We start from the raw sequence: 55160 nt of genomic DNA on the forward strand, positions 1-55160 counted from the left end.
GCTGCTTCTTTGATACTATTTCTCGCCTGATCATGATTTAAATGATTTACTAATTTAGTAAACCTATTTCAGGACGAGACATTGTTTAAGGAAAAAATAATTCAATAATTCAATAATTCAATAATTCAATAATTCAATAATTCAATAATTCAATAATTCAATAATTCAATAATTCAATAATTNAATAATTCAATAATTCAATAATTCAATAATTACTTCCCCTTAAATTCGGCTTTACGTTTTCCTAAAAAAGCAGCTACGCCTTCCTTAAAATCATCGGTGCCGAAACATTTGCCAAATTCTGCTATTTCGGTTTCGTAGCCGTTTACGCCATCGGTTAATCCGGCGTTTACCGAGCGGATGGCGGCGGCGAGGGCCAGTGGGGCACGGGAAATAATTTTAATCATCAGCTCTTCGGCTTTTGCAAGCAATTCTTCCGTGGCGGTTACATGAGTTACCAGGCCATATTGCAGCGCATCTTCGGCGGTGATCATATCGGCAGTCAATATCATCTCCATTGCTTTGCCTTTACCTACTAATTGCGTGAGGCGCTGCGTACCGCCATAACCGGGAATGAGTCCCAGGGTTACTTCGGGTAAGCCCATTTTGGCATTATCAGATGCTATGCGGATGTGGCAAGCCATGGCTAATTCCAGTCCTCCACCCAAAGCGAAACCATTTATAGCCGCAATTACAGGTTTGCTGCCATTGGCTATCAAATCAAAAACCAGCTTTTGGTTTTCGCGGGCCAGGGCGGTGCCTTCTTCCAAACTCAAATCGGCAAACTCGCTGATATCGGCCCCGGCCACAAAGGCTTTGGGACCGGCCCCTGTTAAAATAATGCCGCCAACATCGGGGTTATTGAACGCGTCCACAAAAGCCTCATGCAATTCGCAAATGGTAAACTTGTTAAGGGCGTTTAGTTTGCTTTCGCGGTTAATGGTAATATATTGTATCCTGTTTTGGGTTGTTACTATTATATTTTCAAACTCCATTGGTATAGCCATTTAAAAGTTGCGGTGCGAGTGCACCCATTCAGTAATGTATTTTACAATATCCTGCGTACTTGTGCCCGGCGGAAAAAGTTCGCCTACGCCCTGTTGCTTTAACGCTAATCTATCATCATCAGGTATAATACCGCCGCCGGTGAGCAACACATCGTCCATTTGTTTTTCCTTAATCAGTTTGATGATCTTAGGAAAAACCGTCATGTGCGCTCCCGAGAGTATCGAGATCCCGATGGCATCCACATCCTCCTGAAGGGCGGTGTTTACCACCATTTCGGGCGTTTGGCGCAAACCGGTATAAATTACTTCCATACCCGCATCACGTAGCGATGTAGCAATAATGCGTGCGCCGCGGTCGTGCCCGTCAAGGCCCACTTTGGCAACTAATACACGGATGGGGCGGTTAAAGGTATTACTCATGTAAACCGTATTGGTTATGGTAAAAGTAATAAGAAAGGAAGATAATACCGAATAATTACCGCCTGGTTTAATTACTGCTATTATAATTGGGTAGGTTCCGTACCATCGGCACAGAACATCACTTTTTTATTTCCACAGGAAAATAATTCTCTACGAAAAAATCAAGCATATGATCAGAATCGATTAAAAAAAACTTTAACAGAATCAAGCCCGCGGTTAAAACGAGGCTAATTTGAGAGCGTGTTTTGATGCCTTTTCGACACTATGTATATACTATATAGCACTCCTTACCAAATTACTGCTTTTTAAATCTGTAGGAATAGCTGCCATCGTCCTTAAGCAATATCAGGCTATCACTTTTAATTTGTGCAGAGAAATTACCGGCCAATATATATGACATGGAATAAATGGCCGGGTAAGCCAAACTATCGGCAAAGGCAACAGTATTATTATTGATAGTAAAAGTTCCGGAACTGGGCAAAGGATTATGGCCATTAGTTTCGGCATCAAACCTATTACCGGTAATTTGCAGTGTTATAGCATCATTCAAAACAACGGTTTTAGCGCTGGCCGCTACTGTAACGCGTCCTTTGTAATTACCCTGCAATTGTTGGGATGATATTTTGCCGGCATTATCCTTGGTGCAGGATGCCGCCACAGAAACTATAAAAAATAAGGCTAAGATACTATGTGCTTTCATCAAACTGGTTTTGATATTATTACGACAGTTTTTTCACTTGTGCTACAGCAGGTTAAATAAATAAAATAACGAGGCAGCTGGTTCATACTGCCATATATAGCCTCCAGATAAAATTTTTAATTTTACTTTTGCTATGATGATCAGTGTGGCTACTCCCTTCAACTTACTCAATCAGGACCTTTTACTTTTGCCCCAGAAGGCTATTTACTGGCAACAGCAAAAGGCTTTAATTATTACCGATGTGCACTTTGGTAAGGTGGGGCATTTTCGTAAAGCCGGCATTGCGGTACCGCGGGATATGGAGCAAAGCGACCTGGCTACCCTATCCGACCTCATCCACGAATACCAGCCCGAAAAACTCCTGTTCCTGGGCGACTTGTTCCATAGCGATATGAATAATGATTGGGATTGGTTTATTCTTTGGCGCAGCCAGTTCCCCAAACTACAAATCATTCTTATTAAAGGTAACCACGATATTATTGCCGATAGCAACTATGAGCGCCTGAACATTCAACTGCGCGATGAATTGCTGATAGGTCCGTTTTTAATGCTGCATCATCCCCTGCCCGAGGAGCAACTACCCGATGCTACCGGATACGTTTTTTGCGGACACATTCACCCTGGGGTAAATTTAAATGGCCGCGCCCGCCAAAGCATCACCCTACCTTGTTTCGCGTTTGGAAAAAGGCAGGCTATACTGCCCTCCTTTGGCAAATTCACGGGTAAAGTGGCAATCCGTAGTCTTCAAACAGATCAGATCTTCGCGGTTTTAAAAGATAAAGTAATAGCCATTGCTTAATTATACATCACAAAACAAGCGTTTTACTGCCTTACAGGTATGTAATTACAATGTAATTTCTTAGATTGATTCTAAATAGTTTTTTCAGGGGCAATAAGCCATATGCATTTATATCTTTTGGCATATAATGGATACTTTTGCCAAAATAAATCTATTTCATAATGAGCGAAATTAAACAAACCTTCAACTCATCGTTGGGAAAAAAGCTTATCATGGCTTTAACAGGCTTGTTTTTGTGTACTTTTATTATAGTGCACGTAGGGGGCAACCTGTTGCTGTTCAGCAACGATAATGGTTTTGGTTTTAATGTGTATGCCAACTTTTTAACACATTTTCCACCAATCGAAGTAATCGCGTACATCCTGTACCTGTCTATCGTGGTGCATGCTTTGTATGCGCTTATTATCACGCTAAAAAACCGCAAGGCACGTCCGGTTGGTTACGCGGTAACGTCAAAATCTGATGCCACCTGGTCATCAAAAAACATGGGCCTTTTAGGTTCTATTTTATTGTTGTTCATCGTTATTCACATGAGCGATTTTTGGTTTCGTTACCATAACGATAAAACCATGGGCTTTAAAGAGTACCGCACAGATTTGGGTACCGGTAAAACAACCGAATCTACCTACACACCTCCGGTTGCCGATTTCAGCCACTCGGTATCTACAGAAAACAATGTAGAAATTGTAAGGGTTAAGGATTTACACGCACGTGTGGTTTACAGCTTTAGCCAGTTATGGTACGTAATATTTTACGTAATAGCTATGGGCGCATTGTCGTTCCACCTGTTGCACGGTTTTCAGAGCGCGTTCCGTACACTGGGCTGGGTACACCGTAAATATACACCAATAGTATACGCCGTAGGAACCTGGTTTTTTGCAGTGATTATACCATTTCTATTTGCATTAATGCCGGTATGGTACTACTACCAAAACGTGATTAAGTAGTTAATTGTAGGTAAAATTAAGTTAAATGGTTGATTAGGTTGAATGGTTGATTAAGTTAAGTGGTTGGTTAGGTTTAAAAAAGGTATTCCTTTAAATGCACAATTCACCACTCACAATTCACTACTCACCACTCAACTACTCACTAATATAAAATTATTAAGAAATGAGTTTAGATGCTAAAATTCCTGAAGGCCCATTAGCCGACAGATGGAACAAGCATAAATTTGACCTGAAGCTGGTTAACCCGGCCAACAAACGTAAATACGACATTATTGTGGTAGGTACCGGTTTGGCAGGCGCGGCAGCGGCAGCATCATTGGCCGAGCTTGGTTATAACGTAAAAGCTTTTTGTTTCCAGGATAGCCCCCGTCGTGCGCACTCTATTGCGGCACAGGGTGGTATCAATGCGGCAAAAAATTATCAAAACGACGGCGACAGCGTTTTCCGTTTGTTTTATGATACTATTAAAGGTGGCGATTACCGCGCCCGCGAAAGTAACGTGCACCGCCTGGCCGAAGTATCTGTAAATATTATTGACCAATGCGTTGCACAAGGTGTTCCCTTTGCACGCGAATATGGCGGCTTGCTGGACAACCGTTCATTTGGTGGTTCACAAGTATCACGTACGTTTTACGCGCGTGGCCAAACGGGACAACAATTATTGTTAGGCGCTTACTCGGCATTAAACCGCCAGATACACGCCGGCAAAGTAAAAATGTACACCCGCACCGAAATGCTGGATGTAGTTACCATTGATGGCCATGCCAAAGGTATTGTTACCCGTAACATGCTTACCGGCGCTATTGAAAGTCATGCAGGTCACGCGGTATTATTATGTACAGGTGGTTACAGCAACGTTTTCTACCTGTCAACAAACGCTATTGGTTCAAACGTAACGGCTGCCTGGAGGGCCCACAAACGTGGTGCTTACTTTGGTAACCCTTGCTATACTCAAATTCACCCAACCTGTATCCCGGTAACCGGCGATCACCAGTCAAAGCTTACGCTGATGTCTGAGTCGTTAAGGAACGATGGCCGTGTTTGGGCACCAAAAACCGTTGAAATTGCCGAGCAATTGCGTAAAGGAACTATCAAAGCCGACCAGGTTAAAGAGGACGACCGTGATTACTTCCTGGAACGTAAATACCCTGCCTTTGGTAACCTTGTACCGCGCGACGTGGCTTCACGTAACGCCAAAGAAATGGTTGAAGAAGGTAAAGGTGTAGGTGGTTCTGGCTTTGCTGTATTCCTTGACTTTGCCGACGCTATTAAACGTTTGGGCGAAGATACCGTTAGGGCAAAATATGGTAACCTGTTTGATATGTACATCCAGATTACGGATGAAAACCCATACAAACAGCCAATGCGTATTTACCCGGCTGTACACTATACCATGGGCGGTCTTTGGGTTGATTATAACCTGAGCACGACCATCCCTGGTTTATACGCTTTGGGCGAATGTAACTTTAGCGATCACGGCGCTAACCGTTTAGGTGCTTCGGCTTTGATGCAGGGTTTATCTGATGGTTATTTTGTGATCCCTTATACCCTTGGCGATTACTTAGCTAAAATTGGCCCTAAAAAGGTTGATACCTCACACCCCGCTTTTGAAGCAACTAAAAAGGATGTGATTGCACATATCAATAAATTATTAGCATTAAAAGGCACCAAAACCGCTAACGAATATCACCGCGAGCTTGGCCACATTATGTGGGAATATTGCGGCATGGCCCGTACAGACGAAGGTTTGAAAAAAGCTAAAGGCCTGATCCAGGCTTTGAAAGCTGATTTCTGGAAAAATGCCATCGTAGCCGGCGAAAACGAAGAAGTAAACGCTTCATTAGAAAGAGCCGGTCGTATTGCCGACTTTATTGAATTAGGCGAACTGATGGTTGACGACGCTTTAATGCGCAAAGAATCATGCGGTGGTCATTTCAGGGTTGAATCGCAAACAGCCGATGGCGAGGCATTACGTGACGACGAAAATTTCGCGTTTGTTGCCGCCTGGGAGTTTAAAGGCGAAGACCAACCAGAAGAATTACACAAAGAAGAATTGGTATTTGAAGCAGTTCATTTATCGCAAAGAAATTACGCATAGTATCAAGTATATAGTATCAAGTATCAAGACAAAAAACTTGATATCTGATACAACACATGTACTTGATACTTGATACAAACTACTTGATACAAAATCTTAAAGAGATGAGTAACGGAAATATGAACCTGACGCTTAAAGTATGGCGTCAAAAAAACGCTCAAACCTCGGGCAAATTTGTGAGCTACAAGGCCGAAAATATTTCGCCGGATATGTCGTTCCTGGAAATGCTTGATGTTGTTAACGAAGGTTTGACGCATAAAGGCGATGAGCCTATCAACTTTGATCATGATTGCCGTGAAGGTATTTGCGGTATGTGTTCATTATATATTAATGGTCACCCGCACGGGCCAAAAAGAGGTGTTACTACCTGTCAATTGCACATGCGTACCTTTCATGATGGCGAAACCATCACTATTGAACCATGGAGAGCTTCGGCATTTCCGGTAGTGAAGGATTTGGCTGTTGATCGCTCCGCTTTCGACAGGATTCAGCAAGCTGGTGGTTATGTATCGGTAAACACAGGTGTTACTACCGATGGTAACGCGTTGTTGATCCCTAAAGTAATTGCCGATGAAGCATTCAACTCTGCTACCTGCATTGGTTGCGGTGCTTGCGTTGCGGCATGTAAAAATGCTTCGGCCATGTTGTTTGTATCAGCTAAAATTACGCAGTTGGGCTTGTTACCACAAGGCCAGCCAGAGCGTTACAGTCGTGTACAATCAATGGTAGCGCAAATGGATGAAGAAGGATTTGGAAGCTGTACCAACACCGGTGCCTGCGAAGCCGAATGCCCTAAAGAAATTAAGCTGACCAACATTGCCCGCATGAATAATGATTTCCTGAGCGCTAAACTATTCCGCGAAGAGGAAATCCACGAAGCAAAACACTAATAAACGTTAAGTTTTAAAATAATTAAAAGGCTACCTTGTTAGGTAGTCTTTTTTTGTTTGATAACCTGTTGTATACTTTGCATGCGGGCGGGCTACAAGGCAGAGCCTTGCGGCAGCGGAGGTGGAAAATTCCTTCCCGATGTCATGCTGATTATTTCAGCACCCCACCCGCTAATTGTACTTCATGCGGATGACCTGTCCTGTGAGGTGCTGAAACGAGTTCCAGCATGACTTGTTTTTTCAATGCTCCGCCGAAAATAATCCTTTACCTCTTCGAAACGATCTCGAATCGGATAAATGAAAAACCAAATCCTGCCGTTCATCCAACTGTTGTAAAAAACGATTGAACATATTACCGGCCTCTCCAATGGCATTTGCGGTATCGTTACGTGGTAACTGCACATTGGCTTTTTCAAATTCAAGCGCGCTAAACCGATAGGTGCGCCAGGTTGTGATTTTGATCTTCAGCGTCCAGGCGTAATAAAAATCATATATCACCTTTGTTTTGCTCCAATCAACACTATCCACATCCAAATAAGCGCTAAGCTTTGTTTTATAAAGTTGCCATTGCCCGTCGGCTATGGTTTGCAGAGCCGACGACGCGCCATCACCGCCACAATTGTTATATTGCTCGTCATACAGGCTTTTAAGTTGATTAAAATCTGTAAGATATTCTGTGTACAGCGTATTATATAGCTCACGCGAAGCCACCAAGGCGAGCCTGTGATGAGCGGCTCCATCTTTTATATGCTGACTAAAACTTATCCTTACCCTATCCTCTATCTCGCTTTTTGTTCGGCCGCATTCGCTACAAAAAAGGCCCTCCCTATATTCCTGCACATTAAACTCATACTTCTTTCGGCGGGCGTCGATGTTGACTTTGAGCTTTTGAAGCTTTATCCTACAACCGTCATCTGGGTTATCAGCAAGCACCGTTACCGTTTGTGCCGATAGCCTAACGCAGCTTAACATTAAGAATATGATGCATGCAATCGCCTTCATGTTTCAAAAAGCCGGAAAAGAGTGGTTTGTGGTGCTTAGCTTTTGTGAAAAGCTACTACCAAACTAAGCAGAATGTTTGAATGATGCAAACAGGGCGAAAAAGGATATTATTTGTCGATTTGTTAATTCCTTATAAGAGCAATATTCATCAGGAAACGCATAAAAAGTAACGGGCTTACGTTAGAGAAGCGTCATGAGCGGTCATAAAATCGGGCGAACTTTGAAGGTGGGAATAACGTTACATTATTCCTCTTTCCCCCCTGTCATGCTGAGGAACGAAGCATCTATTCGCGAACTTTCAGAGCGAATAGAAATGGCGTAGAACAGATCCTTCACTGCGTTCAGGATGACAGAGTTTTAAAATACGTCATAGATAAGGACCGCAATGACGCTTCTATATTATCCACATCAAATTTTACAATCAGCTCAAGCCACATCAACAACTAATTTACCTGCGGCTTTGCCTTCATTTATAATATCATGCGCCTGTTGGGCGGTTTCCAAAGTAAAACTTCTTGAATCTACCAAAGGGATTAGCTTACCAGCTTCAGCAAGTTTGGAGGCTTCCTGCATAATTTCGCCATGGTGTTTATGGCCGCGACCGGTTATCATTGGCATTAGTGTAAACACGCCGGAATAGGTTGCTCCCCTGAAAGATAGTGGAGCCAGTTTATGTTCGCCCCAGCCCAAACAGCTTACCACATGGCCAGTATAAAATCTGGCTGCGGCAAATGATGTATCTAAGGTAGCGCCGCCAACAGTATCGTAAACAATATCAAAACCTTCGCCGGCTGTGTATTGGTTTACATATTCGGCTACGGTGGTGCTACGGTAATCAATAAACGTTGCACCCAGGCTTTCAATATACTCCTTGTCTTTAGCGCTGCCTGTCGCGAAAACTTCGGCGCCAAATGAGGCGGCTATTTGTATGGCTACATGCCCTACCCCACCGGCACCTCCCTGGATCAATACTTTTTGCCCTTTAGCTACTTTAGCCCTATCTACCAAACCTTCCCAGGCGGTAATAAATACCAAAGGCAAAGCGGCAGATTGGCGCATGCTTAAAGCAGCAGGCTTTTTAGCCAGCAAATCGGCATCAAATACGCCATATTGTGCAAGTGTACCCTGCAAGCCGCCTATGCCACCTGCCATACCATAAACTTCGTCGCCAGGTTTAAAATTGGTAACATCAGCGCCTGCTGCTTCAACAATGCCGGCTAAATCCATCCCTAATACAGCGGGTAATGGTTGTTTGGCGTGAGCGGCGGCGCCCAGCCTAATTTTGTTATCGAGCGGGTTTACGCCGCTTGCTATTATTTTTACCAAAACCTGGCCGTCACCTGCAACAGGGCGTTCTGTTTCAATAGCTTTGAAATTGGTGTTGGCGGCTTCAATGATCAATGCCTGCATGGTGGTATGTTGAGTTTCCATTGTTGTGGTGTTTAATTACTATGTTTTAATTACGATGTAAAATTATACAAGAATACACTTGCAAATCTTGTACAATATTTCGTAATAATTGTACATTTATACTATGATAAAGGACAACCTGTATGGCCCGTTTGAAATAGTACTTAAGGAGTATTTGGATATATGCCCGCGCAACGAGCATTCGCATAGCTTTTTTGAGTTTATTTTTATCGTAGATGGATCGGGAAATCAACGCATCAATAACAGTAAATTCGCATATAAGCCCGGGCATTTATTTTTACTTACGCCAAACGATTCACACTATTTTGAAATTGAAACATCCACACAATTTTTATTTATTCGTTTCAATTTAAGCTATATCAGGCAGCATAACACCACCGCCGATATATTGCAAAACCTGGAGTTTATTTTAAGCAATGCCAACCAGGCCCCCGGATGTGTAATCAAAAATTATGACGACCGCCCCATTATGAAAGCCATAATGAGTGCCATTATTACCGAACACCTAAATCACTGCCTTTACCATAAAGAATTGTTGCAACAGTATATCAATACCCTCATCCTGATAGTAACCCGAAACATCGCCCTTGCGATGCCCCAGCAGGTTGATGAAACTACAGAAGAAAAAACGCTGGATATTTTGCAGTACATACAGGCTAATATATATTTCCCCGAGAAACTGAAGGCAGAAGTGATCAGCGATAAAATGGGGATTTCGGAAACCTATCTTGGTCGTTACTTTAAAAAGCACACCAACGAAACCATGCAGCAGTACATCATCAATTATAAAATTAAGCTCATAGAAAACCGCTTACTGCACAGCAATATGCGCATGGTTGAAATTGCCAACGAATTGGGCTTTAATGACGAGAGCCATCTAAACCGCATTTTTAAAAAATACAAGAATGTCAATCCAAGTGAATTTAGAAAGATAGAGCGCGCGCAGTTGAAAACAATTTAATTTTTCGTAGAGACGCAATATTTTGCGTCTCCCGCGTGCAAATCGGATTTGCATATCCCGCCATTTTATAATCGCTCTGTAAGGTGGAAGACGCAATTATACGTCTCTATAAAAAGGTCAATCCGATGCGTCTTTTATAAAAACAAGCCACCATTTGCCGCGCTTTTGGGAAAAATAGTAGTAAATGCCCACCCCGGTATCTTCAATGTTGAATTGTACAATAACCTCACGGTTGGTATTCTTTATTTTACTGATGATATGATTTTTTTCGGCCATTAAATTCCCCCATCGCCATTTACTCCCGATGATATACTTTATAGAGTCACTTTCCCCCTCGGCACCTGCTATTACCATTTTTAACGGAAAAACTACACGTGATTTCTGAAATACAGAATCGGCGTTAAACCTTTTAAAAAAAATGTCGAAATTTTCGGCAGCCGTAACGGTTGCAACATGTTTTGGTGGAAGTTCTTTTTCCTTTTTTTGTGCGGCGTTATTATTACAAGCCTGTAATAGCAAAAATGCCCCTGCGCAAACGAGGGAATATTTTTTGACTATTTGAATTATCATACAAACATTAAGCTTAGATTTATAAAGATGATAATTTGTGTGAAACATTTATATAACCGCACAAATATAGCCTCTGCCTAATTAAAAAATTCCGCATTAGTGATGGAAGTGGATACCGGCCGCTGAGCGTAATGCCTGCCGGCGTATGAACGTACAGCACGGGCCGCCCCTATCAGCGGTAATGCCCAGATGGAGATTAAGGATTGATGGATTAAAGAATAAGGACTTTTTGTTATTTAATAACAGTTAAGAAACGATAAAATTGATGTTAAGACCTAAACAATTGCCATATCAGTATCCAAAACTGGATAAAAATGAAAAATCAATTAAAATAATCGTAAAAAATTAAAAATATTTTGCTTTTTTATCAAAAACACTTCATAAATTACCATTTCTAAAAATAACTGATTAGTAATCTTCAAAATTTTATAATTCTATATGCAGGAATCAGCTTATTTTGATAAATACAACCCCATAGGCGGCGTTTGGGACGAAATGTATGGCCTTGACAGCAATGTTAGGGAACATTACCGGAAGGTGATTGAATATATTTCGAAGGAATCGGCCGACGATTTGAACAAAAAAGAGGAGCTGGCCAAGCGCCTGTTCATGAGCCAGGGCATCACTTTTACCGTTTACAACAGCGGCGAAGGGATTGAAAAAATCTTCCCTTTTGATATTATCCCCCGTATTATTACTGCCAGTGAGTGGGCCTTTGTAGAAAAAGGTATTAAGCAGCGCCTTACCGCCCTTAACCTTTTCCTGAAAGATATTTACCATAACCAGTTTATTGTAAAAGACGGCATTGTACCTATTGATATCATTTATTCTTGTCCGCATTTTTTGCGCGAGATGTATGAGTTAAAGGTGCCTTATGATATTTACGTACACATTTCGGGCATCGATTTGATTCGTGATGAGGACGGCACTTTTTACGTATTGGAAGATAACCTACGCACCCCATCGGGCGTAAGTTATATGCTGGAGAACCGGGAGATCACCAAACGTTTGTTTCCTGATTTATTACCGCAATGCGGCGTTAGGAGCGTTACCGAGTATCCAACCATTTTATATAAGAATCTGATGGCCTTATCGCCAAGGCAAATATCAAACCCTACGGTAGTACTGTTAAGCCCGGGCATTTATAACTCGGCTTATTTTGAGCACACCACGCTGGCCCGTTTAATGGGTGTTGAACTGGTTGAGGGGCGCGATTTGGTGGTGAACAACCATAAGGTATATATGAAAACTACTACCGGCTTGCAGCAGGTTGATGTGATCTATCGCCGGGTTGACGACGAGTATTTAGATCCCCTGGTATTTAACCCGGAAAGTATGTTGGGCGTAGCGGGTATTATGGGCGCTTACCGCAAAGGGAATGTGGCTATAGTAAACGCGGTTGGCACCGGTGTTGCCGATGATAAAGCGGTTTATGTATACGTACCCGAGATGATCAGGTATTATCTTAACGAAGAGCCAATACTCAAAAACGTACCTACCCACCAGCTGGGCAATGCCGATGAACGCGAGCATGTGTTTAAAAATCTGAATAAAATGGTGGTTAAAAAAACCAACGGAAGCGGTGGTTACGGCATGCTGATGGGCCACGCGGCAAGCGAACAGGAAATTGATGATTATAAAAAAGAGATCCTGAAAGATCCGCGTAATTTTATAGCACAGCCCACTATCAGCCTTTCGGCGGCACCATGTTATATGCAGGGATCGTTAAAACCCCGCCGTATAGATTTAAGGCCATACGCCCTTTACGGACCGGACGGCATAGAAATAGTACCCGGCGGCCTAACCCGTGTAGCCCTTAAAGAAGGCTCACTGGTAGTAAATAGCTCACAAGGCGGCGGCAGTAAGGATACGTGGGTGTTGGCTTAATTGGAGCAAGGATTGAGGGACAAAGGAGCAAGGACGTAGGACTAATAGACAAAAGGACAAAAGACTTTTGCTGAAGGGCTTTGAGCCTTCAGGTTTAAGCCGGAACAAAAGAGATGAGGGAAAATGATTGAATCGGATTGAAACAAATCCGAAATCGAAAATCCCAAATCCGAAATTAAAAGATATATGTTAAGCAGGGTTGCAGCAAGTTTTTATTGGTTAAGCCGTTACATTGAGCGCAGCGATGGTATGCTGCGGATGCTCAAAATTAATTACGCGTCGTCGCAGGATACGGTTCAGGAATTTACCTGGGAGCCTGTGATCAGGATTTTTGCCGGCATAAACGGTGCTGAGATTGAGAAACTGGAGAACGACAGCCGGTCGGTATTAAAATATATGGTTACGGGTAAAAATAACCCTAACTCTATCCTAAACATTATTACCCTGGCCAGGGAGAACGCCCGTGGCGTACAGGAACACATCCCTAAGGACCTTTGGCAGTGCCTTAACGAGTATTACCATACCGTAAAAGATGCACGCTTGGAGCGCTCCTTACAGCGTGAGGACCCTATTGGCGTATTGGATATACTGATAAAACAGGTGATGCTTTACTACGGCACCGCCGAGATTACCATGGAGCGTGGCGAAGGCCGCAGCTTTATGAATATTGGCAAGTACCTGGAACGGGCCATTCAATCGGTAGACATTTTGGATACCAAATTCAGTTCGATAAGCGAAAACCCCGATCTGTTAACCGATACTACCTACTGGAAACACCTCTTGCTATCTTTAGGTGGGTATGAGTTATATCTGAAAACATATCGTGAAGGTTTCGAGGCCGAAAACGTATTGGAACAGGTGGCGTTAAATAACGATTTCCCGCGCTCGGTAATCTATTCGGTAAATAACATACACCGGTATTTCGACAGGCTGAAGAATGACAGTAATGTAGATACCTTTCGCGAAATGTCGTTCCAGATTGGCAGGTTACAAAGCAGGATCAAATACAGTTCGGTAAAAAGTATCCGTACGGATGGCTTGCACGGATTTTTAACGCAAACCCGTAATGAACTCCACGGAATAGGTAACTCACTGAATGAATATTACTTTGCAAATTCATAATTTTAATTTGAAGATTTGAGAATTTGAAAATTTGAAGATGATATAAAACAGCATGAAGTTGAAAAGTCATTTTCAAATCTTCAAATACTCAAATTAACTAATCAAAAAAAAGATGCCCGATTTTAAGATACAGCATATCACCAAATACAGCTACGAAGGCATGGTGCGTGATAGTGCCAACCAAATTATACTTTACCCTATAAAGGACGACTACCAGGACGTAACCCTGCACGAGCTACAGATAACCGGAAATCCGGTTGTTGATACCCATATTGATTATTATGGTAATGAGATAGGAAGTTTTACCTACAGCGAACCACATTCGGTAATGGTTATTAATTCTAAATTGAGCGTTACCACCAAACAGCGGCCGTTACCTGTTACCGATATTTTCCCGGATCAGCAATGGGAATACCTGAAGCAAATTCAGTACATGGTACCTTACATTGATTTTTTAAAGCAAGAATACTTTGAAGGGCTGCCGGAATTACAGACCATTGTTGAACAGGATAAATCAAACAATGATACACCTTTCCAGATAGCGCTACGCTTTTGCGGATACGTGTACAAAAACTTTGAATACATTAAAGGTGTAACCACCGTTGAAACCACGCTTGATGAAGTATGGAAGCTAAAAGCCGGTGTATGCCAGGATTTCGCCCATATTTTAATGGTAATGCTGCGCTTACTGAAAATCCCGGCCCGTTATGTAAGTGGCTACATATGCACCAATAGCAGCACCATGCGCGGCGAAGGTGCAACCCATGCCTGGGCCGAAGCCTACATACCAGATTACGGCTGGTTGGGTATCGACCCTACCAATAACTGCATTGCCAATGAAACCCACGTACGTTTGGCGGTTGGTCGCAATTTTTCTGATTGTTCGCCGGTAAAAGGTGTATACAAAGGCTCATCGGGCCATAAATTAGAGGTGGCCGTTAGCGTTGATGACGACGAAACCACTTTCAAAAGCCTCGACGACAAAGCCCATCACGATAACACCATGCAACCGGTAGCGCAGCCTCCCAAAAACAGCTACCAAAGACATATGGAGATTATTCAGCAGCAGCAGCAGCAACAACAATAGATGTGCAGATATGCAGATTTCAGATGTGCAGATGATTGATTGATGTGCAGGTGTGCCGATTTCAAATACGCAGATGATTTTGAATAATCAATTTTAGATTTTTAAATTATGGTATAACAAAGAAGCCGACTTGATTTAACAAGCCGGCTTCTTCGTTTATTCGCCTGCACATCTATTTTATCATCTGCACATTTGCACATCTGAAATCTGCACATCTAAATTATACTTTCTTTATCGTTTCCATCAGTACCGGAATTTTTGGCACCTTGTCATAGGCCTGGTAAAGCTTGCCGGTTTTGTCATAGATGGCTATGTATGGCGTGGTTTTTACGTTATAGTAGCGTTGTACTACGTAGGTATAGCCTTCGGTACCAATGGTGATGTTATGGTATTTGGCTAAATCAAAATCGCGCTGAAACACCTGGATGGCTTTAAGCTGATTCACAAACGTGATCATTACTATTTGTACATCCTTAAGTTTAGCAAGCTCGGGCTTCATATCGTACATCAGGTGCTGGCAGTGGCTGCAATCCGGCGAAAAATAGATCACCATTACCGGCTTATTCTTTTTCAAATCTGCAGGAGTAACATACACGCTGTCGGTAGTAAGGATATGGTACGGTGGAATTTTGGTATTTGACGGCATTGTTTGCGCCTGGCTACAGCCGGCCGCAACAATAAGGCAAAGCAAAAGATATATTCTCTTCATGGTATTAATTGAATTTTTCATTTAAGCATAGTTACGATATTTTTAACTCATTGGCAATAAGCCTTAGTTACAAAAGCCTTTAGTTCATTTGTCCTTCATCCAACTTAGTTATCAGCTAAGGCGATTCAAAAGTCCTTTATCCTTTATCTATAAATCCTTTATCCCGCAGTTAGCTTTCCAGCAACTCTATCTGCCAGGCAATATGTTCTTCGGTTATCGGGAATAACGCGTTTTCACGCACGGTATGATATACCGCGTCAAATAAACCGTTATAATTACCTTTGTCTGACGGTACCCACTCTACCGTTTTCTGATTATCGGCTCCCATCAATACTAATTTACCTTCGCTGCCTTCAGGTTCAATACCAAAACCTTCGGCGTTTGGCATCATGCCGGTATCCAGCTGCGCTTCCTGCACATCGGTACGTAGCTTTACAAAACTGCCTAAGGTGCCATGAATCACAAAACCCGGCAAATGTTCGGCTATCAGTAAGCCCGATGTTAAATAAACATTGAGCTGGTTTGGGTATTTCAGATGAATATTAAAATAATCATCCACCTGAGATCCTGGCCGGTGCGCCGCCGTTGTTTTTACATAGCTTAACGGCTTGCCAAATATGCTGATGGCGTTATCAACCAGGTGTGCCCCCAAATCGTAAGTAAGGCCATTTCCCGGGGTTTCTTTAGTTTCCTTAAACTGCTTTACCCCTATCGGCATACGATACCTGTCGAGCCGGAAATGCACCTCTATCAGCTCGCCAAGTCTGCCGCTTTCAATTACTTTTTTAACCGAGATAAAACCACTATCGTAACGGCGGTTCTGGTAAATCATCACTTTCAGATTCAACTTCCGGCCAAGATCAAACAAGGCCTTTACTTCCCCGGAAGTTACGGCAGCAGGTTTTTCAATCAGCACATGCTTGCCGGCATTCAATGCCTGCACAGCGTAATCAAAGTGTGTATTGTTTGGGGTATTTACTATAATCAGTTCAATTTCGGTATCACTCAGTAATTCGTCGGTAGTGTTGTAGCTGATCACATCCGAATATACTTTACCTGCCTTTTTTTCGTGACGCTCTACAACGGCCTTAAAAATAAAGCCAGGATTAGTGGTCAAAAATGGCGCATGAAAAATGCGTCCCGACATGCCGTAGGCCATCAGGCCCGTTACTATTGGTTTTGTTGACATAGGTAATTTGCCTTTAGTTTGGTGGTAAAAATAAGATTATTTACCGGAGGTTTTTTTTGATTATAATAAAGTTCTTCCCAACGTCATTGCGAGGAGGAACGACGAAGCAATCCCCGATTTACAGAGCAGCTCTGTACAGTTGGGGATTGCTTCGTGCCTACCCATGACAAGTTGTAAAAAACAAAGAGGGCCGTCAGTCTGAGCCTGTCGAAGACTCGCGCGCAGAGGCCTTCGCCCGCGTGCTTCGACAGGCTACCCATGACCCCATTTTTTTGACGTTGTCATTTCACTTTCAGACTCCCTGGATTTTACAACTCGCAATGACGGGAGAAAAGATAAAACCTAATGCAACAAAAAAAGCCCGGCTGAAATTATCCAGCCGGGCTTTTATATACTTAAACGAAATTATTATTTTTCGTCTTTTACTTCTTCAAAGTCAACATCGGTTACGGTATCACCGTGATCTTGCGGGCCTTGACCTGCAGCACCTTCCGGCGCGCCTTGAGCACCTTCTGCAGCTTTGTACATCTCTTCAGATGCAGTAGCCCATGCAGCGTTCAATTCGGTTTGAGCGGTTTCGATAGCGGCAAAGTCTTTAGCAGCATAAGCTTCTTTTAACTTGGCTAAACCAGCTTCAATCGGGCCCTTTTTATCAGCGCCAATTTTATCACCGTACTCTTTCAGTTGTTTTTCTGTCGAGAAGATCAAAGCGTCAGCACCGTTCAGTTTTTCAACTTCTTCTTTTGCTTTTTGATCAGCTTCAGCATTAGCTTCAGCTTCGTCTTTCATCTTTTTGATCTCGGCATCGGTTAAACCAGATGAAGCTTCGATACGGATTTTTTGCTCTTTACCGGTTGCTTTATCTTTAGCAGATACGTGCAGTATACCGTTAGCATCAATATCAAAAGTTACTTCAACTTGTGGTACACCACGAGGTGCTGGTGGAATACCATCCAGGTGGAACCTACCGATAGTACGGTTACCCGCAGCCATTGGACGCTCACCTTGTAAAATGTGAATTTCAACAGATGGCTGACTATCAGACGCGGTTGAGAAAGTCTCAGATTTTTTAGTTGGTATAGTTGTGTTCGACTCAATTAATTTGGTCATTACACCACCCATAGTTTCAATACCTAATGAAAGTGGGGTAACATCTAACAACAACACATCTTTAACCTCGCCGGTTAATACACCACCTTGAATAGCCGCACCAATTGCAACAACCTCATCCGGGTTAACACCTTTTGAAGGAGTTTTACCAAAGAATTTTTGAACAGCTTCCTGTATAGCAGGGATACGGGTTGAACCACCTACCAGGATAACTTCATCGATATCTGAAGTGCTGTAACCCGCGTTTTTCAGCGCGGTTTTGCAAGGCTCAATAGTACGTTTGATCAGGCTATCTGCCAATTGCTCAAATTTAGCACGGGTCAAAGTTTTCACTAAGTGCTTTGGCATGCCATCAACAGCAGTGATGTATGGCAGGTTAATTTCGGTTTGAGCAGAGCTTGATAACTCAATTTTAGCTTTTTCAGCAGATTCTTTTAAGCGTTGTAAAGCCATTGGGTCTTTACGCAGGTCAATACCTTCGTCGCTTTTAAATTCGTCTGCCAACCAGTCAATAATTACCTGGTCAAAGTCGTCACCACCTAAGTGTGTATCACCATCGGTTGATTTTACTTCAAATACACCGTCACCTAATTCAAGGATAGATACGTCATGAGTACCACCACCGCAGTCAAATACCGCAATTTTCATATCCTTGTGTGCTTTATCAAAGCCATAAGCCAAGGCAGCAGCAGTAGGTTCGTTAATAATACGACGTACTTTTAAACCAGCGATTTCACCGGCTTCTTTAGTAGCCTGGCGTTGCGCGTCGTTAAAGTAAGCAGGTACAGTAATAACGGCTTCAGTAACTTCAGTTCCTAAAAAGTCTTCAGCAGTTTTCTTCATTTTTTGAAGAATCATTGCAGAGATCTCTTGCGGAGTGTATTTACGATCGCCAATTTCAACACGTGGGGTATTGTTGTCACCTTTTACAACGTTATAAGGTACACGTGAAGCTTCACTTGTAACCTCATTAAACTGGTTACCCATAAAGCGTTTGATAGACGAAATGGTTTTTGTAGGGTTGGTGATAGCCTGGCGTTTTGCCGGATCGCCAACTTTACGCTCGCCGTTATCTATAAAAGCTACTACGGACGGCGTAGTACGTTTGCCCTCGCTGTTTGCTATAACTACAGGCTCGTTACCTTCCATTACAGCTACGCAGGAGTTTGTTGTTCCTAAGTCGATTCCAATTATTTTAGACATATGATTGATTTTTCTTGATTTTATTAATTATTCCATGTCCTGTTTATCAACGTTTGTGCCAATACGTATTTGTCAGTGTATATAGTCATGATGGCAAATAATGCGTCAGAAAAGACATAAAGGGTGGTGACAGGTTGGCAGAAATTACTTTATTGGAGGTGAAAGGAGAAAGGTAGAAGGTGCTGGAGGACAAACAAAAAACCGTAGATAAAATTTGTGTAATAAAATGTAAATTTGTGTATGGAAACATTAATTGTGCTACCTAAAGACAAAGAGCAATTGGTTGCATTGAAGGCGATTATGAAGGCCTTAAAAGTTGACTTTAAAACCGAAAAAGTATCTGAACAAATATATCGTGCAGAATTTGTTGCCAAAATAAAAAAAGGAGAGCAAGATGTTAAGGCAGGAAAAACCACCAAAATAGAACCTGGAGACATATGGAACTTAGGATAACTGATCCTGCAAAAGATGACATTAAGTTTTTCTTAAAAAGCGGCCAACAAAATATCCTAAAAAAGATAGAGCACTTACTTGAATCTATTAAAACAACTCCCTTTAATGGTGTTGGCAAACCAGAGGCCCTTAAATATGAGCTTTCTGGCAAATGGTCAAGAAGGATTGACTCAAAGCATCGCATAGTTTACGAAGTAATTGAAGACGTAATTATCATTTACTCATTTAAAGGTCATTATCAATGATAATGTTTTTCTAAACTTCTATTTAGATTTAGCGTTAACGTCCTTGATCTTTTGTTCAAAAATCTTTCGTCCATTAATGGCGTTGCCTTCGGCCGGGTCATCCGCTCATACGCACAAAAGGCCTCAGGCGCGGGGCGGTATCCGCTACTACCCCCTAACGCAAATTTGTGCAGACCGACGGCATTCAACAAGTTATAGATACTTCGCCTTACCGCATAAAAGCCCTTTACTTCTTGTCCAAAAAATCCTTCGTCTAATAAACGGTAGTGTACCTACGGAGTGAAAGAAAATAGATTTCTTTTATTCTACAAAGCTTTTGCTCCTGTGTAGCACTGCTCCAGTTTCAGAAAAGTGATGGCACTATTAAGTAATCCTGTTCGTCCACCTTTCAAAACCTCAAAAATCGCAACAAAAAAACGCCCTGTTCAAATGAACAAGGCGTTTCGTTATCTCAAAAGAGAAAGGATAACTATTCTCCTTTTTCTTCAGTTTCAGGAGCGTCAGCTGCAGGAGCTTCGGCAACTGGTGCTTCTTTAACTTCTTCTGCAACTGCAACTTCTTCAGCAGCAACCGGAGCAGCTGTTTTAGCTTTTGCAGCACCACCACGACGACGGGTAGATTTTTTCACAGTAGCAGCAGTATCAACACCGTAAACAGTGTTATAATCTACTAACTCAATGATCGCCATTTCGGCGTTGTCACCTAAACGGTTTTCTAATTTGATGATACGGGTGTAACCACCTGGACGGTTAGCAATTTTCTCAGCAACCTCGCGGAAAAGGATAGTAGTAGCTTCTTTATCTTGTAAGTAGCTAAATACTGTACGACGAGAGTGCGTAGTATCGTTTTTTGATTTGGTTAAAAGTGGCTCAACATAACCGCGTAAAACTTTCGCTTTAGCTAATGTAGTTGTAATACGCTTGTGTAAGATAAGCGAAGTTGCCATGTTTGACAGCATCGCCTTGCGATGGCTGGTTGTACGACCTAAATGGTTGTTTTTGTTTCCGTGTCTCATTGTTTTTTGTTTGTGGCACGTGCATACCGTTGGGCGGCGCTACCGTCAAGCCCTCGGAATTATGCCGGGTTATCAGATTTGAGATGTGAGATATCAGATTTGAGACGGCTCCCTCTTCTTCTTCTTTGCCCCAATTGTTATTAAATAAAAAATGTTAGATTTTAAGAGCGAGACAAGTCTCAAATCTTAAATCTAACATCTCCTATGTTATTCTTCGTCTAACTTAAATTTAGACAGGTTCATACCAAAAGATAAGCCTTTTGATTTAACCAGATCCTGGATCTCAGTTAATGATTTTTTACCAAAGTTCCTGAATTTTAACATATCAGCAACATCGTACGATACTAAATCGGCCAGGCTGCGGATATCTGCAGCTTTAAGGCAGTTTAATGCACGTACAGAAAGGTCAAGATCAACCAATTCAGTTTTAAGTATCTTGCGCATGTGCAGAATCTCTTCGTCAACTTCTTTAGTTTCTTCTTTAGCTTGTGCTTCCAACATCATGTTTTCATCGCTGAACAACATAAAGTGCTGGATAAGGATTTTAGCAGCTTCTTTCAAAGCGTCTTCAGGGTGAACAGATCCGTCAGTAGCGATATCCAAAACCAATTTCTCGTAGTCGGTTTTTTGCTCAACACGATAGTTTTCGATGGTATATTTAACGTTTTTGATCGGGGTATAGATTGAGTCTATAGCGATAACACCAACGTTTGCATCTGGATTTTTATTCTCTTCGCTTGGTACATAACCACGGCCTTTACCTACTGTAAGCTCAATTTCAAGCGTTACAGATGAGTCCATGTTGCACAAAGTCAGATCAGGATTTAATACAGTAAAGTTGTTTGAGAATTTGGTTATATCTCCGGCTTTAAATGCATCCTGGCCATTTATAATAACAAATATTTTCTCGCTGTCGCCAGATTCACCAGTCTTTTTAAAACGAACCTGTTTAAGGTTCAAGATGATTTCGGTTACGTCTTCAACAACACCTTTGATGGTTGAAAACTCATGCGTAACTCCAGAAAAACGTACTGAAGTGATAGCATAACCTTCGAGTGATGAAAGTAAGATACGACGCAGAGCATTACCTATGGTTACACCGAAGCCTGGTTCTAACGGACGAAATTCAAACGTACCATCAAAATCATTTGCTTTTTGCATGATAACCTTATCCGGTTTTTGAAATGCTAAAATTGCCATTTATATCCTTTATTTATTGTTTACTAATTGAAATGAGTTTTAACCACGAAAATGGTTGACATAAAATGCCAACCATCCCCTGGATAATTATTTTTATTATTTTGAATACAACTCGACGATTAAGTTCTCTTTGATGTTCTCAGGGATCTCATCGCGGTTAGGATAGTTAAGGAATGTGCCTGTTAATTCATTTGCATCCCAAGCTAACCAGCTGTATTTGTTGATTCTTCTTCCGGCTACTGAAGTAGTAATAGCTTCAAGTGATTTAGATTTTTCACGTACAGATATTACGTCACCAGCTTTTAACGCGTATGATGCAATGTTTACAACGGCACCGTTAACGTTAATGTGTTTGTGATTTACCAATTGGCGTGCTCCAGAACGGGTTGGCGCAATACCTAAGCGGTAAACTGCGTTATCTAAACGGGCTTCCAAGAATTTCAACAAGTTTTCACCTGTGATACCTTCTTTTGCAGAAGCGCGGTGAAACAAGTTTTCGAACTGACGCTCTAATACACCGTAAGTGTATTTAACTTTCTGTTTCTCCATTAACTGAGTTGAATACTCAGATTGTTTTCCACGACGTTTTGAAGCGCCATGCATTCCCGGTGGATAGTTTTTACGTTCTAACGCTTTATCCGGACCGAAGATCGGCTCACGGAAACGACGTGCAATTTTGGACTTTGGTCCTGTATATCTGGCCATTTTTGTGTATTTTTAAAGTATCAGCCAACCTTACGTTGGTGAATCTTAGCTTTAAAATCTGTTAATTAAACTCTTCTTCTTTTAGACGGACGGCAACCATTGTGTGGAAGCGGTGTAATGTCTTTAATGGTGGTAACTTCAATACCTGCAGTTTGCAAAGTACGGATAGCTGACTCACGACCGGCACCCGGGCCTTTTACAAACACTTCAACTTTACGTAAACCTAAGTCGTACGCAACTTTACCGCAATCGCCGGCAGCTTGACCTGCAGCATACGGAGTGTTTTTCTTTGAACCTTTGAAGCCCATTTTACCAGCTGATGACCATGAAATAGCCTGGCCGGTTTTGTTGGTAAGGGTAATGATGATGTTGTTAAAAGTTGCATTGATGTGTGCTTCGCCAACCGGCTCTACAATCACAATGCGCTTTTTGGTAACTTTTTTAGTTTTAGCCATTTTCTTAATTATTGAATTAATGAATTACTGGATTATAGAATAATCCGGACCCACCAATCGTTGTTATAATTTTTATTCCTGGCAAGCTTAAAAGTATATAACTACCCACCGCTTACCAATCACTATTTACTACTTAGTAGCTTTTTTCTTGTTAGCAACTGTTTTACGTTTACCTTTACGGGTACGTGAGTTGTTTTTAGTACGCTGACCACGTAATGGTAAACCTTTACGGTGACGTGTACCACGGTAGCAACCAATGTCCATCAAACGTTTAATGTTCAATTGAACTTCTGAACGAAGTGAACCTTCAACTTTGATTTGATCGTTGATAATTCCACGGATTGAGGCTAACTGCTCATCGGTCCAGTCCTGTACTTTTACACTAAAATCGATACCTGCTTCAGTCAAAATTCTTTGAGCTGTTGAGCGTCCAATACCGAAAATGTAAGTAAGTCCGATTTCTCCTCTTTTATTTTTTGGTAAATCAATACCTGATATCCTTGCCATATTTCTTTTTTATTTATTGAGTTATCGAATTATTGAATTATCGAATTCCTTAAAATCAGTAATTCAATCTTTCTCCAATTCAAAATTGTTCTTAGCCCTGGCGTTGTTTGTACTTAGGATTCTTTTTGTTAATAACGTAAAGTTTCCCGTTACGGCGAATGATTTTGCAATCAGCGCTGCGTTTTTTAATGGATGCTCTAACTTTCATCTCGTATTTTATTTATATCTATAGGTTATTCTACCCTTACTTAAATCGTACGGACTCATTTCTAACTTAACTCTGTCGCCAGGTAAAATTTTAATGTAGTGCATACGCATCTTGCCGGAAATGTGCGCAATAATCTCATGACCATTTTCAAGTTCAACCCTGAACATTGCATTTGACAATGCTTCCCTAATTGTACCGTCTTGCTCAATCGAAGATTGTTTTGCCATATTTTGTTGATTATTACTTAATTATCCGCCCTAAAACCGGGATGCAAAATTAATAAAAATATTTTAATTATTATTCTTTTCTTTTAAAACATTCTCAACAAAATCAAATGTCGATAAAATGTCTGGTTTGCCTTTACCTATTGCAACAGTATGCTCATAATGAGCGCTTGCTTTTTTATCTACAGTTGATACTGTCCATCCATCGTCCCAGAATTTAACACCGGCACGGCCAGCGTTAATCATTGGTTCAATAGCTATTACCATTCCCTCTTCCAGCTTAATACCGGAGCCACGCTTGCCATAGTTAGGTACCTCGGGCTTCTCGTGCAGCTTAACACCCACGCCGTGCCCTACAAGCTCCTTAACTACACCAAAACCGTTCTTCTCGGCATGTTCCTGTATCGCGTAGCCTATATCTCCAATTCGCATGCCTACCACTGCTTTAGCAACACCCAGGTCAAGACACTCTTTGGTTACCCGCATAAGTTTCTTAACAGTATCGCTTACCTCGCCAATGGCAAAGGTATAAGCCGAGTCGCCTACAAAACCGTTTAAAATAGCACCACAGTCTACAGATACCAGATCACCTTCTACCAGTACATGCTTTCCGGGGAAACCGTGTACCACCTGGTCGTTCAATGAAATGCAAAGGGAATATGGGAAACCTCCGTAGTTTAAAAAGGCGGGAATCCCGCCATTGTCCCTTATAAAGGTTTCAGCAAGTCTGTCGAGTTCAATAGTAGTTACACCCGGGCCTATTATTTTTGCAACTTCTGCATGTGTTCTTGACACCAGCAAAGCGCTTTCCCTGATCAGCTCTATTTCCTCGGCAGACTTGTAAATGATTTTTGACATTACTAATATTAGATCGCTGTTGGAGTTGTACCCGCAGCAGCCGGCATTGCGGTACGGCCTTTAATTCTTCCGGTTTTCATCAAACCATCATAATGACGCATCAACAAATGACTTTCAACCTGTTGTAAAGTATCCAAAACAACACCTACCAGGATGATCAATGATGTGCCACCAAAAAATCTTGCGAAGATTGGAGAAACACCTACCAAACTGGCTAATGCCGGTATAATGGCTATTAGTGCCAGGAAAATTGAACCCGGCAATGTAATTTTTGAAATTACAGCGTCAATATAGTCGGCTGTTGTTTTACCGGGTTTAATGCCCGGAATAAAACCGCCATTCTTCTTCATATCATCAGCCATTTGGTTAGGGTTAACCGTAATAGCCGTATAGAAATAAGTAAAAGCGATAATAAGGATACCAAACGTTAAGTTATGCGCCCATGAATTAGGGTTTGATAACGCGATTAATACACCATTTGATGAAATGCTTGGCATAAACTGTTGTACCGTTTGTGGTATAAACATTAAGGCCTGGGCAAATATAATTGGCATTACACCTGCCGCATTTACCTTTAAAGGAATATACTGGCGCACGCCACCGTATTGCTTATTACCAACTATACGCTTAGCATACTGCACCGCAATTTTGCGGGTACCCTGTACAATAAGTATAGTAAACATCACCACTGCTATAAGAGCCACAATTTCAACAATGAAAGTTATCAAGCCACCGGTACCGGTAGTACGTGAGGTAAACTCTGTTAAGAAAGCGCCCGGCAACTGGGCAATAATACCAACCATGATGATTAGCGATATACCGTTACCAATACCTTTATCTGTGATTTTTTCGCCAAGCCACATTACAAATAATGTACCTGCGGTTAAAACAAACATGTTAAGCACAGTAAATGCCGGATTAGGCAACATCATAGCATCAGCAGAAATTTGCGATTTTAAGTAACCGATAGCCTGTAACGCGGTAATACCGATGGTTAGGTAACGTGTCCACTGGTTAAGTTTATTACGGCCACTCTCGCCCTCTTTTTGCAATTTGGTGAAGTAAGGAACTGCGATACCTAATAATTGCACCACAATCGAAGCTGAAATATAAGGCATTACACCCAATGCAAAAATAGAGGCATGTGAAAACGAACCTCCTGAAAACATATTCAGCAATCCTACTAATCCTTCTGCCTTCCGGTTAGCTACTGACGCAGGATTAACCCCTGGCAGTACCACAAAGGAACCTACACGATATATTACAAGAAATAAGAGTGTGTTTATAATACGCACTCTTAAATCTTCGATTTTCCAGATATTGGATAATGTGGTGAAAAATTTCTTCATCCTAAAATTATAGCTTAACTATGGTACCACCAGCTGCTTCAATAGCTTTTTGAGCTGTAGCAGTAAATGCATGTGCCTCAACTTCAACTTTAGCTTTCAATTCGCCACGACCAAGGATTTTAACCAGGTCATTACGTGAAGCCAAGCCGTGTTCTTTTAAAGTAGCGAAATCAACTTTGGTAAGTGTGTATTTCTCAATTAACTCTTGCAATACATCAAGGTTAACGCCGGTATACTCCACACGGTTAGGGTTTTTAAACCCTACCTTAGGCACACGACGCTGTAAAGGCATTTGTCCGCCTTCAAAACCAACCTTGGTGCTTGTACCAGAACGTGAACCGGCGCCTTTATGGCCACGGGTTGAAGTACCGCCACGGCCAGAACCTGTACCACGGCCAATTCTTTTTCTATTTTTAGTAGAACCTTCTGCAGGTTTTAAATTACTTAAATTCATGATATTAAATATTTTCTACCGCTACCAGGTGGTTAACTTTTCTAACCATACCTATAATAGCTGCAGTTGCCTCAACTTCCACACTGTGGTTAATTTTACGCAAGCCTAATGCTTCGATAGTCTTTTTTTGGCGCTCACTTCTGTCGATCACGCTCTTAATCTGTGTTATTTTGATTTTGGCCATGACTGATTATCCGTTAAATACTTTACTTAAACTAACGCCACGCTGCTGTGCTACAGTATTGGCATCGCGCATTTGCGCCAATGCAGATACAGTTGCTTTAACCACGTTGTGCGGGTTTGATGAACCTTTTGATTTTGCTAACACGTTGTGAATACCTGCAGACTCTAATACTGCACGCATTGCACCACCCGCGATAACACCGGTACCGTTTGCTGCTGGTTTTAAGAAAACAAAACCACCGCTAAATTTACCAATTTGCTCGTGAGGGATAGTGTTGTTGATAATAGGAACTTTAACCAAGTTCTTTTTAGCATCATCGATACCTTTAGCAATTGCTTCAGTTACCTCTTTTGCTTTACCTAAACCGTAACCTACAACGCCGTTTTCGTCACCTACTACCACAATGGCAGAAAAGCTGAATGTACGGCCACCTTTGGTTACTTTGGCAACACGCTGTATGCTTACCAAGCGATCTTTTAATTCGATTTCGCTTGTTTTTACTCTTTTTATGTTGATTGTTGACATTTCTCTTTTCGATTAAAAGTTTAAACCACCTTCACGTGCACCTTCGGCCAGTGACTTAACACGACCATGGTACAAATAACCGTTCCTGTCGAAAACCACATCTTTGATACCAGCTGCGATAGCTTTCTGAGCTACCAGTTTGCCTACGGCTACTGATTGATCAGACTTAGTACCGTCTGCTGCTACAAAATCTTTTGATAAAGATGATGCTGATACGATAGTTTTACCGGTTAAATCGTCAATGATCTGCGCGTAAATACCTTTATTGCTCCTAAATACTGACAGGCGAGGACGCTCTGCTGATCCTGAAAGGCGTTTTCTAATGCCTTTTTTAATCCTGTCTCTTCTTGATAATTTAGCTCCCATGACGATTATTTTTTAGATGCTGATTTACCTGCTTTTCTTCTCAATATCTCGCCTACAAACTTAATACCTTTACCTTTGTAAGGCTCTGGAGTACGTAATGAGCGTATTTTTGCAGCTACCTGGCCAATTAACTGTTTGTCAATTGATTCAAGTATGATAGTTGGGTTTTTACCCTTATCAGCAGTGGTTGTAACTTTAATTTCTGTTGGCAATTCAAATACATAGTGGTGAGAGTAACCCAACACTAAATCTAATGTATTACCTGTATTGGTAGCACGGTAACCTACACCAACTAATTCTTGCTGTACTTTGTAACCTTCTGTTACACCTACTACCATGTTATTTAAAAGCGCACGGTATAAACCATGTAATGCTTTATGACGTTTTTGATCAGACGGGCGTTGAACCAGTAACTGACCGTCTTCCTGTGCAATGGTGATATCGCTATCAACCGCTTGCTGCAATTGACCTTTAGGACCTTTTACTGTAACAACATTATCTGCTGATACGGTAACGGTTACTCCTGCCGGCATTGCTATCGGTGCTTTTCCTACTCTTGACATTGCTTAATTTCTCCTATTAATAAACGTAGCATAAAACCTCACCACCAACATTTTGCTGACGAGCTTCTTTATCAGACATAACGCCTTTAGAAGTTGACAGGATGGCGATACCTAAACCATTCAATACTCTTGGCATTTTTTCCATGCCTGCGTATTTCCTCAAACCTGGTTTACTGATGCGCGTAATGCTACGGATAGCAGAAATTTTAGTTATAGGGTGGTATTTTAAAGCCACTTTAATAGTGCCTTGTACTGTACCATCTTCAAACTTGTAATTGGCAATGTAACCTTTGTCGAAAAGCACCTTAGTGATTTCCTTTTTCAGATTTGATGCAGGAATTTCAACAACCCTATGGTTGGCTTTAATAGCATTCCTTACTCTTGTAAGATAATCTGCGATTGGATCTGTATTCATTTTATTGTGTTATGATAGTGGTTTCCTTCCCGTAACATCCGGGGCGACCTTCCATCGGTTAATTCTCTTTTATAGTATCAAGTAGTTAGTATCAAGTATCAAGATTTTATCTTGTTTTTGACGCTAACTACTCTAACTCTTCAGTACCTTTTGCAATTCATATGTCTTGCTACTTGATACTATATACTTGCTACTGAAATAATTACCAGCTTGCTTTTTTTACTCCCGGGATTTTGCCATCAAGAGCCATTTCACGGAATGTAACACGTGAAATACCAAACTGACGCATGTAACCACGTGGGCGGCCGGTTAATTTACAACGGTTGTGTAATTTTACCGGTGATGAAGCCTTAGGTAATTTATCTAAGCCTACGTAATCGCCGGCTTCTTTAAGGGCTGCTCTTTTCTCTGCGTATTTAGCAACCAATTTAGCGCGCTTTACTTCACGTGCTTTTACACCTTCTTTAGCCATTGCTATTTTGATTTTTAAATGGTAATCCAAATTGTTTCAACAACTCCAATGCTTCAACATCGTTTGTTGCGGAGGTTACAAAGGTAATATCCATACCTTGAATTTTATTGATTTTGTCAATATTTATCTCAGGGAATATAATTTGCTCTGTAATACCTAATGTATAGTTACCGCGGCCATCAAAACCTTTGTCGTTGATGCCTTTAAAGTCACGTATACGTGGCAGGGCAACAGCAATTAAACGATCCAAAAACTCGTACATTGTGTTGTCACGCAAGGTAACACGTACGCCTACCGGCATATTTTTACGCAATTTGAAGTTTGAGATATCTTTTTTAGATTTTGAAGATACTGCCTGCTGACCAGTGATGGTTGTTAACTCAGTGATGGTGTTCTCGATCAATTTTTTATCGGTAGTAGCACCGCCAACGCCCTGGTTAATGGCAATTTTTTCCAATTTAGGAACTTGCATTACGCTTTTGTACTGAAATTTATCTTTCAGCGCGGTGCGAATCTCGTCCTTGTATTTTGTTTTTAATCTTGGTATGTAAGACATTACTTGATTTCCTCCCCTGATTTTTTAGATACCCTTACTAATTTACCGGCATCGTTTTTCTTACGGCCAACACGGGTAGTAGCTCCTGTTTTAGGATCAACCAATGCCAGGTTTGAAATGTGTATAGCAGCTTCCTGTTTTACAATTCCACCGTTAGGGTTAGCAGCATTAGGTTTTGTGTGTTTTGATACCAAGTTGGCACCTTCAACAACAGCCCTGTTCCTGTCAACTAATACCTCAACAATTTTACCTTGTGATCCTTTTGAATCGCCGGCTATAACTTTTACCAGGTCGCCTTTGCGAATTTTTAATTTGCCTGGTGTTGCAATTTTTTTCTTTTCCATGATTACAATACCTCCGGTGCTAATGATACAATTTTCATAAATTGTTTCTCACGTAGCTCTCTTGCAACCGGGCCAAAGATACGGGTACCTCTTGGCTCATCCTGGTTATTTAACAAAACTGCTGCGTTATCGTCGAAACGGATGTATGAACCATCTTTTCTGCGGATCTCTTTTTTGGTGCGTACTACTACGGCTTTAGATACAGTACCTTTTTTAACGTTACCTGAAGGTAAAGCGCTTTTTACGGTTACTACTATCTTATCGCCGATAGATGCGTACCTTTTACCGGTACCACCCAAAACACGGATCACTAAAACTTGTTTAGCGCCACTGTTATCGGCTACGTTTAATCTTGATTCCTGTTGTACCATCTTATTTAGCCCTTTCTAAAATTTGAACTAATCTCCAGTTTTTGCTCTTGCTCAGCGGGCGGGTTTCCATAATCAATACGGTATCGCCAATGCCACAAGTATTAGTCTCATCATGAGCCATGAATTTTGTGGTCTTTTTCACGAATTTACCGTAGATAGGGTGTTTCACTTTACGCTCAACAGCAACTACGATAGATTTTTCCATCTTATTGCTAACTACCAGGCCGGTACGTGTTTTTCTTAAATTTCTTTCCATTTTTCTGAATGCTTAAAAAATTAATTCTTTTCAGAAGCCGACGCCGCTTTGCGTTTTGTTATTTCAGTATTTAACTGAGCAATTCCCTTGCGTACCTTTGTTATACGGGATGGATTCTCAATAGCCGAAACTGCGTGTGCAAATTTCAGTTTGGTTAGGGTTGACCTTTCCTCGCTTAATTTCGCATTCAACTCTTCGGTTGATAGCTCCAAAATTTCTGAGTTTTTCATTTTCTTATTATTTTATTCGTTGTAAAGTTGGAAAGTTGAAATGTTAAAAAGTTCCCTTTGGGGGTGGTTGTTAAATCAATCTGGTTTCTCAACCTTTAAACATTACAACCTTTCAACTACTCCGAACAATTATTTATGCCTCTACGTAATCCCTACGTACTATAAATCTTGTTTGTACTGGAAGTTTTTGAGCTGCAAGGCGTAAGGCCTCTTTAGCAACTTCCAAAGGTACTCCTTCGGCTTCGAAGATGATCCTTCCGGGGCGTACTACCGCTACCCAGTACTCAGGAGCACCTTTACCTTTACCCATACGTACCTCTGCTGGTTTTTTGGTTACAGGCTTATCAGGGAATATCCTGATCCACACCTGGCCTTCACGTTTCATAAAACGTGTTACAGCGATACGTGCAGCCTCGATCTGACGGCTGGTGATCCATGCCGATTCGAGTGATTTTACACCGAAAGATCCGAATGAAAGTTCAGCACCACGGGTGGCTAAACCTTTCATCCTGCCTTTTTGCATCTTTCTGAACTTCGTTCTTTTTGGCTGTAGCATTTTCTTAAGCTTTTATATCGTTACGATATTTGTCTTCTACTTTAATTATTATCTCTTTCCCGGACCGCCTGGACGGTTACCGCCTTGACCACCTGGACGGCTGCCACCTTGACCACCCGGACGGTTGTTACCACCACCACGAGGACCATTGTTGCCACCTGCACCCGGGCCACCTCTGCGGTCACCACCTGGTTTCCTGTCGCCTCTGCGCTCACCGCCACGTTCGCCACCACGAGCATTGTCGCGGCCACCGAAACCTGCTGATGCGCCTTCTGGCCTGCCACCTTTACCGCTGCTGCTGCTTGTACCGCCAATGTTTGGAGATAAATCGCGTTTTCCGTAAACTTCGCCTTTACAGATCCAAACTTTAACACCTATTTTACCATAAGTAGTTAATGCTTCTGCCAAAGCGTAGTCAATATCGGCACGGAAAGTGTGCAAAGGAATTCTACCTTCTTTATATTGTTCGCTACGTGCCATCTCGGCACCGCCTAACCTGCCAGATGTCATGATCTTGATACCTTCAGCACCCATTCTCATGGTTGATGCGATAGTAGTTTTCATGGCACGACGGAAAGAGATACGTGCTTCTAATTGTTTTGCGATACCTTCTGCAACTAATTGTGCATCAAGCTCAGGGCGTTTAATTTCAAAGATGTTGATCTGAACCTCTTTTTTGGTAAGTTTTTTCAACTCTTCTTTGATCTTATCAACCTCGGCACCGCCTTTACCAATCACAATACCCGGACGGGCAGTGTGGATAGTTACAGTGATGCGTTTTAAAGTACGTTCGATAACTACTTTTGATACGCCGCCTTTAGCGATACGAGCTGAAAGATATTTGCGGATTTTTTCGTCTTCAACTAATTTGTCGGCATAGTGATTGCCACCGAACCAATTAGAATCCCAACCTCTGATGATTCCTAATCTGTTACCTATTGGATGTGCTTTCTGTCCCATTTCAAATTAATTGTTTTCGTTTTTACTATCCACAATAAGTGTTACGTGGTTTGAGCGCTTACGGATACGGTATCCTCTTCCTTGCGGAGCAGGACGTAACCTTTTAAGCTGACGGCCACCACCTACTGAAACTTCTTTTACAAATAAACCTGCTTCTTCAACACGTTTGCCTTCGTTTTTAGCTTCCCAGTTTTTGATTGCTGATAACAAAAGTTTCTCAACACGTATAGCAGCTTCTTTATTTGTAAATTTCAGTATAGCTAACGCTTTCTCAACGTTTTCGCCACGGATCAGGTCAACTACCAAACGCATTTTGCGTGGTGAAGTTGGGCAATCCTGTAGTTTAGCAACTGAAGCGCCACCAACAATGGCTTTTGCAGCTTCTTTTTGCTGTCTGATCAGTACAGACTTTTTGATTTTAGTTGTTGCTTCCATGCCTTATTTTTTCTTTTCTGCGTGACCGCGGAATGTACGGGTTGGAGCAAATTCTCCCAACTTGTGACCAACCATGTTTTCTGTTACATACACAGGGATAAACTTGTTACCGTTGTGTACTGCGAATGTGTGACCAACGAAATCAGGAGAGATCATGGAACGACGTGACCATGTTTTTACAACTGATTTTTTGCTTGATTCATTCAAGGTAAGAACTTTTCTTTCCAGGTTATGATCAATATAAGGTCCTTTTTTAATTGAACGTGCCATTATTTTTTCCTTCTTTCAATGATATAACGATCCGACCCTTTTTTCTTATCACGAGTTTTGTAGCCTTTAGCTAACAAACCTTTACGTGAACGTGGATGACCACCTGAGGCTCTACCCTCACCACCACCCATAGGGTGATCTACCGGGTTCATGGCTACACCACGAACGCGCGGCCTGCGGCCTAACCAACGTTTGCGACCTGCTTTACCTAATACCGCGTTTGCTCTTTCGCCATTTGAAACGGTACCGATAGTTGCCAAGCAAGTTGACAAAATCATACGGGTTTCGCCTGAAGGCAATTTGATGATAGCGTATTTGCCATCACGTGCCGAAAGCTGGGCATAAGTACCTGCGCTTCGGGCGATAACACCGCCCTGACCTGGGTTTAACTCAATGTTGTGGATGATAGAACCCAACGGAATGTTTTTTAATGGTAAAGTATTACCAACTTCCGGAGCTGCTGTTTCGCCAGATACGATAACTGTACCAACAGTTAAACCTTCCGGTGCTATCATATATCGTTTTTCACCATCAGCAAAATGTAACAGGGCTATACGTGCAGATCTGTTTGGATCATACTCAATAGTTGCAACTTTTGCAGGGATATCAAATTTATTACGTTTAAAATCAACAAGCCTGTATGCTTGTTTATGACCACCACCTAAATAGCGCATAGTCATTTTACCGCTGTTGTTACGACCGCCCGATCTTTTGTTAGATGCTACAACCAACGACTTTTCAGGAACGTTTGTTGTGATATCTGAGTTAGATACATCAACTCTGAAACGGGTACCCGGGGTAACCGGTTTAAATCTCTTTACTGCCATCTCTTAATTATATATTGCTGTAAAAATCAATTACTTCACCGGCGTTTAACGTAATGATCGCTTTTTTGTAAGTAGCAATGCGGCCTTGTACGGCACCTGCCTTAGTGTTGCGAGTTTTAAGTTTGCCGACATATTTCATGGTGTTTACCGCCTTAACGTTTACACCATACATCGCCTCAATGGCACCTTTAATCTGAATTTTGTTAGCTCTGTGATCAACTTTGAAAGCATAACGGTTAAGTTTCTCTGTTAATTGAGTTACTTTTTCAGTAAGTAGGGGTTTCTTTAAAATTTCCATAATTACTTAAGCTAATGCTTCCTCCAAAGTTTTTACAGCGCCTGTAGTTAATAACAGTTTACCAGCGTTTAACACATCATAAGTGTTTAGCTGCTCAACTGAAATTACTTTAGTTTTCTTCAGGTTTCTGCTTGATAAATACACATTGTTGTTTTCGGCACCTGCTACTACTAATAATGTTTTGTCATTAGTAACATTCAGATCAGCCTCCATTTTAATGTAGTTTTTAGTTTTGATGGTATCAAAATTAAAATCTTCCAATACTAAAATGTTGTTATCCTTTGCTTTGTATGATAAAGCCGATTTACGGGCCAGTGATTTTAACTTCTTGTTTAATTTGAAGCTGTAATCGCGTGGTTGCGGACCGAAAACGCGACCACCACCATTAAATAATGGAGATTTAACGCTACCTGCACGGGCACCACCTGTACCTTTTTGTTTATATAATTTGCGGGTTGAACCTGCAATCTCGTTACGCTGTTTTGATTTGTGTGTACCTTGACGTTGGTTAGCTAAAAACTGCTTAACATCAAGATAGATCGCGTGATCGTTTGGTTCAATACCGAATACTGACTCAGGAAGTTGCACCTTGGCACCTGTTTCTTTACCTGATACGTTTAATACGTTTACTTCCATCTTATTTGTCCACTATTACGATTGAACCTTTAGCTCCTGGTATGGAACCTTTAACAACCAAAAGGTTTTGCTCAGCGTAAACCTTAACCACTTGTAAGTTCTGTGTTTTTACACGAACGTTACCGGTTTGACCTGCCATGCGCATGCCTTTAAATACACGCGATGGCCATGATGACGCACCCAAAGAACCTGGCGCACGTAAACGATTGTGCTGACCGTGAGTTTGCATACCCACACCACCAAAACCGTGACGTTTTACCACACCCTGAAATCCTTTACCTTTTGAAGTACCAACTACATCAACAAAATCTCCCGCCGCGAAGATATCAACAGTAACAGTGTCACCTAATGATTTTTCGTCTACGAAAGTTTTGAATTCAACAAGCTTACGCTTTGGAGTAGTACCGGCTTTTTGGAAGTGTCCTTTTAACGGACCAGAAGTGTTTTTTTCCTTTTTGTCGCCATATGCCAGCTGTACAGCAGCATATCCGTCTGTATCTACAGACTTAACTTGTGTTACCACGCAAGGGCCAGCTTCGATTACGGTACAAGGAATGTTCTTCCCTGTTTCGTCGAAAATGCTGGTCATTCCTACTTTTTTACCAATAATTCCTGACATTTCTTTAATTTGTTTGTGTCCATCGAAGCAGTAGGGCTTCGTTCAAGACATATTATTCCCCCCGAAAGGGACGGCAAAGATAGAAACTTTACAGTAATAATCAAATAGTTAGTGAGTTATTTTTTTATAAATTTTATACTATTGTTTTAATCCGCGGTTTCGGGCTATCTTGCTGGGGACTAATTGGTTTAAATTTATCTAAAAACAAAGAGGCTAATTGCATTTTGCCCGGCATTAAGATAAATTTACCCACTCCAAAATACCCGGTATCAAATAGCGCGCGTTTACCGGTTTTGATGGCGAAAATTTTACATCTGCACAAATAATATATGACACCTGCACCCTCACTTACCCGAAACAAAATTTCAATCAGCATCATCGCCATTTTAATTTTTTGCGGTGGCTGGATATTATTGCACACCGTAGCATCAAGCATAAGAAGCAAAGTGGCCGATGGGTTACTGGGCGATTGTATAGTCACTTTTCCCGCGCTATATTATTTCATTATTATTCGTCCATCAAAGGCCTCGGCAAGGCAGTTGTTGTTTGTGGTAAGTATCTGCTCAATTATAGCCTACCTTATACTTCCTGCACAACAAAAGGCTTATATATTGCAGGTTAGGAAATTATCGGCACTTGCCGAACTGTTGTTTATTATTTATGCATTTACCAAAATCAACACACTCCGGTTAGCCTACCAAACCCAAAAAGCGCTCCTCCCCGATCCAATTTACAACCTGCGCCTGGCCATGGCCAACACCATGGGCGATTCGTTAGGTGTAAAAATCATAGCTTCTGAATTGGCTGTTTTAAAATATGGCCTTTTCTGCTGGAACAAAGAACAACCCGCACTGGCCCAAAGCCGCTCGTTTACTACTCATCAGGATTTTGGTTATGTGGCCATATGGTGCATTTTGCTTGTCGCTATTATGGTAGAAACATTCGCGTTTCACCTTCTGCTGCTAAAATGGAGTTATATAGCCGCTATGATCATTACCGGGCTTACCCTTTACGGCTTTATTTTCCTGATTGCCGATTTATCCGCAGTACTAAAAAGAAAAATAGAGATCAACCAAACCACCCTGTTATTACGCACAGGCCTACGCTGGAGGGCAATAGTTGATGTAACCAACATTAATTCGGTAAGTAAAATTATTAACGACTACCATTCAGACGAGGATTATTTTAAAGGAGGTATTATAAAAAGCAGCGGGAACCTGCTCATCACTTTTAAAAGCCCTGTACAGGTTGATAAGCTTTATGGCAAAAGCAAAATGGTTAGCACCATTTTAATGAATATTGATGATTACGAGGGATTTGCCGAAATGATTAATAAACAATTGTAATTAGTTTAAGGGCAATGCCTGCGGCCCGGGCTGTACGCTTATACTACACAGGCATTAACCACGGGCCTGTATTCGCTGCCATCCCTATTGCGAAAGAGAATCAAATATCAGGACGATAAACCTTTCAATCGGCTCAATAATTCCTGATCGCTTATATTACTCAAATCAGCCTTATCATATATCGCTAACAGGTAAATAGCTTCATTAACAATCTGAACGAAGGTAATAACCCTTCCCCCACCAGATTTACCCCTATTTTTAGAAGAGATTGCCAACCTTATTTTATAACAGTCGTTCCCCAAAGCAGTTCCTAAATGAGGATTAGACGTCAAGTCGACTGCAAGATTTGTCAGATCGGTTCTTATTGAGGGATATTTCTTGGCCAGTTTTTTAAGTTCTTTTGCAAATGGCGGCGTTGGTAAAATTTTAAAGCTCATCTAAAAGCTGCTCCAATGTTTGCGCTTTCACTTTACCTTCCAGGTGCTTTTTAACAAAATGTACAGAATTTTCTAAATCACTAAGAACCTGTTCTTTCTTTAATTCTTTATTTTGTTTCTTATCTTGTTTAACCGCAATGACTTTACCTCCCAACTGCTCAACAAGATCGGCAAGAGTTTTTCCCGCTTTTTCAGAAATTTCGATTGTAAGTGTTGTCATATCACAAATTTATACATTTTTAAAGTATAATAAAAAAACAACCCGGTCCTACTCCCTCTTAAACTCAATCTTCTTCACATTCCCCTGCTCATCTTTGATAGTAAAAGTAGCAGATTCTTTGGCACCAAGTATATACCTGCCGTTATTCAGCATATCGCAAAAATCTACTTTCGAAAAATCCTTATCATCTATAGCCAAAATTTGCTGTCCGGGCTTTATCAGGTCCTTCGCCTTTTCAAATACTACACCAACTACCAGTTTATCGCCAACAACCGCCGGCTCAAATGACCATTGCCTGGCGTTAAGGTCAATAACCTTATCATTGGCATCAAAATAAAACCTGCCACGGATAAAATCGAGCGTGACGGTGCCATAATCAAACAGCTTACTGCCAATGGCAGGATTGCTTACCCTATTCGTGGTGTTTATCACGTTATCAAACGTAACGACACCCATTTTCATCTCGGGGATTTTGATGAGGTATTTTTCTGCATTTTGTTGTAAGCCCAACACTCCAAACTGATTGGCGCCGTAGCCCTTTGCCAGTACTTCATACGCGTTGTATTTAGTTAATTGGTTCATTACATCTTCAGACATGCGCATAAAAGCGTTATCGCCCGAATCAAACTCCAGGTACAGGTTTACCTTATTATTCAGCTTTACGGTGATGGTAGGGTCACTTTGTCCTGCAGATGCTTTTAACGGCACACTATGCTTGGGATCTAACTTCAGCTTATCAGGCTGGTCGGTAATGATAAGCACATGCCTGTCGCTGGCCACCTGCACAATAGAACCGCGAAGCATATTACTGCCAATAACACCATCAACCTCCCAGCATTTATATAATAGCGATTCCAACGTTCCGGATGGGATATCGGTAAACACCAGGTTGCCCAACTTAATCTCCGGGAGTTTTACAGTGGCCACAGAATCTCTTTGACCATTTGTATCCCCCACCGAACTTTTGTTAATTACAGGCAGGTTAAGTTCTTTAGCAAGCGCTTTGCTGATATTAGTTGGCGACCCAGTATCAAAAATAAACTTATGCTTTTTGCCCGCTATTTCGGGATAGATAAATATCCGGCCGTTTACGTTTTCAAAAGGGATCTCCTCGTAATAGCCCGGCGTTTTCACCCCTCCCTGGTTGTAAGAAAAATTTTGCGCAAAGCAAGCAGACGCGATCAATAGTGACAAAAGGCAACAGGTTATAATTTTCATAGTAATAGTTAGCAGTTCAAAATACAAAATTTAAATGCATGTGTAAAACGTTAGCCCGATTTAGTTATTTCAATTACAATTCACTAAATTGAACCGGCTTAATAATTAAGCTGTTAACTGACATGAGATACACCACCAAAGCAATTGCCATTTTTTTTGTGGCGGCGACATTATTTGCCTGCAAACAAAAAACTACCGAAAAAACTACAGTTGTTCATGACCGGTTGGGTAAAGCCAGCAGGGAGGATAAAAATGGTTGGATTTATGTACACCTGGCTGGCTCTCCTGCCGATATTGGCTACCAGCATGGCTACCTGTTATCAAAGGAAATTGACACCTTAATTAAAGTGATGGAGTACTATCTGCCTTACGGCAGCAAAAAGGATTGGGCGTTTTACCGCAAAGCCAGCGCCCGTTTTTTATGGAAAAAGATTGACAAGGAATACCAGGACGAGATTCGCGGAATCAGCGAGGGTTTGCAGGCCCGGGGACTTAAATATGATACTTTAGATGTTACCGCGCTTAACGCCAACATTGAACTGGCACAATATTACGTGCCCGAACTGATGAACAAGGTAAAACCCGGCAGCGGCGACAATAAAGCTCCCGGCAATTGCAGTGCCTTTATCGCTACCGGCAAATACACTAAAGATGGAAAAATTGTTATCGGCCATAACAACTGGACGGATTATATTGAAGGCGAACGCTGGAACGTAATAGCCGATATAGTACCAGAAAAAGGCAATCACATTTTGATGGATACCGCTCCCGGTTTTATCCATAGCGGTGACGATTTTGTGGAAACCAGCAGCGGCATAGTGATCACCGAAACCACCATTACCGGCTTTAAAGGTTTTGATACCACCCGCACACCCGAATTTGTACGCGCCCGCAAAGCCGCGCAATACAGCAACAGTATTGATGATGTAATAAAAATTATGAGTACCGATAACAACGGTGGCTATGCCAACGACTGGCTTATTGGCGATACCAAAACCAACGAGGTAGCTAAACTGGAGCTGGGCCTTAAAACTCAAAAAGTGTGGCGATCAAAAGATACGGCCATGATAGGGTCAAACTTCCCCGAAGATCCTAACCTGATTAAACAGGAAACCACTTTTGATGTGAACAACAAATCAAGTTCGCCCAATGCCCGCAAGTTACGGATGGAAAAATTGGTTTGTATAGATTATAAAGGTAAGTTAGATGCCGATAACGGCAAAACAATTGAAGGAGATACGTTTGATGCACTGAACGGAAAAAAAGCCCTTAACCGCTGCGTGATTGACGGCCATATTGACCAGGACCCTAAAGGTTGCCCCGAATGGAGCGAAGGCCCCTACTTCCCCATGGGAGCTGTACAAGGTAAAGTAGCCAATGCCGAGATGGTAAGCAAACTACAACTATGGGCGCACATGGGCCACCCCAGCGGCGATGATTTCCTGGCAGCACCTTTCCTTAAAAAGCATCCGGAATATAATTACCAGGCTAAATATTTAAGGGACATGAAGGCATATCCGTGGACAATGTTTGCGGCGAAGTAGAGACAACAGTAAACAGAAAAGCCCAATCATGTTTGAATACACTATTGGGCTTTTCTATTATATATGCAGTAACTGGATTTATCTTGCTACCCTTTTATCCAATTTTGAGCAAACGCCTTGAAAGCTTCATTTACAAACGGAAAAACCGTAACATTTGGAATGTGATTAATCTCCAGCAAATACTTTTCACCATTTGAGCCTATCATATAATCCACGCCTACGGTTTGAAGGTTAAAATGTTGGGCTATAGCTTTACTATCAAGCAATAAGCCCTCATCAACTTCCATCTCCCATGATCCATCATTATGAATTGATTTTAACCAGGTATCGCCGGTTAATTTTATTTGCCAGTATTTATCACCAACAAGCATAATTCTTACAGCCTCGCCTTCAATAAACTCTTCAATTACCGATGTTTCAGCACTGGTCCATTCACCTATAAATTTATTTTTATCTTCACCACAATGCCAAATGCCCCACTTGGCAACAGTTTCTGTAGTGGCAGTATAATCCTGCACATCTATCAACATACCTCTTTTAATCCCGGCATATTTTGAAACCGCTAACGCACGTACCAACCCTGGGATACGTTGCCTCAAATCCATCATCCCCAATGCATTAGGCAAACATGGGCCATTCCATAATGCCAATAGGGTAATAAAATCAAAGTCATTACCATAAATACCGTGAAAAACAACCTTATCAACTAAAAGGAATTTCTCTGGCACTGATGGACTTTCAACAAATAATTGTTTTTCAATCAGTTTTACCTGAGGTACAACATCATAACACACAAATAAATATTCAAAACCTAAGTCTTGCTTTATAGCATTCACTTCGGCTTCCTCTAAACCAATTATTAAAACTCTTTTCTTATCCATTTTAACAAAGCTAATTATTTCTTTTCTGGTGGCCTGCGGTTTTCCCTAAAAAAGCATCTTGAATATAATTGCCAGGCCCAAAATTTGAGGGATATGAAAGCATATCCGTGGACGATGTTTGCGGCGAAATAAATATTTTAATAAATTTAGTACTATGTTATAAATAGTACCATACAATGCCATATATTTGTTTGTATAAAATCAAACGAATATGAAAACGCTGCGTATCACCCTGCTATGTTATACTTGTTTAATTACCATTACCGGGCTTAACCCCTTAAAAGCGCAACAAAAACCAGCGGATGTTATACCAAAAACATACCGTGAAACACCCGCTAAGATCAATGACCTGGTACATACTAAACTTAATGTAAGCTTCGATTATAAAAAGTGCTATCTGTATGGCAAGGAGTGGGTAACGCTTAGGCCACATTTTTATCCTACAGACACCTTAAGACTGGATGCCAAGGGCATGGACCTTAACAACATTTCGGTTATAAAGTATGGCAAAAAAATTCCGCTTAAGTTTACTTACGATAGTCTTACTGTAGCTATACAGTTAGATAAGGTATACCGAAACAACGAAAGCTATACTGTATACATTGACTATACCGCCAAACCAAATGAATTAAAAACCTCCCGCAAGCATGGCAAAGGCTTGTATTTTATTAACCCCAGCGGCACAGAAAAAAACAAACCCACTCAAATATGGACCGAAGGCGAACCCGAAAGTTCGTCGGCCTGGTTCCCTACTATTGATAAGCCCAACCAGAAAACCACCAGCGAAATAAGCATGACCGTGCCTGCCAGGTATGTAACCTTATCAAACGGCAGGCTGGCATCGCAAAAAACAAATACTGATCATACCCGTACCGATACCTGGAAAATGGACCTGCCAAATGCCCCATACCTGTTTATGATGGCCGTTGGGGATTTTAGTATTTACCGCGATAGTTGGCACGGCAAAGAAGTAAGCTATTATGTTGAGCCTAAATACGCGCCCTACGCCAAAGATATATTTGCCTCTACACCTACCGCCATTGACTTTTTTTCGCGAATTACAGGTATTGATTATCCTTGGAACAAGTACGCCCAGATTACCGTGCGCGATTATGTAAGCGGCGCCATGGAAAATACCACCGCCATGATGACCGGCGAAGGCGCGCAGGCTACCAAACGCGAACTGATCGACAGGATACATTATGACTTAGGTAGCATACATGAACTTTTTCATCAATGGTTTGGAGATTATGTTACCACCGAAAGCTGGAGCAACTTAACCCTTAACGAATCATTTGCCGACCTTGGCGAAATACTGTGGACCGAGTACCGTTACGGCCAGGATGCTGCCGATGAGCATGTGCGTGAAGGCTTACAGGGTTACCTTAACGATCCTAAAAACGCGACTAAAAACCTGGTTCGCTTTTATTATAATGACAGCCAGGATGTATTTGATGGTGTTACCTACCAAAAGGGCGGGCGTATATTAAATATGCTGCGACATTATTTGGGCAATGCCGCTTTTTACAAAGGGCTTAATATTTACCTTAAAGCAAATGCCCTAAAAAGCGCCGAAGCACAACAACTACGGCTTGCCATGGAAGAAGCCAGCGGCCTCGACCTGAACTGGTTTTTTAACCAGTGGTATTACGGTGCCGGTCACCCGGTGTTAAATATCAGTTATAAATGGGACCAGGGTACCAAAGTCGAAACCGTTTACCTGCAACAAACGCAAACCGGGCAAACGTTTATTTTACCTATGGCAATTGATATTTACGCCGACGGAAAAAAGAGCCGTCGTCAGGTTTGGATGCGCCGACAAGCCGATACCCTGATTTTTAAAACAGATAAAAAACCAGACCTGGTAAATGTAGATGCCGACAAAATATTAGTTGCCAAAAAGCAGGATAACAAAACACTGGAAGAGTACAGCTTTCAATACGCCAACGCTCCTTTATACCTGGATAGGTATGAAGCAATTGACGCGGCGGCGCAACAAAAGACAGCCGCAGGGCAACAGATTTTAATAAGGGCGTTAAACGACAAATATTATGGCCTTCGCCTTAAAGCAATGCAGGCCTTAAATATGGATAATGATACCATACGTACAGCGGCATACCCTTTAATTATAAAAATAGCGCAAAACGACAGCGTAAGCCTGAGCCGGGCGCAGGCTATTGTGTTTTTAGGCAAATTCAAAAAAACTACAGATATGGATTTGTTGAAGCAGGCGTTAAAAAGCGACTCCTACGCTGTACAAGGGGCTGCCTTATGGGCGATAAACCAAATAAACCCCGCAAAAGCGATGGCGCTTGCTCCAATATACGAAAAAGATAATGAAGGCGACCTTACCAACGCCCTGTATACCATATACACAGCCAACGCGGGCGATGACAAATGGAGTTTTATATTCAGTTTTTATATGAGTCGTTTTGAAGAATCGTGGTATAAACTCACTGAAAAATTTGCCGACTATATTGGAAGAATAAAAAATGTGGCCAATGTACAACAGGGCATTACCGAGATCAAAAAACTTGGCGTTCAATACAAAAAATATGTAGGGCCAGAAATTATAACGATTTTAACCAAGGTAAAAACACATCGGGCAGCGATGCAGGATGCGGCATCTGTGAAGATAATTGATGAAGCTATTGAGGAGATTAATAGGGCAAAATAGTTTAAGTATGATTACTTCAGTACCAATGTTTATCTGGAATAATCTGTCTTAAACAAGCACCGGAATTATAATTTCAGACTAAATATTTAAGGGACACGAAAGCGTATCCGTGGACCATGTTTGTGGTGAAGTAAACGAATCAGACAACGCTGCTTAACATTACAGTATGAGTAGACTTTCGAAAATCATCTTCGTTAGATACTACGTTGTATTCTCCAGTTATTTTATTTGACTTGTCCTTTTCTAATTTGTCAATAAGTATTCTCTTTTCAAAATCCGTGCGGTGTTCCGTTCTTTCTTTTAATCCAGAAAATATTTTTGCGCCAATTAACCCTAATAGTCCTAATCCTAAAGAAAGAGGGTTCATCCCGGTAAAACTTACAGAGAATATAGATAAAGTTGAAAGCATTACACCTCCATAATTTGGAGCGTCATATAACAATTCTGCTGGTCGCATAATCTCTCTGTTAATTGTTCGTCTTTCCTTTAAGAATGGAAAACATTTCAAAATTTCATCATCAATTGCAATTTTATACTCATCAAAGGAAAACATCGCGGTTCGTAGACCAGACTCCGTTCCATCATATCGATTCAAAGAATCTCTGAATTTTCTAAAACGGTCACTGTTGCGCAATTTCTCTATTGATTTAACACTCAATAGATTTATACCTGTTTCGTACTGTAGTAGGTTAGTTCTATAATACTCGTCTTTCCCTATCACTTTAATTTCGGATTTTCCATTCATGATATCAATATGGGGCTTATGCATGGCACCATAAATTGGATTAGCATTAAAAACCTTAGGTAACGCAGTTAAATAGGGAGCTTGTGAAATATCCAGAATGAATTTCTCATTTTGTTTCCACTCCTTGGCAAATCCTCGATTAAACAATTCCGCTCCGAGTTCATTTTTAAAATATGCAATGCCAACCCCGCCTCTTGGATTTATTTCGCCAGATTGCTTTAACCTTTTTTCGATCACCAAATCACTAACTTGATTCGCAAATTTTTCTCCTATCTTATCCATAACATTACCTCTGGATAAGACATCAAGCATATCGTCTGTAAACATTGCCCCCACCGACCCAAGAGAGTATCTTTCTATATTAACACTTTTAGTTAAGTTATCTAATTCGATAGTTTGGGCATACCTTTTTTGCACATTGATGTTCGAACTATTTTCCCAAGAACATTTTTTCCAACTTATAAAGCCTTTTACAATTTCATCAATTGTTGGATCGTAAATATATTCAGAAGGTAATTCAGAACTACTTTGCCTAATATCAATAACATTTCTTAAAGCGATGCTGAGGTTATCCTTGCTAAACAACGAACTAAATTCTTTATCTTCAAATAGTAAGAACCTTAAATTTTTATTATCTATTAGTTGCGAATCTGTTAACAACAACCTCTCTTCGAATAATAAAGAATGCTTAATATGAGCCTTCAAGCTTTCTCTTTTCGATGAATCTAAAGACAAACCAATAGAGCTATCTGCGATATGCAAAAAAGATGGGAGAATCATTGCTGTTTAGGTTAATTTTAAATCAACCTAATTTATGAAATTCCACTCAAAATCAATGTAAATTATATTAAAACGATCTATATTAAACTGTAAACCCCAATATATCACATAGAATGCGACAAGGTTAATAATCGCTTGTTAATATTCGTAAAAACTCATAATAAGTAAAACACCTTGGTAATTTCCCTCTATTCCATCATCAACCGTCTGATCAGCTCGGCGCTTTGGGCTTTGCCTTCATCCAGCCTGTCGGCAAAAAAGGCCTGCACATCGTTGAAGTGTTTTTTATAGCCCTGCATATCGCCGTAACCAATAATGGCCGACCATTCCCTTACCGCCGAGTGAAATTCCAAATCGTCGCCGCGAATGGTTTTATCATAAAGCGCGGTTTCAATAGATTCTTCTAACAACTCCTCGTTTTTAAACAGGTATTCGGCGATTCCCAAACGCAGACGGAACGGCGGGGTTTGGCAAATAAGATTATCATAAGGGTTTACGCCTAGATGGTACCAGGCATCAACCATGCTTAATATACTCAGGTGCGAGTTTGGTTTTTGATGATCGGCATTTTGCGAAAGCGAGAACTCCTTCATCACCACATCATTCAGCATAATAGGTTTACGGCTTTCATGAAAAACAAAATCGCGTGCACGGTACAAACGCTCCCTGAATGTTTTTGCCTCCTCCTTGATCATCAGCTTAAACAAATCCGATTCCGATTCGGCATAGCGTTTCACCTGCTGCCGGGCGTAAGGGTTTAATATGGCCAACCCGGCATATACGTGCGCTTTGTAGCTAAAAATACGCAGGGTGGTCAGGATTTTCACATTATCAATACCACCCAGGTATGACGCGTTTTCCCATGGGAAAAAACCGGCGGCTTTCCAGGCGGTGCCCATGCTTTCAAAACCTACGTGGGTAACGGCTTGGGTATCGGCTACAATTTTATCGTGTTCGTGGTAATCTTTGATCTCCACAATATCGCTCCCCACGGCGGTAAATAAATCATACATGCGCTGATAGGCATCGGCGGTAGCCCGATGAGGGATCAGGATAAGTGTTTGACCCTCCGGCTCAAAACCGGGCCCATGCATGGCATGAAAAGTAATAATCTGCGCATCGGCAGGCAGGTGTTTTTCAAATATAGCAATCTCTGGGTGTTTTACAGATGTTTGGCCGGCCACTATGGCACCATACTTGGTAAGCGGACCACAATCGGCCACTACCTGCTCTAATTTATCGGCCTCAACAGAGTAAACGATCAAATCATTGGTGCGCGATATTTCATGAGGGCTTTGCACAATTTTTATCCCCAAAGGGTTCAATTCGTTTTCGAGCCTCTCCCTGTTTTCGGGCAAATCGCAGCCGCTAACGGTGTAACCCGCTTTTGCAAAAGCTTTTGCGTATAAACGCCCCATATCGCCCAAGCCAATGATGCCTATATTCATGCCGCTAATATAACTATGAGTAGCAAAATTCCGTACTAAAGCTTACATTAGCGATCAGAAAGCTTAGAAAAACATAATAAAAACCATTAAAGCCCTGTTCTGTTACTAACAGGTACCTAATTTTACATGATGAACAAACATTTTATATTCCGTATCTCTGTTTTATTGGTAATTATTTCAGGAAGTATCAACTTTGGTTTTGCCCAGGATTCCGTTAAAAAAGCCGCTGCAAAGCCACCTGTGGTAAAAGCAGTTGTTCCCCTAAAGCCCACTTACACCAAGCCGGTAGTAAAATATAATCCAGCTGTTCCGGTGCCTGCCGGTGCCAAGCCCGCAACCGCTTATCCCGCTAAAACTGTTTACGCCGCCCGTCCAACGGCTGCAGATTCGGCATTGGCTAAAGACAAAAGTTTGAATGGCCAGTACCAATACCTTTTAAGCAAACTTTACCATTACCAGCAACCATTGGTACAGGCCTTATGGAAAAACCTTCAGGACAGCCTGTCTGTTGAGCGCCGCAAACTAAAAGAAGCGCAAACCACCCTTACTGTTCAGAAAAAAGAAATTGATAGTTTAAAAACCGATGCTACAAGCAAAGGCCAAACCCTGGCTGAAGCCAATGCCAAACGTGATGAAATTAGCCTTTTGGGCATTTCCTTTACCAAGGCCAACTACAACTTATTAATGTGGGGCCTGGTTATCGTTTTTGGATTAGCAGTTGCAGTTGTAATAGCCCGCTCGGGCGCGCATAGCCGCGAAGCTAAATACCGCATTAAGCTTTATGAAGAACTTGATGAGGAATACAAAACCTACAAAGCTAAAGCCAACGAAAAAGAAAAGAAACTGGCCCGCGAACTGCAAACCGAACGCAACAAGCTTGATGAACTGTTAGGCAGAGGATAGTTTTTGATTTCGGAATTGGAATGTTCAATTTCGGATTTATTACATCAGTAAACCGTTTTAGCGCATAATGCAACGTTACCGACAAAAACACCTGCTAAACAAGTTTAGCAGGTGTTTTTGTTATATTTTCTTCAATATAAATCTCAATGAACAACAACGAACTTTTAACCCTGATAACCCGCTTACGTTCGGTAGCGGATGTTGGCTTGCTTTACGCTAAAAACGAATATGATATTGAGCGCTATCACGAATTACAGCAGATAAGTACCCAAATGCTGGATAATGTTACCAATTGGGGAGCGGAGGCAATCAACTTTAACTTCCCGATACCAACCGACTACCCTACCGTAAAAGTTGATGTACGTGGCTTACTACTCAATGCCGAAAACAAAATATTGCTGGCCAGGGAAAGCGCTGATGGCAAATGGTCGTTACCAGGAGGCTGGGCCGACATTGGCTATAGTGCAACGGAAGTGATCGTCAAAGAATTTCAGGAAGAAACAGGGCTTGATGTAGTAACCGAGCGACTGCTTGCCGTATTCGACAAAAAAATGCACCCGCATCCGCCGCAACCTTTCTACGTATACAAGATGGTATTTTACTGCAAAGCGGTTTCAACAAGTCTTAACAAAGGTTTTGATGTGCTTGATGTAGCCTATTTTGATATTAACGATCTGCCCGAACTATCTGAAGACCGGATCTTGAAAAGCCAGGTAGAGCTACTTTACAAAAAAGTTATTGATGGAGATTTGAGCGCGGCAGCAGATTAATTTTCATTTCGGATTTCGGAATTTCAATTTCGGATTTATTTATCAGCAGGCAATTTAATAATCAAGCTGCCTACTGCAAACTGCCCACTGCAAACCGAAAACTGCCTATTGCAAACTGGCAGGAGCGGGAGCCAACTTAGGTAATACCTTTTTATTGGCCGGCAGTGCCTGGTACTTTTTATAAGCATCGTTGATATAAACCGTCATACTCGGCGCATTGTTATTTTTCAGGAAAGCATAGCTTGGGCGATACATCGACATAAAGTTTTCTAATTCGGGCCCTCGTAGAGGTACTACACTTTTTACATAATCAACATTAAAGGCTTCGTCTATCTGCCTATCTTCCTCCTCGCGTTTAAAGTATCTTTTTAAACGCCTTGCGTCCTTACCTTCTTTACTAAACCATGTTGACGGCGACATTACCGACACCTTGCTTTTGGTATAAACCTCGGGGTATTCTTTACGGGGGTCAAATGCTTCCTTGGTATCGGTTACATTCACTTGCCTTAATGAAATGGTTTGGGTAATCATCTCCACCTTTTTAGGGCGAAGATCTGTCACGTACAGCGTATCTGAGGTGTAGCCCGGAGAGTTAAAAATTAATGTATGGCCTACCTCCGTGCGGATAATAAAATTACCGTTATCATCTGTTATGGTGATTTGTTTATTGTTAACATCTTTAACAAAAACATTGGCCAGTTTATCACTTTTGTTACGCTCATAAACGGTGCCTTTTAAAGGCTCCTGTGCACGGGCGCTCATGGCAAAAAATACAATGGCAATCAACAAATAATAGGTAGGTTTCATAGTAGTATATATAAACTGTAAAATAAACCTATTTTTTGCAACAATGGTTTTCATTTTAACATAAATAACGCAATGTAAAGGATTATTGACAAAAGTGTGAGGGTAACCACGTTTTAAACAATTGCGAATAAAAAACAATACACCAAAGGAAATTTAAACTATCATTAAAATTTAGGTAAATTTGATTACAAAATTTAGCGATGGATACATTACTCATAGAGGTTACTAATCAAAATGCGTACAACCTAATCAAAGAGCTTGAAAAACTACATTTGATTAAAGTGCTAAAAAACACCTCCGCCCCAAAAGAAAGACTATCTGAAGAAAGACTATCTGATAGATTTGCGGGTAAGTTGCCGATAGCTGATGCCAAAAAACTTCAGGAGCATATTAAACAAAGTCGTGAAGAATGGGATATTTAATAGATAGTAATGCTATTATTGATTATCTAAGCGGTGTCATACCCGCAGAAGGAATGATTTGGCTTGGCAATATCATTAATGAGTCTCCCATTATTTCAGTGATGACTAAAATTGAAGTACTGGGTTTTAAAAACCCAACCGACACTGAAGTGTTATTAAACGATTTTATTGATGCCTGTATAATCGTCCCTCTTTCAGAAGAAACTATAGATCAAACTATACAAATCAGGAAAAAGCATAAAATAAAAACTCCTGATGCCATAATAGCCGCCAGTGCTAAAGTTTTAGCACTTACTTTAATTTCCAGAAATATTACTGACTTTAAAAAGATTAATGGTCTGAAGGTTATCGATCCGTGGGAAATTAATTCCGTTAAATAATTGATCTTATAAATGCTTTACCTCACAAAAAAAGCCGCTCTATTTTCATAAAGCGGCTTTAATAAATATATGTTAGTACTGTCCCGGTTTGTGTCTGGGAGGTTTAATAACGGTTCACTTTAAAGTTAGATATAGCACCAGTCATGTGGATGTATATCTTGTTTTTGGCAGCATCAAAGCCAGGAGTTTCGTAAGTGTTATTATCTCTCCTACTAAAACCTGGGAAATCATTTGATGACAAACCTGTATTCGAATTAACGCTGCAAGCTGCATCTTTTGGCACACTGATATTAACATCAGATACACCTGTTGAAACTTCAACATTTGTTTTCTCTAAAGGCTGTCCAAGCTTCACATCAAACGATGCTGCACCACCCTTTAAAGATACACTTTTTATTTTGAATTTGGTTAAATCAAAATCTAATTTTGTTGCGCCGGTTTCTACATAAATATCCCAGATAGGATTAGGGTTAAGTTTAATATCGGCCCGGTTTGATTTGTTATCCTCCGAATCAAAGTTCCAGCCCTTGTTATTATTCTTCATCTTCAGATTTACAACATAAACCGAATCTTCTTTATTGGTATTAAACTCGTACTTACCATAAAACTCTTTGGTTTGCGCATTAAACAACTGGTTGGTAGTATCACTAAGGGCATAAGTGGTGCCTCCGCCGCTGATGTTAAGGCGGGCCAGTTTGGCATCCGGCGTATATTCTTTATTAAATATGCTGCTGCCTTCAATTTTAACTACGCCGTGATCCGTATTGGTGCTGTCGCTGTCGTCATTGTTATCGTCACCATCATCGTTGCTGTTATCGTCATTCCAATGTACCATGCCGCCTGGCCAAAAGTTATAGTTATCGCCAAAACGACCAAACAACAATAACGCGAAACCTGCAACCACAACGCCTAATTTCAAAACAGTTGCCAAAGGCGATTTGTTACCTGCAAACACCAGGTTTACACCACCTATAATTAAAAATATAGGCCAAAGGTGCAATATATTCATCCAGTGAAAATCAATCACGTTAAAGTTGTGGAGCAAAAATATGGCTCCTATACACACCAGGATAGCACCCGGAACTAATTTATCGCTTCTCATGATATTATATGGTTGAAGTAGGGTTATTAAAATTATTGTCTTTAGGCTCTTCTTTTAAGGGTGCCTCGTCTGTGGCCTTTACTTCAGGCTCAACAGTTGCGTTATCTTGCCAGTTGTCTTTTTCCCATGGCTGTTTCTTTTGACCCGATACAATGATGGCTATACCACCTACTACCAATATTGCCGGCCATAACTTAGCAATGTGCCAAAAGAATATGAGGTGTAACTCGTGCAGCAAAAATACAGCGCCGAAAAATATTAAAAACATTCCAACAATTACTCCTACTGTTGAGGCAGATTTTTTAGGAGCATTAAAGTTGTACGGTGTTCCCTGTACCGGCTCAAACGGCGTGCTTTGTGCCGGGCCGGCGTTATCAAACGGGCTGTATGGCTGCTGCGGGTTCATACGGTAATCAACTCCCGGGTTAAAATAGGCCGGACCTTTTTTGGGCAGTACTATCCAAAGTACCACGTAAGCCATTAAGCCGGTACCCATAAATATAAAGGTGAGTAAAAACATAGCTCTTATTACAGCTACATCAATGTCGAAATATTCGGCCAATCCGGCGCAAACCCCACCTATTTTCTTCCGGTATTCATCCCGGTAAAGTCTTTTTTCCATAATTTATCAGATATTGTTCAAGTTTGTGTTTGTTTTGATGATATAAAAGTACGTTGGGTGGCTAAATCTACCTATACAATATAGGTTAGCGCGGTCAACATGTCGGTGAAACGCCGGGTTTCGGCGGTGAAAATCTCCGGTGAAATTACACCGATCATACACAATCTATCAATATCTGTTAAATACGCCTATAATTGACCCGGCGCGGGCTTAATGATCAGCTCATCAACATTGGCCCCGGGGCTCATTCGGTATATATTGATAATCGCTGATGCTACATCCTCTGGCAGCACCATCGTATCCTTATCAACAACAGCGTCCTTCCATGAATCGGTTAAGGTTGAACCAGGAATTATGGCGGTTACTTTTACACCATGATCCTGCATTTCCAACCGCATTAATTTGGTGAGGCCCAGCAGCGCGAATTTAGTTACGCTGTAGCTACCTGCCTGCACAACCGGATTAAGCGATGCTACCGAACAGATATTAAAAAAATGCCCCTTGCGGGCGGCTATCATCGTTTTACCAAAAAAACGGTAAAGCTCATAGGTGGGTATAAGGTTGGTATTTATTTGTTTTTCTAAAGTATCTTCGGCATCATCCAAAATACTGGTTGGCGTAAACATGCCCAGGTTGTTCACTACTACATCTATAAAGCCTAATTGCTGCTGCGCTGCCGATGCGAATGCCTTTAACTCTGTTTTATTGCTACCATCGGCAACCTGCGCAAAAACCTGTGTGCTCGGGTTGGCCGCAAGCAGCTCATTTTTAAATTGTAATAATTCTTTTTCATTCCGAGAACAAATTGCCACGTTTAATCCTTCATTAGCAAATGCGATGGCAATGGCACGGCCCATGCCTTTGGTTGAACCGGTGATGAGTGCGTTTTTCATGAGTTTTAGTTTGATGAATGGTATTTATTTAATGCTATGTGAAGCTAATAAGCGCTAAATTACGTAAGCTGCAATAATAGGCTATAAAATGCGTCTATTTTAGGCAATTAAACATTAGCGGGCGGTAAGCTAAATTTAAAAATGTAATTTTATCCGATTTTTTACACATCTATTCTATGATTCAAAGTTTAGGCAGATATATACTTTTACTACGATTAAGTTTTAGAAAGCCCGAAAAGTTCCAGGTGTACTGGGCCGAGGTAATGCGCGAAATGGTTTCGGCAGGTATTGGTTCATTGGGTATCATCATGATCATTTCTGTATTTATTGGTGCTGCTGTTACTATTCAAACCGCGTTTCAGTTGGTTAGTCCGCTAATTCCCAAATCGGTAGTTGGTGGTATCGCCCGCGATTCAACCATCCTGGAGTTTAGTCCTACCATTTCGGCGTTGGTGCTTGCAGGCCGTATAGGTTCAAGCATGGCATCGCAAATTGGCACCATGCGGGTTACCGAGCAGATAGACGCCCTGGAAATTATGGGGGTAAATGCCCCGGGCTACCTGATATCGCCCAAAGTAATTTCGGGTGTTACCATGTTTCCGCTGTTGGTTATTGTATCTGTGTTATTAGGCTTTACCGGTGGTTACATAGCCTGCTTAACATCAAGCGAAGTAACTACTTATGATTTCATCAGCGGTTTATCTGATGGTTTTAATCCTATCATTATCACTACCTGCCTGGTTAAATCGGTGGTGTTTGGCTTTATAATTACCAGCATTTGCAGCTACCAGGGCTTTTACGTATCGGGCGGGGCGCTTGAGGTTGGCCAGGCTGCAACCCGCGGCGTGGTATTTAGCTGCGTAATGATATTAATGTTCGATTTAATTATTTCCCGCCTTTTCTTATGATCGAGTTACAGAATATCAAAAAAACATTTGGCGAGAACGAGGTGCTTAAAGGCATCAGCTCAACTTTTAAACCGGGCATCAATAATCTTATTATTGGCGGCTCGGGATCTGGTAAAACCACCTTATTAAAATGTATAGTTGGCTTACATGAGCCTACCGAAGGCGATGTGCTTTTTAATGGGGAAAACTTTACCGATATGACTTTTGAACAGCGCGTACCTATCCGTACCCACATAGGGATGCTTTTTCAAAACTCGGCTTTGTTTGATAGCATGACGGTGGAACAAAACATCATGTTTCCTCTTAACCTGTTCACCAATCAAAGCAAAGCGGAAAAACGCGACCGTGCCAACTTTTGCCTGGAACGCGTGAACCTGGCCGGTAAAAATAAATTATTCCCTTCTGAGCTATCGGGCGGGATGAAAAAACGTGTAGGTATTGCCCGTGCTATATCTATGCAACCCAAATACCTTTTTGTTGACGAACCCAACTCAGGACTTGACCCGGTTACGTCGATCCTGATAGATGATCTCATCAGCGAACTTACCGTGGAGTACAACATGACCACCGTTGTAGTTACCCACGATATGAACTCGGTAATGGGTATTGGCGATCATATTGTGTTTTTACACCAGGGCAAAAAATGGTGGGAAGGCAGCAACAAAGAAATTGCCCACACCGATAACAAAGAACTCAACGACTTTGTATTTGCCAGCAGGTTTATGCGGGCAGCGAAAGCGAAGCTTTAATTAGTAGTAAGTATATAGTAGTAAGTAGTAAGATAGCTGCACTCACTTATATTAAAAGCACATCTGTTGTACCGTAAAAATGATAAACTTTACGCTACCAGCGAGCGTTTAACATCTATTTTTGATACTAAAAAAAAATGCATAATTTTAAAGAGTTAAAGGTTTGGCAAGCAGGTATTGAAGTATCTAAGATTACCTTTCAATATTGTCGAACGTTTCCTTCTGAAGAAAAATATGGCTTAATATCACAAATGGTTCGGGCAGCCGTTTCAATTCCATCAAATATTGCTGAGGGTTGCGGCAGAAGATCAAATAAAGAATTGCATCAGTTTTTAAATGTGGCATTAGGTTCATCTTTTGAACTCGAAACTCAATTTATCATTGCAAAAGAATTTGGCTATCTAACTCAGGAAGCACAAGACACAATCTGTTCCCAAATCAACGAAATTCAAAAAATGATTCGTGGCTTTCAAAAAAGCCTTAACGTTTAATTTAGTAGTTGATATCAAGATCGGGGTTAAGCTAGTGACCTCAATCGATGTATCAAAATCTTCTATCCCAAAAAAGATATTAAATTTGCGCCATAAAAGGGTAGCTATCTTACTACTTGATACTTACTA

At 41.2% G+C, this 55160-nt stretch carries 68 protein-coding genes; 20 read left to right on the plus strand and 48 right to left on the minus strand.

Annotated features, from left to right (window positions below; translation table 11 throughout):
• Positions 1 to 212: 212 nt before the first annotated feature.
• The 3 genes from QWZ17_RS00430 to QWZ17_RS00440 all read right to left on the minus strand — a co-directional run bounded on the left by QWZ17_RS00430 (position 213) and on the right by QWZ17_RS00440 (position 2127).
• Positions 213 to 995 (minus strand): enoyl-CoA hydratase/isomerase family protein, encoded by a 783-nt coding sequence (locus QWZ17_RS00430; RefSeq protein ID WP_290302834.1) that lies wholly within the window; start codon positions 993 to 995, stop codon positions 213 to 215.
• 12 nt (positions 996 to 1007) lie between these two features.
• Positions 1008 to 1427 carry a cobalamin B12-binding domain-containing protein gene (locus tag QWZ17_RS00435; RefSeq protein ID WP_290302836.1) on the minus strand — a complete coding sequence of 140 codons (420 nt, stop codon included), beginning with the start codon at positions 1425 to 1427 and terminating at the stop codon, positions 1008 to 1010.
• Positions 1428 to 1722: 295 nt separating this feature from the next.
• The gene (locus tag QWZ17_RS00440) at positions 1723 to 2127 is read right to left on the minus strand and encodes a hypothetical protein (protein WP_290302837.1); all 405 of its coding nucleotides are present in this window, start codon (positions 2125 to 2127) and stop codon (positions 1723 to 1725) included.
• Between the two features lie 133 nt (positions 2128 to 2260).
• On the opposite strand from QWZ17_RS00440, the gene pdeM reads away from it, so the two are divergent.
• From pdeM to QWZ17_RS00460, 4 genes are all read left to right on the plus strand, one after another.
• Entirely contained in the window at positions 2261 to 2926 is a 666-nt protein-coding gene (gene pdeM / locus QWZ17_RS00445) for a ligase-associated DNA damage response endonuclease PdeM (RefSeq protein ID WP_290302839.1), read from the plus strand.
• Between the two features lie 161 nt (positions 2927 to 3087).
• The gene (locus QWZ17_RS00450; RefSeq protein ID WP_290302841.1) at positions 3088 to 3873 is read left to right on the plus strand and encodes a succinate dehydrogenase cytochrome b subunit; all 786 of its coding nucleotides are present in this window, start codon (positions 3088 to 3090) and stop codon (positions 3871 to 3873) included.
• A gap of 163 nt (positions 3874 to 4036) precedes the next feature.
• Entirely contained in the window at positions 4037 to 5971 is a 1935-nt protein-coding gene (locus QWZ17_RS00455; protein WP_290302842.1) for a fumarate reductase/succinate dehydrogenase flavoprotein subunit, read from the plus strand.
• Between the two features lie 104 nt (positions 5972 to 6075).
• Positions 6076 to 6861: a succinate dehydrogenase/fumarate reductase iron-sulfur subunit gene (locus QWZ17_RS00460; protein ID WP_290302843.1), complete on the plus strand. Its 786-nt coding sequence runs from the start codon at positions 6076 to 6078 to the stop codon at positions 6859 to 6861.
• A gap of 240 nt (positions 6862 to 7101) precedes the next feature.
• On the opposite strand, the gene QWZ17_RS00465 is transcribed toward QWZ17_RS00460, so the two are convergent.
• Together QWZ17_RS00465 and QWZ17_RS00470 are read right to left on the minus strand one after the other, a co-directional pair.
• Entirely contained in the window at positions 7102 to 7863 is a 762-nt protein-coding gene (locus QWZ17_RS00465) for a hypothetical protein (RefSeq protein WP_290302844.1), read from the minus strand.
• Positions 7864 to 8289: 426 nt separating this feature from the next.
• The gene (locus tag QWZ17_RS00470; RefSeq protein WP_290302845.1) at positions 8290 to 9294 is read right to left on the minus strand and encodes a zinc-dependent alcohol dehydrogenase family protein; all 1005 of its coding nucleotides are present in this window, start codon (positions 9292 to 9294) and stop codon (positions 8290 to 8292) included.
• 103 nt (positions 9295 to 9397) lie between these two features.
• Between QWZ17_RS00470 and QWZ17_RS00475 the strand changes: the two genes are divergently transcribed.
• A complete protein-coding gene (locus QWZ17_RS00475) occupies positions 9398 to 10255 on the plus strand; it encodes a helix-turn-helix domain-containing protein (RefSeq protein ID WP_290302846.1) in 858 nt (285 codons plus the stop codon).
• Between the two features lie 117 nt (positions 10256 to 10372).
• On the opposite strand, the gene QWZ17_RS00480 is transcribed toward QWZ17_RS00475, so the two are convergent.
• Positions 10373 to 10825, minus strand: coding sequence for a DUF4348 domain-containing protein (locus QWZ17_RS00480; protein WP_290302847.1), 453 nt, complete (start codon positions 10823 to 10825; stop codon positions 10373 to 10375).
• A gap of 438 nt (positions 10826 to 11263) precedes the next feature.
• Here QWZ17_RS00480 and QWZ17_RS00485 point away from each other — a divergent pair, with 438 nt between their 5' ends.
• From QWZ17_RS00485 to QWZ17_RS00495, 3 genes are all read left to right on the plus strand, one after another.
• Positions 11264 to 12712: a circularly permuted type 2 ATP-grasp protein gene (locus QWZ17_RS00485; RefSeq protein ID WP_290302848.1), complete on the plus strand. Its 1449-nt coding sequence runs from the start codon at positions 11264 to 11266 to the stop codon at positions 12710 to 12712.
• Positions 12713 to 12898: 186 nt separating this feature from the next.
• The gene (locus QWZ17_RS00490; RefSeq protein WP_290302849.1) at positions 12899 to 13834 is read left to right on the plus strand and encodes an alpha-E domain-containing protein; all 936 of its coding nucleotides are present in this window, start codon (positions 12899 to 12901) and stop codon (positions 13832 to 13834) included.
• 112 nt (positions 13835 to 13946) lie between these two features.
• The gene (locus tag QWZ17_RS00495; protein ID WP_290302850.1) at positions 13947 to 14921 is read left to right on the plus strand and encodes a transglutaminase family protein; all 975 of its coding nucleotides are present in this window, start codon (positions 13947 to 13949) and stop codon (positions 14919 to 14921) included.
• Between the two features lie 220 nt (positions 14922 to 15141).
• On the opposite strand, the gene QWZ17_RS00500 is transcribed toward QWZ17_RS00495, so the two are convergent.
• The 3 genes from QWZ17_RS00500 to dnaK form a co-directional block, all read right to left on the minus strand.
• A complete protein-coding gene (locus tag QWZ17_RS00500) occupies positions 15142 to 15630 on the minus strand; it encodes a TlpA family protein disulfide reductase (protein WP_290302851.1) in 489 nt (162 codons plus the stop codon).
• 169 nt (positions 15631 to 15799) lie between these two features.
• Positions 15800 to 16819, minus strand: a complete 1020-nt coding sequence (locus QWZ17_RS00505; RefSeq protein WP_290302852.1) for a Gfo/Idh/MocA family protein — start codon at positions 16817 to 16819, stop codon at positions 15800 to 15802.
• Between the two features lie 408 nt (positions 16820 to 17227).
• On the minus strand, positions 17228 to 19132 hold the full coding sequence (gene dnaK, locus QWZ17_RS00510) for a molecular chaperone DnaK (RefSeq protein WP_290302853.1): 1905 nt from the start codon (positions 19130 to 19132) through the stop codon (positions 17228 to 17230).
• A gap of 240 nt (positions 19133 to 19372) precedes the next feature.
• Here dnaK and QWZ17_RS00515 point away from each other — a divergent pair, with 240 nt between their 5' ends.
• Positions 19373 to 19585, plus strand: coding sequence for a DUF2683 family protein (locus QWZ17_RS00515; protein ID WP_290302854.1), 213 nt, complete (start codon positions 19373 to 19375; stop codon positions 19583 to 19585).
• Positions 19570 to 19830 carry a Txe/YoeB family addiction module toxin gene (locus QWZ17_RS00520; protein WP_290302856.1) on the plus strand — a complete coding sequence of 87 codons (261 nt, stop codon included), beginning with the start codon at positions 19570 to 19572 and terminating at the stop codon, positions 19828 to 19830. Before QWZ17_RS00515 ends, QWZ17_RS00520 begins: the two co-directional genes overlap by 16 nt.
• Positions 19831 to 20299: 469 nt before the next feature.
• On the opposite strand, the gene rplQ is transcribed toward QWZ17_RS00520, so the two are convergent.
• The 29 genes from rplQ to rplC form a co-directional block, all read right to left on the minus strand.
• The gene (rplQ, locus tag QWZ17_RS00525) at positions 20300 to 20845 is read right to left on the minus strand and encodes a 50S ribosomal protein L17 (protein ID WP_290302857.1); all 546 of its coding nucleotides are present in this window, start codon (positions 20843 to 20845) and stop codon (positions 20300 to 20302) included.
• Positions 20846 to 21052: 207 nt separating this feature from the next.
• Complete coding sequence (locus QWZ17_RS00530; protein WP_259097386.1) at positions 21053 to 22045, minus strand: DNA-directed RNA polymerase subunit alpha; 993 nt, start codon at positions 22043 to 22045, stop codon at positions 21053 to 21055.
• A 96-nt stretch (positions 22046 to 22141) separates the two neighbouring features.
• Positions 22142 to 22750: a 30S ribosomal protein S4 gene (gene rpsD / locus QWZ17_RS00535; protein WP_290302858.1), complete on the minus strand. Its 609-nt coding sequence runs from the start codon at positions 22748 to 22750 to the stop codon at positions 22142 to 22144.
• A 65-nt stretch (positions 22751 to 22815) separates the two neighbouring features.
• Positions 22816 to 23205 (minus strand): 30S ribosomal protein S11, encoded by a 390-nt coding sequence (rpsK, locus tag QWZ17_RS00540; protein WP_290302859.1) that lies wholly within the window; start codon positions 23203 to 23205, stop codon positions 22816 to 22818.
• 129 nt (positions 23206 to 23334) lie between these two features.
• Positions 23335 to 23712: a 30S ribosomal protein S13 gene (rpsM, locus tag QWZ17_RS00545; protein WP_290302860.1), complete on the minus strand. Its 378-nt coding sequence runs from the start codon at positions 23710 to 23712 to the stop codon at positions 23335 to 23337.
• A 91-nt stretch (positions 23713 to 23803) separates the two neighbouring features.
• Positions 23804 to 23920 carry a 50S ribosomal protein L36 gene (gene rpmJ, locus QWZ17_RS00550; protein WP_074487407.1) on the minus strand — a complete coding sequence of 39 codons (117 nt, stop codon included), beginning with the start codon at positions 23918 to 23920 and terminating at the stop codon, positions 23804 to 23806.
• Positions 23921 to 23928: 8 nt separating this feature from the next.
• Positions 23929 to 24147, minus strand: coding sequence for a translation initiation factor IF-1 (gene infA / locus QWZ17_RS00555; protein WP_090643449.1), 219 nt, complete (start codon positions 24145 to 24147; stop codon positions 23929 to 23931).
• A gap of 63 nt (positions 24148 to 24210) precedes the next feature.
• A complete protein-coding gene (gene map, locus QWZ17_RS00560) occupies positions 24211 to 25002 on the minus strand; it encodes a type I methionyl aminopeptidase (RefSeq protein ID WP_290302861.1) in 792 nt (263 codons plus the stop codon).
• An 8-nt stretch (positions 25003 to 25010) separates the two neighbouring features.
• A complete protein-coding gene (gene secY / locus QWZ17_RS00565) occupies positions 25011 to 26351 on the minus strand; it encodes a preprotein translocase subunit SecY (RefSeq protein WP_290302862.1) in 1341 nt (446 codons plus the stop codon).
• Between the two features lie 7 nt (positions 26352 to 26358).
• Entirely contained in the window at positions 26359 to 26805 is a 447-nt protein-coding gene (gene rplO, locus QWZ17_RS00570; protein WP_259097372.1) for a 50S ribosomal protein L15, read from the minus strand.
• A 4-nt stretch (positions 26806 to 26809) separates the two neighbouring features.
• Positions 26810 to 26989 carry a 50S ribosomal protein L30 gene (gene rpmD, locus QWZ17_RS00575; RefSeq protein WP_090643431.1) on the minus strand — a complete coding sequence of 60 codons (180 nt, stop codon included), beginning with the start codon at positions 26987 to 26989 and terminating at the stop codon, positions 26810 to 26812.
• Positions 26990 to 26995: 6 nt separating this feature from the next.
• On the minus strand, positions 26996 to 27514 hold the full coding sequence (gene rpsE, locus QWZ17_RS00580) for a 30S ribosomal protein S5 (protein ID WP_290302863.1): 519 nt from the start codon (positions 27512 to 27514) through the stop codon (positions 26996 to 26998).
• Between the two features lie 12 nt (positions 27515 to 27526).
• Positions 27527 to 27880 carry a 50S ribosomal protein L18 gene (gene rplR / locus QWZ17_RS00585; protein ID WP_290302864.1) on the minus strand — a complete coding sequence of 118 codons (354 nt, stop codon included), beginning with the start codon at positions 27878 to 27880 and terminating at the stop codon, positions 27527 to 27529.
• 5 nt (positions 27881 to 27885) lie between these two features.
• Entirely contained in the window at positions 27886 to 28443 is a 558-nt protein-coding gene (gene rplF / locus QWZ17_RS00590) for a 50S ribosomal protein L6 (protein ID WP_290302865.1), read from the minus strand.
• A 16-nt stretch (positions 28444 to 28459) separates the two neighbouring features.
• Positions 28460 to 28858, minus strand: a complete 399-nt coding sequence (gene rpsH / locus QWZ17_RS00595; RefSeq protein WP_290302866.1) for a 30S ribosomal protein S8 — start codon at positions 28856 to 28858, stop codon at positions 28460 to 28462.
• 202 nt (positions 28859 to 29060) lie between these two features.
• A complete protein-coding gene (gene rpsN, locus QWZ17_RS00600; RefSeq protein ID WP_090643411.1) occupies positions 29061 to 29330 on the minus strand; it encodes a 30S ribosomal protein S14 in 270 nt (89 codons plus the stop codon).
• On the minus strand, positions 29323 to 29886 hold the full coding sequence (rplE, locus tag QWZ17_RS00605; protein WP_290302867.1) for a 50S ribosomal protein L5: 564 nt from the start codon (positions 29884 to 29886) through the stop codon (positions 29323 to 29325). The genes rpsN and rplE overlap by 8 nt, the downstream gene beginning before the upstream one ends.
• Positions 29886 to 30230, minus strand: coding sequence for a 50S ribosomal protein L24 (gene rplX / locus QWZ17_RS00610; RefSeq protein WP_290302868.1), 345 nt, complete (start codon positions 30228 to 30230; stop codon positions 29886 to 29888). Before rplX ends, rplE begins: the two co-directional genes overlap by 1 nt.
• A gap of 2 nt (positions 30231 to 30232) precedes the next feature.
• Entirely contained in the window at positions 30233 to 30601 is a 369-nt protein-coding gene (gene rplN / locus QWZ17_RS00615; RefSeq protein WP_290302869.1) for a 50S ribosomal protein L14, read from the minus strand.
• Position 30602: 1 nt separating this feature from the next.
• A complete protein-coding gene (rpsQ, locus tag QWZ17_RS00620; RefSeq protein ID WP_008506277.1) occupies positions 30603 to 30857 on the minus strand; it encodes a 30S ribosomal protein S17 in 255 nt (84 codons plus the stop codon).
• Between the two features lie 20 nt (positions 30858 to 30877).
• Positions 30878 to 31087: a 50S ribosomal protein L29 gene (gene rpmC, locus QWZ17_RS00625; protein ID WP_290302872.1), complete on the minus strand. Its 210-nt coding sequence runs from the start codon at positions 31085 to 31087 to the stop codon at positions 30878 to 30880.
• A gap of 133 nt (positions 31088 to 31220) precedes the next feature.
• Positions 31221 to 31643 (minus strand): 50S ribosomal protein L16, encoded by a 423-nt coding sequence (rplP, locus tag QWZ17_RS00630; RefSeq protein WP_259097359.1) that lies wholly within the window; start codon positions 31641 to 31643, stop codon positions 31221 to 31223.
• Between the two features lie 48 nt (positions 31644 to 31691).
• The gene (gene rpsC, locus QWZ17_RS00635; protein ID WP_290302874.1) at positions 31692 to 32603 is read right to left on the minus strand and encodes a 30S ribosomal protein S3; all 912 of its coding nucleotides are present in this window, start codon (positions 32601 to 32603) and stop codon (positions 31692 to 31694) included.
• A gap of 6 nt (positions 32604 to 32609) precedes the next feature.
• Positions 32610 to 33038: a 50S ribosomal protein L22 gene (gene rplV, locus QWZ17_RS00640; RefSeq protein WP_290302876.1), complete on the minus strand. Its 429-nt coding sequence runs from the start codon at positions 33036 to 33038 to the stop codon at positions 32610 to 32612.
• A 3-nt stretch (positions 33039 to 33041) separates the two neighbouring features.
• A complete protein-coding gene (rpsS, locus tag QWZ17_RS00645) occupies positions 33042 to 33308 on the minus strand; it encodes a 30S ribosomal protein S19 (RefSeq protein WP_076377419.1) in 267 nt (88 codons plus the stop codon).
• The gene (gene rplB, locus QWZ17_RS00650; protein ID WP_290302879.1) at positions 33308 to 34135 is read right to left on the minus strand and encodes a 50S ribosomal protein L2; all 828 of its coding nucleotides are present in this window, start codon (positions 34133 to 34135) and stop codon (positions 33308 to 33310) included. Before rplB ends, rpsS begins: the two co-directional genes overlap by 1 nt.
• Positions 34136 to 34142: 7 nt before the next feature.
• Positions 34143 to 34433, minus strand: coding sequence for a 50S ribosomal protein L23 (gene rplW / locus QWZ17_RS00655; RefSeq protein ID WP_290302881.1), 291 nt, complete (start codon positions 34431 to 34433; stop codon positions 34143 to 34145).
• A gap of 6 nt (positions 34434 to 34439) precedes the next feature.
• Positions 34440 to 35069 carry a 50S ribosomal protein L4 gene (gene rplD, locus QWZ17_RS00660; protein ID WP_290302884.1) on the minus strand — a complete coding sequence of 210 codons (630 nt, stop codon included), beginning with the start codon at positions 35067 to 35069 and terminating at the stop codon, positions 34440 to 34442.
• 1 nt (position 35070) lies between these two features.
• The gene (gene rplC, locus QWZ17_RS00665; protein ID WP_290302885.1) at positions 35071 to 35688 is read right to left on the minus strand and encodes a 50S ribosomal protein L3; all 618 of its coding nucleotides are present in this window, start codon (positions 35686 to 35688) and stop codon (positions 35071 to 35073) included.
• A gap of 329 nt (positions 35689 to 36017) precedes the next feature.
• On the opposite strand from rplC, the gene QWZ17_RS00670 reads away from it, so the two are divergent.
• Complete coding sequence (locus QWZ17_RS00670; RefSeq protein WP_290302886.1) at positions 36018 to 37034, plus strand: hypothetical protein; 1017 nt, start codon at positions 36018 to 36020, stop codon at positions 37032 to 37034.
• Positions 37035 to 37141: 107 nt separating this feature from the next.
• On the opposite strand, the gene QWZ17_RS00675 is transcribed toward QWZ17_RS00670, so the two are convergent.
• Genes QWZ17_RS00675 through QWZ17_RS00685 form a run of 3 tightly spaced genes read right to left on the minus strand, consistent with a single transcriptional unit; the run spans position 37142 to position 38885 of the window.
• A complete protein-coding gene (locus QWZ17_RS00675) occupies positions 37142 to 37471 on the minus strand; it encodes a type II toxin-antitoxin system RelE/ParE family toxin (RefSeq protein ID WP_290302887.1) in 330 nt (109 codons plus the stop codon).
• Positions 37461 to 37691 carry a hypothetical protein gene (locus QWZ17_RS00680; RefSeq protein ID WP_290302888.1) on the minus strand — a complete coding sequence of 77 codons (231 nt, stop codon included), beginning with the start codon at positions 37689 to 37691 and terminating at the stop codon, positions 37461 to 37463. The genes QWZ17_RS00675 and QWZ17_RS00680 overlap by 11 nt, the downstream gene beginning before the upstream one ends.
• A 48-nt stretch (positions 37692 to 37739) precedes the next feature.
• Positions 37740 to 38885: a retropepsin-like aspartic protease gene (locus tag QWZ17_RS00685; protein ID WP_290302889.1), complete on the minus strand. Its 1146-nt coding sequence runs from the start codon at positions 38883 to 38885 to the stop codon at positions 37740 to 37742.
• Between the two features lie 146 nt (positions 38886 to 39031).
• Between QWZ17_RS00685 and QWZ17_RS00690 the strand changes: the two genes are divergently transcribed.
• Positions 39032 to 40453, plus strand: coding sequence for a C45 family autoproteolytic acyltransferase/hydrolase (locus tag QWZ17_RS00690; protein ID WP_290302890.1), 1422 nt, complete (start codon positions 39032 to 39034; stop codon positions 40451 to 40453).
• Between the two features lie 86 nt (positions 40454 to 40539).
• Here QWZ17_RS00690 and QWZ17_RS00695 read toward each other — a convergent pair whose 3' ends face one another.
• The gene (locus QWZ17_RS00695) at positions 40540 to 41334 is read right to left on the minus strand and encodes an ATP-grasp domain-containing protein (protein WP_290302892.1); all 795 of its coding nucleotides are present in this window, start codon (positions 41332 to 41334) and stop codon (positions 40540 to 40542) included.
• A gap of 211 nt (positions 41335 to 41545) precedes the next feature.
• Here QWZ17_RS00695 and QWZ17_RS00700 point away from each other — a divergent pair, with 211 nt between their 5' ends.
• A complete protein-coding gene (locus QWZ17_RS00700) occupies positions 41546 to 44011 on the plus strand; it encodes a M1 family metallopeptidase (RefSeq protein ID WP_290302894.1) in 2466 nt (821 codons plus the stop codon).
• Positions 44012 to 44150: 139 nt separating this feature from the next.
• Here the strand turns inward: QWZ17_RS00700 and QWZ17_RS00705 are convergent, their stop codons facing one another.
• Positions 44151 to 45536 carry a hypothetical protein gene (locus QWZ17_RS00705; protein WP_290302896.1) on the minus strand — a complete coding sequence of 462 codons (1386 nt, stop codon included), beginning with the start codon at positions 45534 to 45536 and terminating at the stop codon, positions 44151 to 44153.
• Between the two features lie 188 nt (positions 45537 to 45724).
• Positions 45725 to 46984 carry a prephenate dehydrogenase gene (locus QWZ17_RS00710; protein WP_290302899.1) on the minus strand — a complete coding sequence of 420 codons (1260 nt, stop codon included), beginning with the start codon at positions 46982 to 46984 and terminating at the stop codon, positions 45725 to 45727.
• 126 nt (positions 46985 to 47110) lie between these two features.
• On the opposite strand from QWZ17_RS00710, the gene QWZ17_RS00715 reads away from it, so the two are divergent.
• Positions 47111 to 47887 carry a hypothetical protein gene (locus QWZ17_RS00715; protein WP_290302900.1) on the plus strand — a complete coding sequence of 259 codons (777 nt, stop codon included), beginning with the start codon at positions 47111 to 47113 and terminating at the stop codon, positions 47885 to 47887.
• A 146-nt stretch (positions 47888 to 48033) separates the two neighbouring features.
• Positions 48034 to 48657 carry an NUDIX hydrolase gene (locus QWZ17_RS00720; protein WP_290302902.1) on the plus strand — a complete coding sequence of 208 codons (624 nt, stop codon included), beginning with the start codon at positions 48034 to 48036 and terminating at the stop codon, positions 48655 to 48657.
• Between the two features lie 105 nt (positions 48658 to 48762).
• On the opposite strand, the gene QWZ17_RS00725 is transcribed toward QWZ17_RS00720, so the two are convergent.
• Positions 48763 to 49464: a carboxypeptidase-like regulatory domain-containing protein gene (locus QWZ17_RS00725; protein ID WP_290302903.1), complete on the minus strand. Its 702-nt coding sequence runs from the start codon at positions 49462 to 49464 to the stop codon at positions 48763 to 48765.
• Between the two features lie 200 nt (positions 49465 to 49664).
• On the opposite strand from QWZ17_RS00725, the gene QWZ17_RS00730 reads away from it, so the two are divergent.
• Both QWZ17_RS00730 and QWZ17_RS00735 read left to right on the plus strand, forming a co-directional pair.
• Entirely contained in the window at positions 49665 to 49886 is a 222-nt protein-coding gene (locus tag QWZ17_RS00730) for a hypothetical protein (RefSeq protein WP_290302905.1), read from the plus strand.
• Positions 49874 to 50266 (plus strand): type II toxin-antitoxin system VapC family toxin, encoded by a 393-nt coding sequence (locus QWZ17_RS00735; RefSeq protein WP_290302906.1) that lies wholly within the window; start codon positions 49874 to 49876, stop codon positions 50264 to 50266. The genes QWZ17_RS00730 and QWZ17_RS00735 overlap by 13 nt, the downstream gene beginning before the upstream one ends.
• Before the next feature lie 103 nt (positions 50267 to 50369).
• Here the strand turns inward: QWZ17_RS00735 and QWZ17_RS00740 are convergent, their stop codons facing one another.
• From QWZ17_RS00740 to QWZ17_RS00750, 3 genes are all read right to left on the minus strand, one after another.
• Entirely contained in the window at positions 50370 to 51368 is a 999-nt protein-coding gene (locus QWZ17_RS00740) for a toast rack family protein (RefSeq protein ID WP_290302907.1), read from the minus strand.
• A 4-nt stretch (positions 51369 to 51372) separates the two neighbouring features.
• Positions 51373 to 51990: a PspC domain-containing protein gene (locus QWZ17_RS00745; RefSeq protein ID WP_290302908.1), complete on the minus strand. Its 618-nt coding sequence runs from the start codon at positions 51988 to 51990 to the stop codon at positions 51373 to 51375.
• Positions 51991 to 52178: 188 nt separating this feature from the next.
• Entirely contained in the window at positions 52179 to 52883 is a 705-nt protein-coding gene (locus QWZ17_RS00750) for an SDR family oxidoreductase (RefSeq protein ID WP_290302909.1), read from the minus strand.
• 176 nt (positions 52884 to 53059) lie between these two features.
• Between QWZ17_RS00750 and QWZ17_RS00755 the strand changes: the two genes are divergently transcribed.
• The 3 genes from QWZ17_RS00755 (at position 53060) to QWZ17_RS00765 (ending at position 55031) form a co-directional block, all read left to right on the plus strand.
• The gene (locus QWZ17_RS00755) at positions 53060 to 53791 is read left to right on the plus strand and encodes an MlaE family ABC transporter permease (protein ID WP_290302910.1); all 732 of its coding nucleotides are present in this window, start codon (positions 53060 to 53062) and stop codon (positions 53789 to 53791) included.
• A complete protein-coding gene (locus QWZ17_RS00760; protein ID WP_290302913.1) occupies positions 53788 to 54540 on the plus strand; it encodes an ABC transporter ATP-binding protein in 753 nt (250 codons plus the stop codon). Before QWZ17_RS00755 ends, QWZ17_RS00760 begins: the two co-directional genes overlap by 4 nt.
• Before the next feature lie 137 nt (positions 54541 to 54677).
• The gene (locus tag QWZ17_RS00765) at positions 54678 to 55031 is read left to right on the plus strand and encodes a four helix bundle protein (RefSeq protein ID WP_290302915.1); all 354 of its coding nucleotides are present in this window, start codon (positions 54678 to 54680) and stop codon (positions 55029 to 55031) included.
• The last annotated feature ends 129 nt before the right edge of the window (positions 55032 to 55160 follow it).

The organism is Mucilaginibacter flavus (assembly GCF_030409315.1).
Classification (GTDB): domain Bacteria; phylum Bacteroidota; class Bacteroidia; order Sphingobacteriales; family Sphingobacteriaceae; genus Mucilaginibacter; species Mucilaginibacter flavus.

Excerpts from the sequence above, each read along its gene's own strand:
- QWZ17_RS00430 (WP_290302834.1), bottom strand. The coding sequence starts at position 995 with ATGGAGTTTGAAAATATAATAGTAACAACCCAAAACAGGATACAATAT.
- QWZ17_RS00435 (WP_290302836.1), bottom strand. The coding sequence starts at position 1,427 with ATGAGTAATACCTTTAACCGCCCCATCCGTGTATTAGTTGCCAAAGTG.
- QWZ17_RS00440 (WP_290302837.1), bottom strand. The coding sequence starts at position 2,127 with ATGAAAGCACATAGTATCTTAGCCTTATTTTTTATAGTTTCTGTGGCG.
- pdeM (WP_290302839.1), top strand. The coding sequence starts at position 2,261 with ATGATGATCAGTGTGGCTACTCCCTTCAACTTACTCAATCAGGACCTT.
- QWZ17_RS00450 (WP_290302841.1), top strand. The coding sequence starts at position 3,088 with ATGAGCGAAATTAAACAAACCTTCAACTCATCGTTGGGAAAAAAGCTT.
- QWZ17_RS00455 (WP_290302842.1), top strand. The coding sequence starts at position 4,037 with ATGAGTTTAGATGCTAAAATTCCTGAAGGCCCATTAGCCGACAGATGG.
- QWZ17_RS00460 (WP_290302843.1), top strand. The coding sequence starts at position 6,076 with ATGAGTAACGGAAATATGAACCTGACGCTTAAAGTATGGCGTCAAAAA.
- QWZ17_RS00465 (WP_290302844.1), bottom strand. The coding sequence starts at position 7,863 with ATGAAGGCGATTGCATGCATCATATTCTTAATGTTAAGCTGCGTTAGG.
- QWZ17_RS00470 (WP_290302845.1), bottom strand. The coding sequence starts at position 9,294 with ATGGAAACTCAACATACCACCATGCAGGCATTGATCATTGAAGCCGCC.
- QWZ17_RS00475 (WP_290302846.1), top strand. The coding sequence starts at position 9,398 with ATGATAAAGGACAACCTGTATGGCCCGTTTGAAATAGTACTTAAGGAG.
- QWZ17_RS00480 (WP_290302847.1), bottom strand. The coding sequence starts at position 10,825 with ATGATAATTCAAATAGTCAAAAAATATTCCCTCGTTTGCGCAGGGGCA.
- QWZ17_RS00485 (WP_290302848.1), top strand. The coding sequence starts at position 11,264 with ATGCAGGAATCAGCTTATTTTGATAAATACAACCCCATAGGCGGCGTT.
- QWZ17_RS00490 (WP_290302849.1), top strand. The coding sequence starts at position 12,899 with ATGTTAAGCAGGGTTGCAGCAAGTTTTTATTGGTTAAGCCGTTACATT.
- QWZ17_RS00495 (WP_290302850.1), top strand. The coding sequence starts at position 13,947 with ATGCCCGATTTTAAGATACAGCATATCACCAAATACAGCTACGAAGGC.
- QWZ17_RS00500 (WP_290302851.1), bottom strand. The coding sequence starts at position 15,630 with ATGAAGAGAATATATCTTTTGCTTTGCCTTATTGTTGCGGCCGGCTGT.
- QWZ17_RS00505 (WP_290302852.1), bottom strand. The coding sequence starts at position 16,819 with ATGTCAACAAAACCAATAGTAACGGGCCTGATGGCCTACGGCATGTCG.
- dnaK (WP_290302853.1), bottom strand. The coding sequence starts at position 19,132 with ATGTCTAAAATAATTGGAATCGACTTAGGAACAACAAACTCCTGCGTA.
- QWZ17_RS00515 (WP_290302854.1), top strand. The coding sequence starts at position 19,373 with ATGGAAACATTAATTGTGCTACCTAAAGACAAAGAGCAATTGGTTGCA.
- QWZ17_RS00520 (WP_290302856.1), top strand. The coding sequence starts at position 19,570 with ATGGAACTTAGGATAACTGATCCTGCAAAAGATGACATTAAGTTTTTC.
- rplQ (WP_290302857.1), bottom strand. The coding sequence starts at position 20,845 with ATGAGACACGGAAACAAAAACAACCATTTAGGTCGTACAACCAGCCAT.
- QWZ17_RS00530 (WP_259097386.1), bottom strand. The coding sequence starts at position 22,045 with ATGGCAATTTTAGCATTTCAAAAACCGGATAAGGTTATCATGCAAAAA.
- rpsD (WP_290302858.1), bottom strand. The coding sequence starts at position 22,750 with ATGGCCAGATATACAGGACCAAAGTCCAAAATTGCACGTCGTTTCCGT.
- rpsK (WP_290302859.1), bottom strand. The coding sequence starts at position 23,205 with ATGGCTAAAACTAAAAAAGTTACCAAAAAGCGCATTGTGATTGTAGAG.
- rpsM (WP_290302860.1), bottom strand. The coding sequence starts at position 23,712 with ATGGCAAGGATATCAGGTATTGATTTACCAAAAAATAAAAGAGGAGAA.
- rpmJ (WP_074487407.1), bottom strand. The coding sequence starts at position 23,920 with ATGAAAGTTAGAGCATCCATTAAAAAACGCAGCGCTGATTGCAAAATC.
- infA (WP_090643449.1), bottom strand. The coding sequence starts at position 24,147 with ATGGCAAAACAATCTTCGATTGAGCAAGACGGTACAATTAGGGAAGCA.
- map (WP_290302861.1), bottom strand. The coding sequence starts at position 25,002 with ATGTCAAAAATCATTTACAAGTCTGCCGAGGAAATAGAGCTGATCAGG.
- secY (WP_290302862.1), bottom strand. The coding sequence starts at position 26,351 with ATGAAGAAATTTTTCACCACATTATCCAATATCTGGAAAATCGAAGAT.
- rplO (WP_259097372.1), bottom strand. The coding sequence starts at position 26,805 with ATGAATTTAAGTAATTTAAAACCTGCAGAAGGTTCTACTAAAAATAGA.
- rpmD (WP_090643431.1), bottom strand. The coding sequence starts at position 26,989 with ATGGCCAAAATCAAAATAACACAGATTAAGAGCGTGATCGACAGAAGT.
- rpsE (WP_290302863.1), bottom strand. The coding sequence starts at position 27,514 with ATGTCAACAATCAACATAAAAAGAGTAAAAACAAGCGAAATCGAATTA.
- rplR (WP_290302864.1), bottom strand. The coding sequence starts at position 27,880 with ATGGGAGCTAAATTATCAAGAAGAGACAGGATTAAAAAAGGCATTAGA.
- rplF (WP_290302865.1), bottom strand. The coding sequence starts at position 28,443 with ATGTCAAGAGTAGGAAAAGCACCGATAGCAATGCCGGCAGGAGTAACC.
- rpsH (WP_290302866.1), bottom strand. The coding sequence starts at position 28,858 with ATGAATACAGATCCAATCGCAGATTATCTTACAAGAGTAAGGAATGCT.
- rpsN (WP_090643411.1), bottom strand. The coding sequence starts at position 29,330 with ATGGCTAAAGAAGGTGTAAAAGCACGTGAAGTAAAGCGCGCTAAATTG.
- rplE (WP_290302867.1), bottom strand. The coding sequence starts at position 29,886 with ATGTCTTACATACCAAGATTAAAAACAAAATACAAGGACGAGATTCGC.
- rplX (WP_290302868.1), bottom strand. The coding sequence starts at position 30,230 with ATGGAAAAGAAAAAAATTGCAACACCAGGCAAATTAAAAATTCGCAAA.
- rplN (WP_290302869.1), bottom strand. The coding sequence starts at position 30,601 with ATGGTACAACAGGAATCAAGATTAAACGTAGCCGATAACAGTGGCGCT.
- rpsQ (WP_008506277.1), bottom strand. The coding sequence starts at position 30,857 with ATGGAAAGAAATTTAAGAAAAACACGTACCGGCCTGGTAGTTAGCAAT.
- rpmC (WP_290302872.1), bottom strand. The coding sequence starts at position 31,087 with ATGAAAAACTCAGAAATTTTGGAGCTATCAACCGAAGAGTTGAATGCG.
- rplP (WP_259097359.1), bottom strand. The coding sequence starts at position 31,643 with ATGCTACAGCCAAAAAGAACGAAGTTCAGAAAGATGCAAAAAGGCAGG.
- rpsC (WP_290302874.1), bottom strand. The coding sequence starts at position 32,603 with ATGGGACAGAAAGCACATCCAATAGGTAACAGATTAGGAATCATCAGA.
- rplV (WP_290302876.1), bottom strand. The coding sequence starts at position 33,038 with ATGGAAGCAACAACTAAAATCAAAAAGTCTGTACTGATCAGACAGCAA.
- rpsS (WP_076377419.1), bottom strand. The coding sequence starts at position 33,308 with ATGGCACGTTCAATTAAAAAAGGACCTTATATTGATCATAACCTGGAA.
- rplB (WP_290302879.1), bottom strand. The coding sequence starts at position 34,135 with ATGGCAGTAAAGAGATTTAAACCGGTTACCCCGGGTACCCGTTTCAGA.
- rplW (WP_290302881.1), bottom strand. The coding sequence starts at position 34,433 with ATGGAAATTTTAAAGAAACCCCTACTTACTGAAAAAGTAACTCAATTA.
- rplD (WP_290302884.1), bottom strand. The coding sequence starts at position 35,069 with ATGGAAGTAAACGTATTAAACGTATCAGGTAAAGAAACAGGTGCCAAG.
- rplC (WP_290302885.1), bottom strand. The coding sequence starts at position 35,688 with ATGTCAGGAATTATTGGTAAAAAAGTAGGAATGACCAGCATTTTCGAC.
- QWZ17_RS00670 (WP_290302886.1), top strand. The coding sequence starts at position 36,018 with ATGACACCTGCACCCTCACTTACCCGAAACAAAATTTCAATCAGCATC.
- QWZ17_RS00675 (WP_290302887.1), bottom strand. The coding sequence starts at position 37,471 with ATGAGCTTTAAAATTTTACCAACGCCGCCATTTGCAAAAGAACTTAAA.
- QWZ17_RS00680 (WP_290302888.1), bottom strand. The coding sequence starts at position 37,691 with ATGACAACACTTACAATCGAAATTTCTGAAAAAGCGGGAAAAACTCTT.
- QWZ17_RS00690 (WP_290302890.1), top strand. The coding sequence starts at position 39,032 with ATGAGATACACCACCAAAGCAATTGCCATTTTTTTTGTGGCGGCGACA.
- QWZ17_RS00695 (WP_290302892.1), bottom strand. The coding sequence starts at position 41,334 with ATGGATAAGAAAAGAGTTTTAATAATTGGTTTAGAGGAAGCCGAAGTG.
- QWZ17_RS00700 (WP_290302894.1), top strand. The coding sequence starts at position 41,546 with ATGAAAACGCTGCGTATCACCCTGCTATGTTATACTTGTTTAATTACC.
- QWZ17_RS00705 (WP_290302896.1), bottom strand. The coding sequence starts at position 45,536 with ATGATTCTCCCATCTTTTTTGCATATCGCAGATAGCTCTATTGGTTTG.
- QWZ17_RS00710 (WP_290302899.1), bottom strand. The coding sequence starts at position 46,984 with ATGAATATAGGCATCATTGGCTTGGGCGATATGGGGCGTTTATACGCA.
- QWZ17_RS00715 (WP_290302900.1), top strand. The coding sequence starts at position 47,111 with ATGATGAACAAACATTTTATATTCCGTATCTCTGTTTTATTGGTAATT.
- QWZ17_RS00720 (WP_290302902.1), top strand. The coding sequence starts at position 48,034 with ATGAACAACAACGAACTTTTAACCCTGATAACCCGCTTACGTTCGGTA.
- QWZ17_RS00725 (WP_290302903.1), bottom strand. The coding sequence starts at position 49,464 with ATGAAACCTACCTATTATTTGTTGATTGCCATTGTATTTTTTGCCATG.
- QWZ17_RS00730 (WP_290302905.1), top strand. The coding sequence starts at position 49,665 with ATGGATACATTACTCATAGAGGTTACTAATCAAAATGCGTACAACCTA.
- QWZ17_RS00735 (WP_290302906.1), top strand. The coding sequence starts at position 49,874 with ATGGGATATTTAATAGATAGTAATGCTATTATTGATTATCTAAGCGGT.
- QWZ17_RS00740 (WP_290302907.1), bottom strand. The coding sequence starts at position 51,368 with ATGAGAAGCGATAAATTAGTTCCGGGTGCTATCCTGGTGTGTATAGGA.
- QWZ17_RS00745 (WP_290302908.1), bottom strand. The coding sequence starts at position 51,990 with ATGGAAAAAAGACTTTACCGGGATGAATACCGGAAGAAAATAGGTGGG.
- QWZ17_RS00750 (WP_290302909.1), bottom strand. The coding sequence starts at position 52,883 with ATGAAAAACGCACTCATCACCGGTTCAACCAAAGGCATGGGCCGTGCC.
- QWZ17_RS00755 (WP_290302910.1), top strand. The coding sequence starts at position 53,060 with ATGATTCAAAGTTTAGGCAGATATATACTTTTACTACGATTAAGTTTT.
- QWZ17_RS00760 (WP_290302913.1), top strand. The coding sequence starts at position 53,788 with ATGATCGAGTTACAGAATATCAAAAAAACATTTGGCGAGAACGAGGTG.
- QWZ17_RS00765 (WP_290302915.1), top strand. The coding sequence starts at position 54,678 with ATGCATAATTTTAAAGAGTTAAAGGTTTGGCAAGCAGGTATTGAAGTA.